Origin of the sequence: Actinomadura rugatobispora (assembly GCF_042656285.1) — a bacterium.
Classification (GTDB): Bacteria; Actinomycetota; Actinomycetes; order Streptosporangiales; family Streptosporangiaceae; genus Spirillospora; species Spirillospora rugatobispora.
Window position 1 is genome coordinate 55,482 of the sequence record NZ_JBHSON010000035.1, and the last position, 43,100, is coordinate 98,581.

Sequence of the window (43,100 nt, forward strand, 5' to 3'; positions counted from 1 at the left end):
ACCGCCGACAGCTCGCGGCGCAGCCGGTGCTCGGGGGACCCGGCCTCGGTGTCGCGGATCGACTCCTCGACGCTCTTGGTACGGAACAGGCTCACGCCGTCCTCCTCGGCGGGGGGAATGGTATGGACCTATGATCGCCATTTGCGACCGTCCGAAACCAGCGCGTGATGGTTCGGGAGGAACGCGCGGAAAGGGCGTTCCAGAGTGAAAACTCTGGAACGCCCTGTTCGCGATCCGCGGCAGACCTCCGGGCGGAACCTCCGGTGTCAGCGGGGCGGCGAGGCCACGCCTGGCTCCAGGAAGCGGACGCCGTTCACCCGCTCCGCGATCCCGGTCCGGTCCAGGTACGGGGTGATGCCGCCCAGGTGGAACGGCCAGCCCGCGCCCAGGATCATGCACAGGTCGATGTCCTGCGCGGCGGCCACCACGCCCTCGTCCAGCATGATCCGGATCTCCTCGGCCAGCGCCCGCAGCGCCCGGTCCAGGACCTCCTCCTCGGTGGACGGCGACGTGCCGCCCCCGAAGAGCTCCACCGCCTCGGGGTCGAGGGTGAAGTCGGGCCGGTACACCCCCGTCTTCCCGGCCTTGACGAAGGCGGCGAACTTCTCCGACAGCGGGAAGCGGCCGGGGAACGCGCCGTGCAGCGTCTCGTTCACGTGCAGCGCGATCGCCGGGCCGACCAGGCCCATCAGCACGAACGGCGGCATCGGCAGCCCGAGCGGGGCGGCGGCGCGCTCGGCCGTCTCGATCGGGGTGCCCTCGTCCACGGTCTGGATGATCTCGGCCATCAGCCGCAGCAGGATCCGGTTGACCACGAACGCGGGCGCGTCCTTGACCAGCACGCACGACTTCTTCAGCGCCTTGCCGGTCGCGAACGCGGTGGCCAGCGCCGCCTCGCCGGTCCGCTCGCCGCGCACGATCTCCAGCAGCGGCAGCACCGCGACCGGGTTGAAGAAGTGGAAGCCCACGACCCGCTCGGGGTTCTTGAGGCCGGAGGCCATCTCCGTGACCGACAGCGAGGAGGTGTTGGTCGCCAGCACGCACTCGGGGGAGACGTACTCCTCCAGTTCGGCGAACACCTTCTGCTTGACCGACATCTCCTCGAACACGGCCTCGATCACGAAGTCGGCGTCGGCGAAGGCGTCCTTGGCCAGCGAGCCGCCGATCAGCGACTTGAGCCGGTTGGCCTTGTCCGCCGGGACGCGGCCCTTGGCGACCAGCTTGTCGATCTCGCCGTGCGCGTACCCGACGCCCTTGTCCAGGCGGTCCTGGTCGAGGTCGGTCAGGACGACCGGGACCTCCAGGCGGCGGGCGAACAGCAGTGCCAGCTGCGAGGCCATCAGGCCCGCCCCGACCACGCCGACCTTGGTCACTTGACGGGCCAGCTCCCTTGCGGGCGCCCCGGCGGGCCGCTTGGCGCGCTTCTGGGTGAGGTCGAAGGCGTACAGTCCGGCGCGCAGCTCCTCGCTCATGATGAGGTCGGCGAGCGCTTCGTCCTCGGCGGCGAAGCCCTCGTCGCGGGTGCGGTCCTTGGCGGCGGCCACCAGGTCGAGGGCGCGGGTGTACGACGGCGCGGCGCCGTGCAGCTTGCCCTCGACCGTCCAGCGGGCCTGCGCGATCGCGTCGTCCCACGCCTTGCCGGTGTCGACGGCGGGCCGCTGCACCCTGATGTCGCCGTTGAGGACGCGGGCGGTCCAGGCCAGCGACTCCTCCAGGAAGTCGGCCGACTCGAAGATCGCGTCAGCCAGGCCCAGCTCGTGGGCCTCCCGGCCCTTGATCATGCGGTTCTGGGCGAGCGGGTTGTCGATGATGACCTTGAGCGCCCGCTCCGCGCCGACCAGCCGGGGGAGCAGGTACGTGCCGCCCCAGCCGGGCACCAGGCCCAGGAACGCCTCCGGCAGCGCCAGCGCCGGGACGCCCGCGGAGATCGTCCGGTACGAGCAGTGCAGGGCGACCTCCACGCCGCCGCCCATCGCCGCGCCGTTGACGTAGGCGAAGGAGGGCACCTCCAGCTCGCCCAGCCGCCGGAACACCTCGTGCCCGAGCCTGCCGATGGCGTGCGCGTCGCCCCGCTCCCGGATCAGCGGCACGCCCTTGAGGTCGGCCCCGACCGCGAAGATGAACGGCTTGCCGGTCACGCCGACCGCGGCGAGGTCGTCGCGGGCGGCCACGGCGTCCAGCGCGGCGTTCAGCTCGGCCAGGCCGGCGGGGCCGAAGGTGTTGGGCTTGGTGTGGTCGTGCCCGTTGTCGAGGGTGATCAGCGCCAGCGTGCCGGCGCCGTACGGCAGCGCCACGTCCCGGACGCGCGCGTGCGTGACGACCTCGTCGGCGAAGAGTTCCTTGATGCCCGTCACTTGGCGCCCTCCCGGTTCGCGTTCTCCCAGAGGACGGTGCCGCCCATGCCCATGCCGACGCACATGGTGGTCAGCCCGTACCGGACGTCGGTGCGCTCCTCGAAGAGGCGGGCCAGCTGGTTCATCAGCCGGACGCCGGAGGAGGCCAGCGGGTGGCCGAGCGCGATCGCGCCGCCCCACGGGTTCACCCGAGGATCGTCGTCGGCGAGCTTGAAGTGCTCGAGGAACGCCAGGACCTGGACGGCGAACGCCTCGTTGATCTCGATCAGGCCGATGTCGTCCATGGTGAGGGCGTTGCGGGCGAGCAGCCGCTCGGTGGCGGGCACCGGGCCGACGCCCATCACCTCGGGCTCGACCCCGGCGAAGGAGAAGTCGATCAGCCGCATCCTGGGCGTGAGGCCCAGCTCGCGGGCGACGTCCTCGGCGGCCAGCAGGCAGGCGGTGGCGCCGTCGTTGAGCCCGGCGGAGTTGCCCGCGGTGACGTTCCCGGCGACCCGGAACGAGGTCTTCAGCCCGGCCAGCCCCTCCATCGTGGTGCCGGGGCGGGGCGGCTCGTCCTCGGTGGCCAGGCCCCATCCCTTCTCCACCGAGCGGATCGCGGTCGGCACCAGGTCCGGCTGGATCCTCCCGGCGGCGTAGGCGGCGGCGACCTTCGCCTGGCTGCGCACCGCGTACGCGTCGGCGCGCTCCTTGGTGATCTGCGGGAACCGGTCGTGCAGGTTCTCCGCGGTGGAGCCCATGACCAGCGCGGACGGGTCGACCAGCTTGTCGGCGAGGAAGCGCGGGTTGGGGTCGACGCCCTCGCCCATCGGGTGGCGGCCCATGTGCTCGACGCCGCCGGCGATGGCCACGTCGTAGGAGCCGAAGGAGATGCCCGCTCCGGTGGTGGTCACGGCGGTCATCGCGCCCGCGCACATCCGGTCGATGGCGAATCCGGGGACGCTCTTGGGCAGCCCGGCCAGCACGGCGGCGGACCGGCCGATGGTCAGGCCCTGGTCGCCGGTCTGGGTGGTGGCGGCGATGGCGACCTCGTCCACCCGCTCGGGCGGGAGGGACGGGTTGCGGCGCATCAGCTCGCGGATCGCGCGGACGACCAGGTCGTCGGCGCGGGTCTCCGCGTACAGGCCCTTGGGGCCCGCCTTGCCGAACGGCGTGCGTACGCCGTCGACGAACACGACGTCACGTGCGGTACGGGGCACGGCTCGGCCCTCCTCTACTCGTCGGTAACCTCAATACTACTCGTCAGTAACCACTGACTCCCGCGAGGTCCGGCGAGGCCGCCCGCGGCGCCCTTGTCCACTGGGGGAACCCGTGGGTAACGTGGCCGGAAATCACCGGAGGAGGGCACGGTGGTGCACGCGAGGCCCGTCTATCGTCCGGGGGCGCGACGGCGGATCGGGCACGTGCGCGACCTCACCGCGCTCGTGCTGCGTTCCGGGGTCGTCTCCCACGGCCGCCCGCTCCGCACGTTCCGGCAGATGGGCGCGCTGCGCCGGTGGGGCACCACCCTCGCCGGCCTGGTGGCCGCCGCCGTCGCCCGCGTCCCCGACCGCCCCGCCGTCATCGACGAGCGCGGGATGCTCACCTTCGCCGAACTCGACGACCGCAGCACCCGGCTCGCCGTCGGGCTGCCCCTGGACGGCCCGCGCCCCCGCGTGGGCGTGCTGTGCCGCAACCACCGCGGCATGGTCGAGACCCTGGTGGCCTGCAGCAAGCGCGGCGTCGAGGTCGTCCTGATCAACACCGGGTTCGGGGCGGGACAGGTGCGGGCCGTGCTCGGCGAGCTGCGGATGGACCTCATCGTCGCCGACGCCGAGTTCGCGCCGCTGCTGGCGACCGTGCCGATCGCGCTGCGCCGTACCGTGGTGTGGGCCGACCACGCCCCGGGGCCCGAGGGCGGCCCGCCGGGCCCCGCCACCGGCTCCGGCCCCTTCGCCGCGCCCCCGCCCGCGACCGGCCACGCGGGGCCGACCCTCGACCAGATCGTGCACTCCGCGCCCGCGCCCAAGCTGGCGCCGCCGCAGGTCCAGAGCCGCACCATCGTGCTCAGCTCGGGCACCACCGGACGGCCCAAGGGCGCCCGCCGCCGCCCCCGCCCCGGACTCTGGTCGCTGGCGTCGATGGCCTCCCGGATCCCGCTGCGCGCCCGCCAGACGATGATCATCGAGGCGCCGCTGTTCCACACCTGGGGGTACGCCGCCCTCCAGATGGCCTGGGGGCTGCGCGCCCCCGTCGTGCTGCGCCGCCGCTTCGACCCCGAGGCCACGCTGCGCTCGATCGCCGCGCACCGGAACACCGCGGTGTTCCTCGTCCCGGTGATGCTGCACCGGATCATGGAGCTGCCCGAGGAGGTCCGGGGCCGGTACGACGCCTCGTCCCTGCGCATCGTCGCGCTCAGCGGCGCCGCCCTCCCCGGCGACCTGGCCACCCGCTTCATGGACGCCTTCGGCGACCGGCTCTACAACGTGTACGGGTCCACCGAGGTGTCCTGGGTCTCCATCGCCACCCCCAAGGACCTGCGGGCCGACCCCCGCACCGCCGGACGGCCGCCGCGCAACACCTCCCTGTCCATCCTGGACGAGGACGGCGCCGCGGTCGGCCGCTCCACCATGGGCCACATCTTCGTCGCCAACGAGCTGCTGTTCGAGGGCTACACCGGCGGCGAGCCCATGGAGGTCCGGGACGGCCTGCTGGCCACCGGCGACCTCGGCCACATCGACCACCGCGGCCTGCTGTTCGTGGACGGCCGCCGCGACGGCATCGTGGTCTCGGGCGGGGAGAACATCGTGCCGCGCGACGTCGAGGACGCCCTGACCCGGCTGCCGCAGGTGCACGAGGTCGCCGTGATCGGCCTCCCGGACGCCACCTGGGGGCAGCGGCTGGCCGCCTACCTGGTGCTGCGGCCCGGCGCGGCCCTGGACGCCGACACCGTCCGCGCGCACGTCCACGACGAGGTGGCCCGGTACGCCGTCCCGCGCGACGTGCACTTCATCGACGAGCTGCCCCGCAACGCCACCGGCAAGGTCGTGCACCGGTGGCTGGCCGCCGGACCCCGCGGATCGGCGCCCGAAGGCCGGGTCAGCTGGTCGCGCCCGCCCGCGACCCCGGGAGCGCGGCCGCGTCCGGGCATGGAACTGGCCGCCGCGCCCATCCCCGACGACGTCGATCCGCCGCCGCCCCGAGAGGACGGCCCTACGGCACCGGATCCCGCACCGGGGCCGAGCTCCGCCCCGCAGTGACCCGTCCCGGCGGCGCCGCCTCCGCGGACGACACCGGGAACCGCAGCGTGATCGCCAGGCCGCCGTCCGGGCGCGGCACGGTCTCGACCGTGCCCCCGTGCGCCTCCACCACCGCCCGCACGATCGACAGCCCCAGCCCCGCCCCGTCCGCCGACCCCACCCGGTCGGCGCGCAGCCGCCGGAACGGCTCGAAGATCCGCTCCACCTCGTAGGACGGGACGGGCTTGCCGGTGTTGGCCACGTGCAGGACCGCCGACCCGCCCCGGGTCCCGGTGCGCACCCACACCCTCCCGCCCGGCACGTTGTACTTCAGCGCGTTCTCCAGCAGGTTCACCGCGCAGCGCTCCAGCAGCACCGGATCGCCGTCGACGGCCGCGTCCCCCAACCTGGCCTCCACCTCGATCTCGCCGGACGGCTCCTCCAGCTGGTCCAGCGCGCTGCGCACCACGTCCGGCAGCGGCGTCGCGGTGCGGGCCTGCGGCTCCCGCTCCGAGCGGGCGAGCAGCAGCAGCCCCTCGATCAGCCGCTCGTGCCGGGCGGTGTTGCCCAGCAGCACCTCGGCCAGCGCCTTGGTCTCCGGCGGGTTCTTCCGGCTGGCCAGCGCCACCTCCAGCACCGTCCGGTTGATCGTCAGCGGGGTGCGCAGCTCGTGCGAGGCGTTGGCGACGAACCGCCGCTGCGCGTCGAAGGCGCCGCCGAGCCGGTCCAGCATCCGGTCGAAGGTGTCGGCCAGGTCCTTGATCTCGTCCTGCGGCCCGTCCAGCGAGATCCGCTCGTGCAGGGTGCTCTCCGACAGCCGCCGGGCGGTCGCGGTGACGGTGTGCAGCGGGCGCAGCATCCGCCCCGCCACCAGGTACCCGATCAGCACCGCGACCACCCCGAACGCCAGCAGCATGAGCAGCGAGGTCTGCAGCAGCTGCGCCAGCACGTCGGCCTTCTGCTCGTTCAGCTGCCGGTTGAGCTCGGCCTTGGCCATCGCGACCGCCTGCGCCCGGTCGGCCGCGGTGAGGATCCGCTCCACCTGCGCCGGCCGGATCGCCCCGCCCATCGGGTTGACGCTGAACCGCTCCTCGATGGCCCGCGCGGTGAGGAAGTAGCTCACCGCGACCAGCACGGTGATCGACACCAGGAACAGCGACCCGTACACCAGGGTCAGCCGGGCCCGCACGCTCATCCGGGTCATCGGGCCTCCAGCCGGTAGCCCGACCCGGTCACCGTCTCGATCACCGGCGGCTCGCCGAGCTTCTTGCGCAGCGTGGCCATGGTGACCCGGACGATGTTGCTGAACGGGTCGATGTGCTCGTCCCAGGCCCGGTCCAGCAGCGCCTCCGCGCTCACCACCCCGCCGTCGGCGCGCAGCAGCTCCTCCAGCACGGAGAACTCCTTCCTGGTGAGCCGCAGCGCGCGCCCGTCGCGGGCGACCGTGCGCCGGTGCGGGTCCAGGCGGATCCCCGCCCGCTCCAGCACCGGCGGCACCGCCCGCCCCGACCGCCGCGCCAGCGCCCGCACCCGCGCCACCAGCTCGTGGAACACGAACGGCTTGGGCAGGTAGTCGTCGGCGCCGAGCATCAGGCCGTCCACCCGCTCGTCCACGTCCCCGGCCGCGGTCAGCATCAGGATCCGGCCGGGATGCCGTCCGGCCAGCTCGCGGCAGACGTCGTCGCCGTGCACCGTCGGCAGGTCCCGGTCCAGCACGACCACGTCGTAGTCGGTGTACGAGGCGCGCTCGAGGGCGTCGTCGCCGTCGTACACGACGTCGACGGCGATCGCCTCCTCGCGCAGCCCCTCGGCGATCGTGTCCGCGAGCACGCGCTCGTCCTCGACGATCAGTACGCGCACACCAGCCCCCTCCCGGTCCGGGCCCCTGGCGAACCCGGGGCCAGCATGCACGACCCCGGGTTAAACGCCGATAAGCCCGGCGGTCAGCGCCTGATGGAGACCGCGTCGTAGGGGGTGTCGGGGGTGGGGGTGGTGGTGAAGCGGGCGTTGGGGAGGTAGAGGCGGTCCTTGTAGCGGGCGACGGTCGCCGGTACGTCGAACTTGGCGTCGCCGACGCGTTCCACCACCCGCGCCTTGGAGCCGTCCCGGGCGACCTTGAGGACGGCCACCACGTTGAGGCGGTTCTGCACCACGAAGAGGGTGTCGCCGTTCAGCAGCATGCCGTCGCCGTTGGGCAGGGACTCCCCGCCCAGGTCGACGGTCGTGGTGTGACCGCTCTTGGGGTCGACCTTGAACAGCGTGCCGGTGTTGGACTGGACGATCAGCAGCGACCTGCGGTCGGGGGTCTGCGCGATCCCGTTGGCGTTGACGCCCGTCTGGTAGGCGATCTCGCCCGTGAGCGGCAGCGTGCGGGCCTTGCCGTGGACGCCGCGCGGCAGCCGGTACAGCACCTTGTTGGTCGAGTCGGTCACCCAGGCGGCGTCCCTGGTCAGCACCACGTCGTTGACGAACGCGGGGGCGGTACTCAGGACGTACCGCTTCAGCACCTTCCCGCTGCGCTGGTCGATGACACGGGCGTCGCCGCCGCTGCCGCCCGCGACGTACAGCAGCCCGTCACCGGTCTTGAGGCCGAGGGAGGGGGTGCCGGGGCCCGCGCTGAACACGCCGCCCCTGCCGGTGCGCAGGTCGGCGCGGTAGATGCGCCCGTCCACGCGCGACCCCAGGTAGGCCACCGGGCCGGGGCCGATCGCGATGCCCTCGGGCTGGAAGCCGGCCGGGAGGGCGATCCGGTCGGGGAAGGGATGCGTTCCCGCCTGGGCGGCGCCCGCGGGGACCAGAAGGCCCAGCGCCACAACGGCCGGCAGCAATCGTGATCTTCTCATGTCCCCCAAGATCGCGCGTTTCGGACGACGGTGACAGGCCCATCGTGCTCGGGAACTGGCAGGATCAGGCCACCCCGTTCGGGAACCGTCCGGTACGCGGCGGACGGGCGAGGATGGGCCGATGACGACCGAACCGAACCTGATCCCCCGCCCGTCCCGGATCGACTGGAACGGGGAGTCCGGGCCGTTCACCGGGGACGTGCGCACCCGCGTCGACCCGTCGCTCGCGCCGGAGGCGTACCGGCTGACCGTCTCGTCCGGCGGCGCCGAGATCGCGGGCGGTGACGACGCCGGGGTCTTCTGGGGGCGCCAGACGCTGAGGCAACTGCGGGGCCTGGACGCGTTCCGCCGCGCCCCCATCGAGCGGGAACCGGCCACGGTGCCCTACGTGACCGTCGAGGACGCGCCGCGCTTCGCCTGGCGGGGTTTCATGCTCGACGTCGCGCGCCACTTCCTGCCCAAGGACGACGTCCTGCGCTACATCGACCTGCTGGCCGCGCACAAGCTCAACGTGCTGCACCTCCACCTCACCGACGACCAGGGGTGGCGCGTGGAGATCGAGCGGTACCCCAGGCTCACCGAGGTCGGCGCCTGGCGCCGCCGGACCCGCATGGGCTGGGGCGAGCCCCTCCTCTGGGACGAGCGCCCGCACGGCGGCTTCTACACCCGCGACGACCTGCGCGAGATCGTCGCCTACGCCGCCCAGCGGCACGTCACGGTCGTCCCAGAGATCGACCTGCCGGGCCACTCGCAGGCGGCCATCGCCGCGTACCCGGAACTGGGCAACGCCGACGTCCTCGATACCGCCTCGCTGGAGGTGATGACCGACTGGGGCATCAACCCCAACGTGCTGGCCCCCACCGAGGCCGTGCTGCGCTTCTACGAGGGCGTGCTGGAGGAGGTGCTGGACATCTTCCCCGGCCGGTTCGTCCACATCGGCGGCGACGAATGCCGCAAGGACCAGTGGCGCGCGTCGCCCACCGCCCAGGCGCGCATCCGCGAACTCGGCCTCAAGGACGAGGACGAACTCCAGTCCTGGATGATCCGCCACTTCGACCGGTGGCTCGCCGAACGCGGGCGCCGCCTCATCGGCTGGGACGAGATCCTGGAGGGCGGCCTGGCGGAGGGCGCCGCCGTGATGTGCTGGCGCTGGTACCGAGGCGGCGTCGCCGCCGCCCAGGCCGGCCACGACGTGGTGATGTGCCCCCAGCAGGAGGTCTACCTCGACCACGTCCAAGCCCCCGGCGACCAGGAGCCCGTCCCCTTCGGCTGGGTCCACACCCTCGAAGACGTCTACCGCTTCGAGCCCGTCCCCCCGAGCCTGGCGGGGACGCCCCACGCGGCCCGCGTCATCGGCACCCAGGCCAACCTGTGGACCGAGGTCGCCGAGAACCGCGCCCGCGTCGACTACCAGGCGTGGCCCCGGCTGGCCGCGCTCGCCGAAGTGGCCTGGTCCCGCCTGCCCGCCCCGGACGAGCGCGACTACGACGACTTCGAGCGCCGGATGAACGCGGCGCACTACGCCCGCCTGGACGCGCTGGGCGTCGACTACCGCAGGCCCTCAGGCCCACGCCCCTGGCAGCAACGCCCAGGCATCCCAGGCCGCATGCACAACAAACCCCGCCGCCCCTGGCACACGGCCTGACCGGCGACTAACCCAGGTTTAACCCCTGGGCGGGTCGAATGTGTGTCCGCCGGGGGTGTGTCGCCTCCGGTGGAGAGGACGACATGAAGATTCGCGCATGGGCCTTGGGCCTTGCCGTTCCGGTCGTGTTCGGGCTCGCGGGGTGCGGGGACGAGCAGAAGGGGAGCGGTGTCGCCAGTGCGGGGGGAGCGTCGGCGGCGCGGGTGTCGGCCTCGCCGACGCAGTCGCTCAGCCCCGAGGACGCGCAGCTGAAGTTCGCGCAGTGCATGCGGCAGAACGGCATCGACGTGCCCGACCCCAAGAGCGGCACGAACTTCCGGATGGAGATCGCCAAGGGCACCGACCGGGAGAAGCTGCAGGCGGCGATGGAGAAGTGCCGCCCCTTCCTGGAGGCCGGCGGGAAGCTGCCCGACATGAACGACCCCAAGGTCAAGGACCAGATGGTGAAGTTCGCGCAGTGCGCGCGCGGCCACGGCATCAACATCCCCGACCCGACCGGGGAGGGGTTGAAGGGTGTGATGGAGGGCGTCGACCGGGCGCAGCTGGAGAAGGCCCGCGAGCTGTGCGGCCAGCACCTTCCGGGGAGGGGCCGGTGAAGCGTGCGCTTGTCGTGGGCGCGGCCGTGACCGTGGTCGCGGGTGGCGGTGCCGCCTTTGCTTTGACGGGGGACGGCGGCGAGGCGCAGGCCAAGGGTGGTGACGTGAAGCTGTCCACCGCGTCCATCACCAAGGGCGACCTGGTGGACACCGAGAAAGTGCAGGGCACGCTCACCTTCGACGGGGAGCAGTCGGTGTGGACGGGGGCGTCGGGGGTCGTCACCTGGGCGCCGCCACAGGGCGCCACCATCGAGCGGGGCGACCCCCTGGTACGGGTGCAGGGAAAGCCCGTGACGCTGATGTACGGGGGCACGCCCATGTACCGGACCCTCCAATCGGGTGTCTCCGACGGGGCTGATGTGAGGACGCTGGAGACCAACCTGAAGGCCCTCGGCTATGGAGACGGCCTCACGGTCGACAAGCAGTTCACCTCGGCCACGGACGCGGCCGTCAGGGAATGGCAGGACGACAGGGGGCTCCAGGAGACGGGCAAGGTCGACTCTGGCCAGGTCGTGTTCCTCCCCGGGGCCGTGCGGGTGAAGGAGGTCAAGGCCCCTGAGGGCAAGCAGGCGGCCCCCGGGCAGCCGGTGCTGACGGTGGCCGGTACGCGGCGCGTCGTCCACGTTGATCTGGAGGCCGACAAGCAGGACCTGGCGGAGAAGGGCGCCAAGGTGTCGGTCGAGCTGCCGGGAGGGAAGGTCGTCCCGGGACGGATCGCGTCGGTCGGCACGATCGCCGAGAGCACCGGCACCGAGCAGAACCCCAAGACCACCGTGGACGTGGAGATCACCCTCGACCAGGGCGCCGGCACCGGGCGGCTCGACCAGGCGCCGGTGACCGTGGAGTTGGAGAGCGAGCGGCGCCGGGGCGTGCTGTCGGTGCCGATCGAGGCGCTGCTGGCGCTGCGCGAGGGCGGCTTCGGCGTGGAGGTCGTGGAGGGCTCGGCCAGGCGGATCGTGCCCGTCACCACCGGGACCTTCGGCGGCGGGCGGGTCGAGGTCGGCGGGGCCGGCCTGGCCGAGGGCATGAAGGTCGGGGTGCCGTCCGGTGAGTGAGCGACCGCCGATCGTGGAGCTGACCGGGGTCGCCAAGCGCTACCCCGGCGGCGTGGAGGCGCTGCGCGGCGTCGACCTGGTGATCGGGCAGGGGGAGATGACCGCGATCGTGGGCCCGTCCGGCTCGGGCAAGTCCACGCTGCTGCACATGATAGGGACGCTGGACCGGCCCAGCGAGGGCAGCGTCCGCATCGCCGGGTACGAGGTCGCCGAGCTGTCGGACCGGGCACTGTCGGCGCTGCGGGCCCGGCACATCGGGTTCGTGTTCCAGCAGTTCCACCTGGCGGTGGGCGTGAGCGCGCTCGACAACGTGGCCGACGGCATCCTGTACGGCGGCGCGGGGCTGCGCGAGCGGCGGGAGCGGGCGCGGGCCGCCCTCGACCGGGTCGGTCTCGGCCACCGCGTCCAGCACCGGCCGAACCAGATGTCGGGCGGCGAGCAGCAGCGGGTCGCGGTGGCCCGCGCGGTCGTCGGCGAGCCCGGCCTGCTGCTGGCCGACGAGCCCACCGGGAACCTCGACACCGCCTCCGGCGGCGAGGTGCTGGAACTGCTGGCCGGTCTGCATGAGAGCGGGACCACCGTCGCGATCATCACCCATGACGCCGAGGTGGCGGCCCGCGCGCCGCGCCGGGTCCGGGTGCGGGACGGCGCGATCGTCGCCGACGAGCGGGCCGGGGCGGTGACCCGGTGAGCCGGGGGCAGGAGGCGCTCGTCCCGGCCCGGCTGGGCGCCCGGGACGTGCTGCGGGTCGGACTGGGCGGGCTGCGCGCCCGGCCCGCCCGGGTGGTGCTGTCCGCGCTGGGCATCGCCATCGGGATCGCCACGATGGTCGCCGTCATCGGGATCTCCTCCTCCAGCAAGGAGGACCTGCTGCGGCGCCTGGACCGGCTCGGCACCAACCTGCTGACCGCCCGGCCCGGCGACACCCTGTTCGGCCAGGAGGCCGTGCTGCCCGAGTCGGCGCCGGAGATGGTCTCCCGGATCGGGCCGGTCACCGCGGTCGGCGCGACCGGCACGGTGCAGGCGTCGGTGCGGCGCACCGACCGCATCCCCGCGGAGATCACCCACGGCATCGGCGTCCAGGCGGCGACCACCGACCTGCTCGGGACGCTGGACGTGACCGTGCGGCACGGCACCTGGCTGAACGCCGGGACCGGCCGCTACCCGGGCGTGGTCCTGGGCGCGGAGGCGGCGCGGCGGCTCGGCTTCGACCGGGCCGGCGGGCAGGTGTGGATCGGCGGCCGCTGGTTCACCGTGCTCGGCGTCCTGAACGGCGCCGAGCTGGCCCCGGAGATCGACCGGTCGGCGCTGGTCGGCTGGGACGCCGCCCGGACCTACCTGGGCTTCGACGGCCATCCCACCACGGTGTACGAGCGGTCCGGCGACGCGGCGGTCGAGGACGTGCGGGCGGTGCTGGCCCGGACCGTCAACCCGGAGAACCCCGAGGAGGTCGAGGTCAGCCGGCCCTCGGACGCGCTGGAGGCCAAGGCCGCGGCGGCCGGCGCGTTCACCAACCTGCTGCTCGGCCTGGGCGCGGTCGCGCTGCTGGTCGGCGGGGTCGGCGTGGCCAACACGATGGTCATCTCGGTGCTGGAGCGGCGCCGCGAGATCGGGCTGCGCCGCTCCCTCGGGGCGACCCGCGGCCAGGTGCGGACGCAGTTCCTGGCCGAGTCGCTGCTGCTGTCGGCGCTGGGCGGGGCCGCGGGGGCCGTCCTCGGGACGGGCGTGACCGTGGCGTTCGCGCTCTACCGGGGCTGGCCGCCGGTCGTCCCGGCGTGGGCCCTGGGCGGGGCGCTGGCCGCGACCCTGGCGATCGGCACGGTCGCCGGGCTCTACCCGGCGATGCGGGCGGCGCGGCTGTCGCCGACCGCGGCCCTGGCCACCGTCTGACGAACCGGTGCATGATGGGGGCGATCCGACGACGCCCGTCCCCGGAGAGGTTCCCGACGTCATGCCGGTTCCACGCCCGCTGCGCGAACGATGCCGCGAGTTCCTCGGCATCGAGGGGGAGATCCGCTACATCTTCCCCGCGATGACCTACGGCGGCGGCGCCGGGTTCGTCTTCGTCGTGACCGACGAGCAGATCGCCGTGATCTCCACCGGGACGCTGAGCGCCTCCAAGCTCACCAGCGTGTGGGGCACCTACCCGCGCGGCACCCGGATCGGCCCGGTGGAGACCGGCAACGGCGCCTCCTTCGAGTTCGCGGGCGCGTTCTTCGAGGTGGACGACGAGTACGTGCCGGTCGTGAACGCCGCCGACACCGAGATATTCGCCCGCGACAGCCTGCCCAGGGACCCGCTCCCCGACCTGTGACCGCCCGCCGGGCCCCGGCGGCGGAATAGAGCGGGGGAGGCCGTGGTTGGGCGGGGCATGACGATGGAGCAGCACTTCGAGACCTACGAGAGGGCCCGCCTGTACTTCGAGCTCCGCGACCCGGCCGAGGCGGCGCGGATCCTCGAGCCCCTCGCGGACGCGCAGCCCGGCAACCGGACCGTCATCGAGCTGCTCGCCCGCTCCTACTTCCACTCCGCGCAGCTCTCCCGGGCCGAGACGACCTTCCGCCGGCTCCTGGACCTCGACCCCTGCAACGCCTGGGCGCACGAGGCCCTCGCCCGCACGCTGGAGCGGCAGAGCCGTCCGGCCGAGGCCGAGCCGTTCCGCAAGCTCGCCCTGGCGATGGGCGGCAAGACCGCCTACTGAGCGGCGCGCCCTGAGCCCCCGCGCCCCGGGACATGGACCCATGTCCCGGGGCGCGGCCGTCTCAGAGGTCGCCCTTGCACTCCAGGCGGAGGAGCGCCTTCGCCAGGGGCGTGGCGACGACGTTGACCTGCCAGGCGCGCGCGCCGAGCGTCAGCAGGGCCGCGCTGATCGCCTCCGGCGTGCTCTCGTCGGGGGGCGTCCACGCCAGCCGGCGCACGAAGTCGGGCTGGAGGAGGTTCTCGGTCGGCATGGTGTGCTCGTCGGCCAGCGCGGCGACCACGGTGCGGGCGGCGTTGAGCCGCTTGGCGGCCTCCGGGTCGCGCTCCGGCCACCGGTGCGCGGGCGGGGGGCCGTCGCCGGGCAGGTTGGCCTCGGGCAGCCCGCGGTCGGGCAGCCCGCGCGCACGCGACACCGCGCGCAGCCAGGCCGACTGGTGGCGGCGGGCGCCGCGGCTGCGCAGCGCCGGGAGGGCCTGCAGCTCGGCCGGGGTCTTCGGCGTGTTCAGCGCCAGCTCCACGATCGCCGCGTCCTGCAGCACCCGGCCCGGGGACAGGTCGCGCTCCTGGGCGATCCGGTCGCGGGTCTCCCACACCTCGCGGACCACCGCCAGCGCCCGCCGGTTCCGGACGCGGTGGATGCCGGACGTGCGGCGCCACGGGTCGGGGCGCGGCGTGCGCGGCGGCGTGGCCAGGATCGCCGCGAACTCCTCCAGCGCCCACTCCAGCTTGCCGGCCTGCTTCAGCAGGGCGTGCAGCGCCTCCCGCAGCTCCACCAGCAGCTCGACGTCCAGCGCCGCGTACCGCAGCCAGTCGTCGGGCAGCGGACGGGTGGACCAGTCGGCCGCCGAATGGCCCTTCTCCAGGGTGAACCCGAGGATGTTCTCCACCATCGAGCCCAGCCCCACCCGGGGGTAGCCGAGCAGCCGCCCGGCCAGCTCGGTGTCGAACAGCCGGTGGGGCGCCAGACCGACCTCGGCCAGGCACGGCAGGTCCTGGTTGGCGGCGTGCAGGACCATCTCGGCCCCGGCCAGCGCCTCGTCGAGCGCGGACAGGTCGGGGCAGGCGATCGGGTCGACCAGCGCCGTGCCCGCCCCGGCGCGGCGCAGCTGGATCAGGTAGGCGCGCTGGCCGTACCGGTAGCCGGAGGCGCGCTCGGCGTCGACGGCGACGGGGCCGGTGCCGGCGGCGAACGCCTCGATGACACGTTCCAAAGCGGCCGCGTCGGTGACGACGGGCGGCACGCCCTCGCGCGGCTCCAGCAGGGGGGTAGGAGGGGGCCCCTCGGGGACGGGGGGTGCGGACGGCGGGGGAGCCGCCGGCTCGGGCGCCTCCCCTGGGTCGGTGGGCTGGGCGGTCGTGGCGGACTCCTCGGACGCTGATACGGGCCGGACGGCCTGCGGGCCTGGCGCTCGCGCGCCTGCGCCGGTCGCCTCGGTCTCGGACGCTGTGCTTCCCACGCCCCCTACCGTACGTCGCTCATCCCGTCCCGCCGCCGGGGCGGTCGGGCAGCGTGCTGACGCCGGCGGGCGGCAGGCCGGCCGTGGTGCACATCACCTCGCACCAGGCCGCGATGTGCCCGGCCAGGTCGTCGCCGGTCGGCGACCAGGAGGCGCGCAGCTCCAGCTCGGTGGTGGACGGCTCGTCGCTCTTGTCGCCGAAGCTCTCGGACACGGCGCGGGTGATCGTGCCCGACTCGCCCGCGTACCCGGCCGGTTCCAGCGCCTCCAGCAGCCAGCTCCACGCCACCGAGCCGATCAGCTCGTCGGCGGCGATCTCCGGCTCCAGGTCGGCCCGGATGTAGGCGACCACGCGGAACCCGCCGGTCCAGCCGCTGCGCCCCTCGGGGTCGTACAGGACGATCAGCCGGCCCATGGCGATCTCGGTGTCGTCGTCGCGGTAGACCGACCCGGAGATCGCGGCGGCGTACGGCGCGAGGCGCTGCGGCGCGGGCATCTCCTCAAGGTCGAGCTCGGGCCGCAGCGGCGGGCCCTCCAGGAAGGAGTGCAGCGTGTCGACGGCCCGCTGGAAGGGGGCCGGGGGGCCTTGGCCGCCCCCTCCGCCGCCCGCGTCCGCGCCGTCCTGGCCGGGGGACGGCGCCGGGGCCGGGGCCTCCGGGCTCATGGCCGCACCGGCCGGTGGACGGTCGTGGCCCCCCGGCGGGCGGACCCCGCAGGACGGCCCGTGCGGCGGAGTGCCGGGGGCACGCTGGAACGACGCCTGACCTGAGGGCGTGGTGACGGGCGTAGAGGACGGGGATGCAGGCACAGCACAGGTGGTTTCGTTTCGGGGGCCGGGCCGGTCAGGCCACGGCCCGCTGGGACGCGGCCCGGACGGAGCCGGACGGGCCGGAGCCGGACAAAGTGGAGGCCGAGGCCGACGGACTGGAGGCCGGGGTGCGCGGCGGGGCGGGCCGGCCCGGGCCGGCCCCGGGCATCGGCGGGTCGACCAGGACGGCCGTGCCGCACGCGGTGCAGGCCCGCTCGGGGCAGTCGGCACCGTGCCCGTCCGGACAGGGCGGCTGCTCGAATTCGCGCTCGTCGCCGCAGGCGGAACAGTACAAGGGGGACCTCCCTCGGCTATGACACGGATCACGTTCGCATGCGGGAGTGATAGAATGCGGGACTTCGCTCGGCGTGTCCGGAACTTCGCGGCACCCGGCCCCGGCGGTCCCAGCGGTCCCGGCCGGTGTCAGTGTTCCCTTCCGTCACCGCCGTAACCGCGGGACGCGGGGCGGCCGAACACTCACCTCGGTGCCGGGCCGCGGTGAGACCGTGGGACCATCGAGGGGTGGCTGTCGACGCTGATGTTCCGCAGGACTCCGCCGGGCTCGGGGAGAGCGCCTTCCTGAAGGCGTGCCGCCGGGAGCCGGTTCCGCACACCCCGGTCTGGTTCATGCGCCAGGCCGGCCGCTCGCTGCCGGAGTACCTCAAGGCCCGCGAGGGCGTGGCGATGCTGGAGGCGTGCGCCCGCCCGGACCTGATCGTGGAGATCACGATGCAGCCGGTGCGGCGGTACGCGGTGGACGCGGCGATCTTCTTCAGCGACATCATGGTGCCGCTGCGCGCGATCGGCGTGGACCTCGACATCAAGCCGGGCGTGGGCCCGGTGATCGCCGACCCGATCCGCGACCGGGCGGGGGCGGCGCGGCTGCGCCCGCTGGAGCCCGGCGACGTCCCCTACGTCACCGAGGCGGTCCGCGGGCTGGTGGGGGAGCTGGGCGGCACCCCCCTGATCGGGTTCGCGGGCGGGCCGTTCACCCTGGCCTCGTACCTGATCGAGGGCGGTCCGTCCAAGAACCACGACCGCACCAAGGCGCTGATGTACGGCGAGCCCGAGCTGTGGGCCGAGCTGATGGAGCGGCTGTCCGACATCACGATCGGCTTCCTGAAGGTGCAGGTGGCGGCCGGGGCGAGCGCCGTCCAGGTCTTCGACTCGTGGGTGGGCGCGGTCGCGCCGGAGGACTACCGGGCCTCGGTGCTGCCGCACACCAGCCGGATCTTCAGCGAGGTCGGGTCGCTGGGCGTGCCCCGGATCCACTTCGGCGTCGGAACGGGCGAGCTGCTCGGCCTGATGGGCGAGGCCGGCGCCGACGTGGTGGGCGTCGACTGGCGGGTGCCGCTGGACGAGGCCGTGCTGCGGGTCGGGCCGGGCAAGGCGCTGCAGGGCAACCTCGATCCGTCGCTGCTGTTCGCCCCCTGGGAGGTCATCGAGCGCCGGGCCCGCGACGTGCTGGAGCGGGGCCGCACCGCCGAGGGCCATGTCTTCAACCTCGGGCACGGCGTGCTGCCGACCACCGACCCCGACAAGCTGGCCCGCCTCGCGGACCTGGTCCACGAGGCGAGCGCGCGCTGACGTCGTTCCCGGCGGGGCCGGGCCTCGTTCACTCGGGCGGCTTCGGGCCGTCCGGGGCCGGGGGCGGACTCGGCGGGTCGGGCGCCGATGCCGGAGGCGCGGCGGGCGTGGCGGCCTGCTGGGCCGGGACGGGCTGCTGGGCCGGGACGGGCTGAGGTTCCGCCGGTTCCGGGCCGGAGCCCATCAGCGAGCCCAGCGACGCGCGGGAACCCCGCGGTACACGCGAACCCCGCGGCGCGCGAGGCGGCCTGTGCTCCCTGATCCGGCGCTGGACGAGCAGGGCCGGGCCGCCGATCGCCGCGGCCAGGGCCAGGAACGGCAGCAGCCAGCCGAGCACCGCCGCCAGGCCGGACATGAAGGCGGTGAAGGCGTCCCAGCCGTTCTTCAGGCCGCCCACGAACCCGCCCTCGGGCTTCTCCGGCGCGGCGCGCCTCCCCGGCGCCTCCAGCGTGATCGACACCGTGGCGTACCGGGTGCTGTGCTGCAGCGCCTTCTGGCGGGCTTGGAGCGACTCCAGGTCGGCCTGCCGCCGCGCGATCTCCTCTTCCACGTTGATGACCTCGCCGACCGTGTTCGCCCGGTCGAGGAGCTTGCGGAACGAGGCGAGCGTGGCCTGCGCCGACCGCACCCTGCTGTCGACGTCGGCGACCTCCCGGGTGACGTCCTCGGCCTGCTGCCGCAGGGACAGCTTCTTGCCGAGCCGGGCGGTGAGGTCGTTCAGGACGGTGCCGTACCGGTCGGCGGGGATCTTCAGGGAGAGGGTGGCACCGGCCGGTTCGCTGGCCGACGACTCGTTCTCCACGTACCCGCCCGCCGAGGTGGCCAGCTGCTTGGCGCGGGTCGCGGCCTGCTCGACGTTGCCCGCGCGGACCCGCAGATCGGCCGTGTAGACCACGGAACGCGCGGCGGGCACGGGCTCCTGGGCGGTCGCCCGCCGGTTCGCGGTGTCGCCGGTGCCCGAGCCGCTTCCCCCGGTTCCGCCTCCGGAGCCGCGGTTCCCGGTGGAGTCGCGGTCGGCGGCGCGTTCGGGGGCGGCGGGTGCGGGCCGGCCCGCGCCGCTGGAGGAGGCGTCGTTCTGGCTGCTGCCGCCGCACGCGGCCAGGGCGCCGGCCAGCAGCAGGACGAGGAGCACGCAGGACGCGTGTCTGACCGTTCTGACGATCCGCATGGCGGTTCGACGGTGTGGTCCAGGTCACCGTTCCCGTGGCCGGATCGCGATCAGGCCACGAAGTGGCCGCGCCCAGATCACGCCCGGCGGGCGGGGACGCGCCGGGCGGGGGTGTTGACGGGTCCGCGGGAGGTATCTGGGATCGTTGGAGGCATGAGCACCTCCCATGTCGTGGTCGTCGGGGCGGGCATCGCGGGCCTGACGGCGGCGCGCCTGCTCGCGCGCGGCGGCGCGCGCGTGACCGTCCTGGAGGGCTCCCCGCGCATCGGCGGCAAGCTCCAGGTCAGCGAGATCGGCGGGCTGCCGGTGGACGAGGGCGCCGAGGCGATGCTGGCCCGCCGGCCCGAGGCCCTGGACCTGGTCCGCGATCTCGGGCGCTCCGATGATCTCGTGCATCCCGGGACGACCTCCTCGGCGATCCTGAGCCACGGGGCGCTGCGGAGGCTGCCCGAGGGTCATGTGATGGGCGTTCCGTCCGATCTGCGGGCGCTGGCGGCCTCCCAGGTGCTCTCCCCGGCCGGGCTGGCCCGGGTGCCGCTGGATCTCGTCCTCCGGGAGACCCCGCGCGGCGCCGACGTGTCGGTGTCGGACTACATCGGCGCGCGCATGGGCCGCGAGGTCGTGGACCGGCTGGTGGAGCCGCTGCTGGGCGGGGTGTACGCCGGGCGGGCGGAGCAGTTGTCGTTCGAGGCGACGCTTCCGGCCGTGGCGGCCGCCGCCCGTTCGCACCGGTCCCTGCTCACCGCCGTGCGCGGCATCAGGCAGGCCGCCCCCGCCCCCGAGGACGCGGGGCCCGTCTTCGCGACGCTGCCCGACGGCCTGGGGAGCCTGCCCCACCTGGTGGCCGAGGACATCACCGCGGCCGGCGGGACGATCCGTACCGGCGTGATGGTGCGGGAGCTGCGGCGGCGTTCTGCACGACCGTCCGAGAGCCCGGAGGGCGGTCGTGCGTTCTTGCCGGGGGGCGCGGGGGGTCGTCCCCCCACAAGGGCCGGCTGGCGGCTGACCCTGGGCCCTGCGCGCGACCCCGAGGTCCTGGACGCGGACGCGGTCGTGGTGGCCGTGCCCGCCGCGCCCGCATCGCGCCTGCTGGCGGAGGACGTGCCAGCCGCCGCCCGGGATCTGGCCCGCATCGACTACGCCAGCATGGCGCTCGTCACCTTGGCCTATCACGTGACCGCGTTCTCCCGGTTGCCCAGGGGCAGCGGCTATCTCGTGCCGGCGGTCGAGGGACGCCAGGTGAAGGCCGTCACCTTCAGCTCCGTCAAGTGGCCGCATCTGCGCGACCGGGAACCCGGCATCATCGCCGTACGATGTTCTATCGGCCGGTACGGAGAAGAGCACACCCTCCAGCGCGACGACGACGAGCTCAAGGCCGCCGCCCTGACGGAGCTGGCCGCCACCTGCGGGGTCTCGGAGCTTCCGCTGGAGAGCCGGGTCACCCGCTGGGGCGGGGGGCTGCCGCAGTACAACGTGGGCCACGTCGACCGGGTGGCGCGCATCCGCGCCGCCGTGCTGCAGCAGCCGGGGCTGGCCGTGGCCGGCGCGGCGTACGACGGACTGGGCATCCCGGCCTGCATCGCCAGCGCGCGCGCTGCGGCGGCCAGGGTGCGGGAACATCTGGACAGAGAAGAGTTGAGCCATGGCAGCGACGGACAAGGCGAGCAAGCCCAAAGCACGCGACCTTAACCAGGTCATCCGCTACACGATGTGGTCGGTCTTCCGGGTGAAGGACACCGGCACGGTCGGTGAGCAGCACGCCGGAGAGGTCCAGGACCTCCTCGACCAGGCCGCGCAGAAGGACGTCACCACGCGGGGCCTGTACGACGTCGCCGGCCTGCGCGCCGACGCCGACTACATGTTCTGGTGGCACGCGCCCACCTCGGAGGACCTCCAGGAGGTCTACTCCCGGTTCCGCCGCACCGCCCTGGGCCGGGCCAGCGAGCCGGTGTGGTCGCAGATGGCCCTGCACCGGCCCGCCGAGTTCAACAAGAGCCACATCCCGGCCTTCCTCGCCGACGAGGAGGCCCGCGCGCACGTGTGCGTGTACCCGTTCGTGCGGTCGTACGAGTGGTACCTGCTGCCGGACGAGGAGCGCCGCGGGATGCTCGCCGAGCACGGCAAGATGGCGCGCGGCTACGCGGACGTGCGGGCCAACACGGTCCCCGCGTTCGCGCTGGGCGACTATGAGTGGATCCTGGCGTTCGAGTGCGACGAGCTGCACCGCATCGTGGACCTCATGCGGCATCTGCGCGGCTCCACGGCGCGCCGCCACGTCCGCGAGGAGGTCCCGTTCTTCACCGGCCGCCGCAAGCCGGTGGCCGAGCTCATCGCGAGCCTGCCGTAGCGTCCGCGGAGCCCGCGGGGGAGTCGGGGCACCGGTCCGCGCGGCGGCGTGCGCGTCGCGGGCCGGTCCCGACCCAAAGCCCAGTAAAGTGCTGGCCGTGACCAACGCCCCACCGAGGCACGGCCGTGGAAAGCACGCCAAGCCGCCGTCCGAGATCAGCGTCCGCTGGAAGCGGCTGATCACGTCGTCGCTCAAGGGCTCGGGCCGGCGCAGGCTGGTCGCGGCCGGCACGGGCACCGCCACCGTCGCGCTGGTCGCGGTGGCCGCCGCGGCGGGGTTCGCGGCCACCGGGGACGGGGAGAAGTCGCCGCAGGCGGCCGTGGCGGGGCAGCGGGCCAAGCCCGCCGCCTCGGGGTCGCCGGAGGCGACCGACCCCGCCCACAACGGCGGCGCCCCCGACGAGACCGCCGACGTCCTGCCCTACCTGCAGACCAAGGACCCGGACAAGAAGGTCTCCAAGTACGTCAAGGACGTCCAGCGCACCGGCGACTTCCTGAGGGTCTACACCGACCTGAAGGAGGGCGACGAGAACTCCAAGCCCGCCGTCTCCCTCTGCGAGTGGACGACCGAGTTCCTGCGCGGGGGCGGCGACGAGGAGCCCCGCGTCTTCATCCACGGCAAGAGCGAGGGCAACGGCAGCATCGTCCTGGCCAACAAGCAGAGCGACAAGGACGACTGCGAGGTCGGCGAGACCCGCTGACCCGCCGACCCTCGCTGCCCCGGCTACTCCAGCGGTTCGAGGGTGAGAGAGATCGAGTTGATGCAGTAGCGCTGGTCGGTCGGGGTGTCGTAGCCCTCGCCCTCGAACACGTGCCCGAGGTGCGAGTCGCAGGTGGCGCACCGCACCTCCGTGCGGACCATGCCGAGCGAGCGGTCCTCGATCAGCACCACCGCGTCGGACTTGGACGGCTCGTAGAACGACGGCCAGCCGCAGTGCGAGTCGAACTTGGTCTCAGAGCGGAACAGCTCGGTGCCGCAGGCCCGGCACCGGTAGACCCCGACGGTCTTGGTGTCGGTGTACTCGCCGGTGAACGGCCGCTCGGTGCCCGCCTCGCGGAGCACCTGGTACTCCTCGGGACTGAGCTGGGCCCGCCACTCGGCGTCGCTCTTCTGGATCTTTCCCATGCCTCGACGGTACCTCGCACGGGTCATGATCCGCCTGTTCGGGGACGCGCCGGGGCCCCCGCCCGATCTTGTCGGACCCGTGGGTTAACGTGCCGTCATGGCCTCGCCGTTCATCGAGATCCCGGTCGGGGATCGCCTCGTCAAGGTGACCAATCCCGACAAGGTGTACTTCCCGCAGCGCGGTTACACCAAGCGACAGCTCGTGGAGTACTTCATCGCCGTCGGCGACGGGATCCTGCGCGCCACCCGCGACCGCCCCACCACGATGGAGCGGTGGCCCGGCGGGGTCTTCGAGGGGGCCAGGCTGGCCACCCGCGACAACCCGCGCGGCGCCGACGCGTTCTACCAGAAGCGCATTCCCAAGGGCGCCCCCGACTGGGTGCCCTCGGCCCGGATCGACTTCCCCAGCGGGCGTTCCGCCGACGAGGTGGCCCCGTCGGAGGTCGCGGTGATCGCCTGGGCGGCCAACCTCGGCACGCTCACCTTCCACCCGTGGCCGGTCCGGTCCGGCGACGTCGACCATCCCGACGAGCTGCGCATCGACCTCGACCCGCAGCCCGGCACCGATTTCGGCGACGCCAAGCGGATCGCGCTGGGCCCGGCCCGCGACCTGCTGGGAGAACTGGGCTACACCGGGTTCGTCAAGACCTCCGGCAAGGGCGGCGTGCACATCTACGTGCGGATCGAGCCGCGCTGGACGTTCACCGAGGTCCGGCGGTCGGCGCTGGCCTTCGGCCGGGAGATCGAGCGCCGCGTCCCCGAGCAGGTCACCACCAAGTGGTGGAAGGAGGAGCGGGGCGAGCAGATCTTCGTCGACTTCAACCAGAACGCCCGCGACCGCACGATCGCCTCGGCCTACAGCGTCCGGCCCGCCCCGCACGCCCCGGTCTCCGCCCCGGTCACCTGGGAGGAGCTGTCCGACGTGGAGCCCGAGGACTTCACGATCGTGACCATGCCCGAGCGCTTCGCCGAGATCGGCGACCTGCACGCCGCCATCGACGACCGGGCCTTCTCGCTGGAGCCGCTGCTGGAGATGGCCGAGCGGGACGAGGCCGACCACGGCCTGGGCGACATGCCGTATCCGCCCAACTACCCGAAGATGCCCGGCGAGCCCAAGCGCGTCCAGCCCAGCAAGAAGCGCGACGACTGATCCGGCCCCAGCCCCGGGCCCCGTCCCCGGAAATGAACCAAACGGTTGATCGGTGAGTCTCACGATCATCAAGGGGTCGCAATCGCCGTTGGGCTGGGGGACAGATGGGGCTACCGGACGTGGGCCGGAACTTCGCGCTGAAGTGGGGAGGCGCGCTGCTCGGGTTGCTGCTGGCGGTCCTGGGTGTGATGGGAGTGCGCGGGGTGGGCCCGTGGAGGAGCCTCGATCCGCTGCCGGACGGCGAGAAGCGGCCGAGGCCGCTGTCGTTCAGCGGCAAGCCGATGTGGGACGAGCGCAAGCTCGGGCTGGAACGCGTCGCCGGCCTCGAGCTGGTCGGTGACACCGCCGTCGTCGCCGGGGACGCTGCGGGCGGCGGCTCCCGGCTGGCGGCGGTCGACGTCCGCACCGGAGCGCCGCGCTGGACGGCGGGCAGCGACCAGCCCCTCAGGGGCGGCGACGGCGCGGTCCCCGACCGCGGTTTCGGCTACCTGGCCGAGAAGCTGCGGGGCGTCACGGGCCGGCCGGTCGTGTACGGCGATGCGAACGACTGGACGGTCCTCGTCCAGTACGTCAGAGGCGACCAGAACCGTGAGACCGAGCTGGGGGCGGTCGCGCTCTCCGGCAAGGACGGCTCGGTCCGCTGGAGGCACGCGCTGGTCCGTCCCGCCTCCGGCGAGAAGGGCCGCGACGACCGCGACCGGCGGATCAGGCTCCTGGCCGCGGACCCGCGGATCGTCCTGGTGAGCGTGGAATCGAAGGACGCCACCGACCTGGAGACCGTCGCGCTCGACCCGTCGACCGGCCGCGAGCTGTGGCGGAGCGACGCCGGCTGGGCCCACCGCATCACCGGCGACGTCGTGCTCGGGGAGACGCGGGGCGCCGATGCGCCGCCGTCGTCGTCGTACGTGTGGGGGGAGAAGCGCAGGGACACCGACGTCTTCGCCCTGGACCTGAGGACCGGCCGGCAACTGTGGGATCTGCACGGCGCGTCCGAGAACTCCCACCTGTTGGCGGCCGCGGGCGGGACGGCCGTCCTCCAGGTGACCGAGAGGCCGCCGGGGTGGCAGTACGACCGGACGCGGACGGTGCTGCTCGATGCCGCCACAGGGCGCCCTGCCCAAGGCTCTCCGAAGGCGGAGGGCTCGGCTTCGCCGATCAGGGACCTCTCCGGCTGCGCCGACGACGGGCGGACGCTGATCGCCTGCTCGGCCCTGTACGGCAAGATCGTGACGATCCGCCCCGGTGCCGGCCGGGCGCCCGTCCTCACCGAGAAGCGGCCGTTCGGCGAGGACACCATGGCCCACGTGGACCTCGTCCGGCAGGACCGGATCTTCGTCCGGGGCTCGGGGATCGGGGGCCGGCCCGAACGGCACGCCGTCGTCGACCGGGCCGCCAACAGGCTCGGGGCCGCGCCGCCCGGCACGGTCGCCGCGGTGTCGCCGACGGCCGTCGCGTTCCGCGTCCAGCGCCCCGGTAGGTCGGCCACGTCCACCTCGTCCGGGATCGTCGTGCACGCGGCGGCCGTCGGCGCGAAGCCCGCCGAACCCGCCGCGCCCGGCAGGCCGACGCTCCAGCCGCCGCGGATCGACGCGGCGCCCCTGTGGACGGCCTGGGCCGGCCCGGCGTCCCCGCAGCCGGGTGACAGGGACACCGGGCTGAGCTCCCTGATCAGCCTCGACCTCGCCGGGGACGCGCTGGTGTACCGAGGCAGGGAGCGCGAGGGGGACGACCGGCGGCTCGTCGTCGCCGACGCCGCGACGGGCAAGGTGCGCTGGTCGGTCCGTGAGGGCGCGTCGCTCGGCGGCGGCGCCAAGGCGAGGCTCACCGGCGCCCTCCATCTGGTGAACTCGGGCGGGGAACGGCTGGCGCTCGTCCACTACGAGGCAGGCGGCGAGGAGGGGATCGCCGCGCTGGCCCTCAAGGACGGCCGCGTCCGGTGGAAGCAGCCCGTGGCCGCCGGGGGCCGCTGGACACTCCTGGGCGGGGCCGACGACCGGACGTTCGCGGTGGCCGTGTCAGGCGGCGATCGTCCCGGCGAGACGGTCGCCTACGCGACGGGTTCGCGGCGCGAACTGTGGCGCGAGCGCGGCGTGGAGCCGGTGAGCGTGGCCGGTGACCTGGTGATCGCCGCCAAGGAGAACAGGAAAGGCGACGCCCTCGACCTCATCGCCTACGGGGCGTCCGACGGGAAGCGGCGGTGGAACCTCGCCGGCCGCTACCCGGAACCGGAACTCCTGCACGACGGCGGCGGCCGGACGGTCGTGGTGAAGACGGCGGAGGGCGGCGCCGTCCTCGACCGGGCCACCGGCCGCGAGCTGGCCCGGACCAACACCCCGCTCGCCCGCTGCGACGGCGACACCGACGAGCTGATCGTCTGCCAGGCGGGGGCGGACCGCCCGGTAAGCCAGGCGGCCGACCGCGCCGTGACCATCCGGACCACCGGCGGCGCCACCAGGATCCTGGAACTGCTGGAGACGGGGACGCTCGCCCGCTACGGGGCGATCGGGCAGTGGTTCTTCGCCGTCCAGCCCGGCGGATCGGGCTCCGGCCAGGATGACCGGCACCTCGTCCTGGACGGCGAGGGCCGGCAGGTCGCGGCCGGCCTCCCGGGCAGGCCGGCCGCGATCGGCGACGGCTTCGCCGTCCTCATGCAGATCGGTGAGCGGTCCGGCGCCATCCTTGGCGAGACGGCGCGTTTCAGCGTGCATCGCGTGCGGGGCTGAGCCCGCCGAGGGACGAGCCGCCGGCCGTGGCGGGCCGGCGGCTCGTTTCGCGGACGGGTCAGAACAGGTTGCGCGGCTGGCGCGGCAGCACCACGTTGGACGGGCCTCGCCAGGCGTCCCGGGCCCGCGGGGCCACCAGCGACGACACGTCCGCGTCACCGGCGGGCACGACCGGGACGCCGACCGAGCTGCCCGCCAGGTCCACGGTCACCCGCGCGCCGGTGGGCGTCTCGGTGGTGTAGTCGGCGTCGGTGCCGGCCACGATCAGGGCCAGCCGGTGGCCCTTCTTGACCACGTAGTCCTGGCTGAGCGTCTGCCAGCGCACCCCGTGGAACCGGCCGGGGGTGAGCGGGGACGGGTCGCTGAGCGAGGAGCGGTTCTGGGCGTCCAGCCAGCCGCGGCCCACCACGTTCACCGGGGACGTGATCGTCTTGGTGCGGGTCTGCTTGTAGCAGGCGTCGTCGGCCGCGGTGCTCTCGCCGTGGCAGCTCTCGGTGGTCAGGGTCTCGATGCCCTCGCCCCTGCCGAGGTAGTCGATGCGGGTGTCCTCGCCGTAGTCGACCAGCAGCGCGGTGAGGTTGGCGGTGGGCTTGTCCAGCTTGACCTTGAGCTGCGCGGCCGGGGTGCCGGAGATGCGCGCGTCGGCGGGGACGGGCCCCGACACGTAGGCCAGGCGGTACGGCTTGGCGGCCGTGGGGTCGCTGACCAGGTCGCCCTCCGGGTAGCCCGCGCCCGCGGGGCCGGCGGAGTCGGTGTAGGACGCGGTCGTGCCCTTGGCGGCGGGTTCGGTGCCGAGCGAGCCGTCCTGTCCGGGACGCAGCGTCAGCGTGCGGGCGCCGGGGGCAGGCCAGTCGGCCTGCGTGATCCAGCGGTCCGGGCCGACCTCGACGTCCGCGCGCGGCTGCCGCAGCACGTCGTTGCGCACCTTGTGCAGCTCGTGGTCGAACCACTGGTGCAGTGTGGCGATCCACTTCTCGCGGCGGGTGTCGAACGGGTCGACGTGGCCGCGCTGGGAGATCCACACCTTGCGGGTCACGCCGCGCTCGGCCAGGCCCTTCCACCACAGGGAGAAGTGGTTGGTCTTGACGTTGAGGTCGTTGGCGCCGTGGAAGGCGAAGACGCTGGCGCGCACGTTCCCGACGTTCCCGACCGTGCCGCGCCGGTAGTTCGACTCGGCCCAGTACCGGTTGTAGTTCCCGGTGGCGTCGTCCTCGCCCTGGTCGAGTTCGGCGCGGACGGCGGCGCACTTGGCGGGCGGGTCGGTGTCGACGTAGTCGGCCAGCCAGGGTTGCTCGTCGGTCCAGTACTTCACGCCGTTCATCCGGCTGTAGTCGTACCAGCTGCTGATCGCCGAGATCGGGACGATGGTCTCCAGCCCCTTGACCCCGGTGGCGGCGACCCCGTTGGCCAGGGTGCCGTCGTACGACTTGCCGATCATGCCGGTGCGGCCGGTGCTCCAGGACGCCTTCACCGTGCCGCCGTCGGGCCGGTAGGCCGTGGCGCGGCCGTTGAGCCAGTCGACCACGGCCTTGGCGCCCAGCACGTCGGGCGCGCCGCCGCTGGTGGGGCAGCCGTCGGACCGGGTGGTGCCGATCATGTCGACGGCCAGGAACGCGTACCCGCGGGGCACGAAGTAGTTGTCGTAGAACAGCGGGAACTTCGCCGGGTTCCCGGCCGCGTCGTAGACCTTGCGCTCGGCCTCGTTGCCGCGCCCGGAGTTGTCGTAGTACGGGCTGGCGTCCATGATCACCGGGACCTTGAGCCCGCGGCCGGACTCCTTGGGCCGCACGATGTCGACGCGGACCCGGTCCTTGCGGCCGTCGCGGTCGCTGTCGACGGGCGACTCGACGTACACGTGCTCGCGGATCGCGTCCTGGTAGGAGAAGACCGGCTGGGTGACGCCGTCCTTCACCACGATCTTCGGCGCGGCGGCGCCGGCGTGCGCGACGCCGCCCGAGCCGATCACGGCCGCGACGGTCAGCACGGCGGCCGCGCCGGCCCCGAGCGCGCGACGTCGCGCGGCCGGGGCCTGTGGGGTTCGACGCAGGGGTCTCCTGGGCAACCCGCACCTCCGGGGGGAATTGAAAATGATCTCTACGGGGGCACAGGCTCCTCGTCCCGGAGCGCGCGGTAAAGGTCGCGGACTCACTAACTTTGGCCGCTTTTGAGCGCATATTGCCCTTGCGGCCCTCGGCCGCGCTCCGGCTTGTCCGAAACCCCGATTAAGGGCCGCATTCGGCGGATCGGGGGCGTGCGCCCCGGACGCCCGGGAAGGGATCGCCGCGACCACCGCCCAGGCGAAGGGAGGAGACGGTGGGCTGGCACTACCGGAAGTCGATCAAGATCGGGCCGTTCAGGCTCAACCTGTCGCGATCGGGGGTCGGGCACAGCGTCGGCGCCCGCGGCGCCCGCTACACCAGGGGAGCCGACGGCCGCAAGGCGGTGACCCTGCGCGTCCCCGGGACGGGATTGTCCTGGCGCCGCACGGTCGGCACGCGGGACTCGCGGCGGCCCGGACGCGCGCGGCCGTCCCGGCGGTCGCGGCGGCCGTCCTGGCGCGAGATCCTCCGCTAGACGGGACCAGCGGCGGGCCGCCGGCACGACAGGGCTGCGGCACCGGCGGCCCGCCGCATCCTCAGCGCCCGGCGGAGCGGTTGACGGCGGACAGGACCGCACGTACCGCCGGTGACCTGCGCCGGACCCTCGCCCATCGGGAAGCGATCTGACCGTTTTTGCCGTTGGTTGCCCGTTTCGTACAGTGGGGCGGTGGAGATCGTCCCCATGCTGCCCGAGCACGCCGCCGAGGTGCTCGCCATCTTCCAGGACGGGATCGACGGCGGGAACGCCACGTTCGAGACCGCCGCCCCGACCTGGGAGAAGTTCGCGTCAGGCAAGCTGCCCGAGCACCGCTTCGTCGCCCGCGACGCCGAGCGGGTGCTGGGCTGGGCGGCGCTCTCCCCGACCTCCGACCGCCCGGTCTTCGCCGGCGTCGCGGAGGTGTCGATCTACATCCACCCCGCCGCGCGGGGCCGCGGCGCCGGGCGGGCGCTGCTCGGGGCCGTGATCGACTCCAGCGAGCGCGGCGGCCTGTGGACGCTCCAGGCGGGCATCTTCCCCGAGAACACCGCCAGCCTGCGCCTGCACGAGGCCCTCGGCTTCCGCATGGTCGGGATCCGCGAGCGCATGGGCCGGCACGATGTCGGCGGCCGCTCGGAATGGCGCGACGTCGCCCTCCTGGAACGCCGCAGCCCGTCGATCGGATGATCGGACGCGGCGGTCAGGGCGTCACGGTCATCTCCGGGAAGCGGTCCGACGGGCCGTCCAGTAGATGGTCATCGATTCCGCGGAGCCAGAGGTCGAAGAAGGACACGGCATAGGCCCGCGTCGCCGCCAGCGCCCGCTCCGGCGGGATCGTCCCGACGACCTCCGCGAGGCCGCCCCCGGGCTCGACGCCCCGCCGCGCCAGCTCCGGCAGCAGCGCCTCGGCGTCGTTGAACGAGGCGTGCCGCGAGCCGCGCAGCGTCCCGTTGAACTTCCACCCCCGGGTGTTCCGCCAGAACGCCGCCCACGAGGGCGAGCGGCGGTAGTCCCCGGTCGTCTCCGACCCCAGGAGGAGCACCGGCCGGTCCACCCCGTCCCGCGCCACGCTGCTCAGCCCGCCCTCGCCGAAGTCCATCACGCCGTCCATGTTCACCGCGGCCCGGATGCGCCGGTCGTCGTGCATCGCCTGCGCGGCGGTGAACCCGCCGGCCGAGTGCCCCGCCATCCCGACCCGCCGCAGGTCGAGCACCCGACCGAGCCCCCGCAGCCGGTCGAGCACGAACCGGGTGTCGGCCACCCGCACCGCCATCAGCTTCCTCAGCAGGGCGGCGGCCTCGCCGGGATCGGACGGCGGCTCCCGCTCCAGCAGCAGGCTCGTCGCCAGCCGCCCGCCCGGGAACTCCACCTCGGAGGACTCGTAGGTGTGGTCGATCGCGACGACGGCGTACCCGCGGGAGGCCAGTTCCTCCGCCAGCGTCGTCCCGAGCGTCCGCGGGTCCGCCAGTCCCGGCGAGTACAGCACCACCGGCGGCCTTCCGGCGCTCCGGTCGGCCGGTGCCCCGAGGAAGGCGCTGGTCCGCGTCCGGCCCCACGCGACGCTCCCGGGCGGCATCCCGAGATTCGCCGTCCCCGCCCCGGCCGGGCCGCCGAAATGCGCTCCCGCGGCGGCGGTCATGTGCGTGACCGGCTCCCCGCCGTCCCCGCCCGGATACCACAGGCCGACCATCAGCTCCCGGGCCCGCCCCCGGACCCAGGGGTCCTCCCGCCCGTGATCCACGAGGTGGAGGACGCGCGTCCCCACCCGATGGCCCCCGGTGGGCCGGGGGAGCCGCAGGTCCGTGGACGCGCCCCGGGCGGAGACCCCCGTCGCCGTTCCTCCGACGAGCGCCAGCGAGCACGCACCGGCGAGGAGCCCTCGCCGGGAAACCTGAGCAGCGGTCATGCGAAGCCCCCCTTGAGCGGTACGCACCAACAATGCGTCCTGCCCCGGGTAACCCGCGACCCACCCAGGTACTGCCTGCGGCCCCCCTACCGGGGGACTCCTCAGAACTCGAAGATTCCCGCCTTCTCCCGGGTGTAGGCGAGGAGGGAGTCGTGGCCGTAGCCGCTGTCCTTGGTGCCCTCCAGGGGGAACAGGACCTTGCGGAAGGTGTTGACCCAGACCGTTCCGGTCTCCAGGTTGCGGAACATGCGCTGGGCGGTGCCGAGGTCGCGGGTCCAGACCCCGGCGGCCAGGCCGTAGGACGAGTCGTTGGCGATGGCGACGGCCTCCTCCTCGGTGTCGAAGGGGAGGACGACCGCGACCGGGCCGAAGATCTCCTCCTGGCAGACGCGGAGGGAGTTGTCCTCGGTGGCGAAGAGGGTGGGCTCGACCCAGTAGCCGCCCGCGAACCCCGGGTCGTCGACCACCTCGGGGCCGAAGCGGCCGCCGAAGACCAGCTCGGCCCCCTCCTTCGCGCCGATCTCCAGGTAGGAGGTGACCCGCTCGTACTGCTCCCTGGAGACGATCGGGCCCATCGTGGTCGCGGGGGAGAGCGGGTCGCCGAGCCTGATCCCGGCGGCGATCGTCCGCATCCGCTCGATCATCTCGGCGTAGACGGGCCGCTGGACGAGGACGCGGGAGCCGCCGTAGCAGATCTGGCCGGCGTTGGCGGTGAAGATGGCCTGGGTGGTGACGCCGGGGGCGGCCTTGTCCAGGTCCGCGTCGGCGAACACGATGTTGGGGGACTTGCCGCCCAGTTCGAGGGCGAGCGGCTTGAGCGCCTCCGCCGACGCCCGCGTGATGATCCGGGCGGTCTGCACCGAGCCGGTGAGGCTGATCTTGTTGACGCCGCGGTGCCGGACCAGCGGGTCGCCGGCCTCCTCGCCCAGGCCGGACACGATGTTGAGGACGCCGGGCGGCAGCACCTCGCGCAGCAGCTCCCCGACGCGCAGGCTGGAGGCGGTGGCCTGCTCGGCGGGCTTGATGATGACGGTGTTGCCCGCGGCCAGCGCGAAGGCGGCCTTGGCGGAGAGGGTGGAGATCGGCGAGTTCCACGGGATGATGCCGAGCGTGACGCCGTAGGGCTCGCGCCGGGTCACGCCCTGGCTGGACGGCCCGAAGTCGACGCTCCTGCCCTCGGTGGCGGCCGCGCATTCGGCGGCGGCGTTGTTCCAGAGGTAGGTCATGCCGGGCAGGTCGCGCTTGGCGGTCTCGCTGATGATCCGCCCGTTGTCGCGGGTCTCCAGCTCGGCCAGCTCGCGGGCGTGCTCGGCGAAGACCCCGGCGACCTTGCGCAGGTGGTGGGCGCGGGCGGCGGCCGGCAGGGAGGACCAGGCGGGGAACGCGGCGCGCGCGGCGGCGACCGCGGCCTCGGCGTCCTCGGCCCCGCTCCGGGGGACCGCCGCCCAGACCTCGCCGGTGGCCGGGTCGACCGAGTCCAGCGTGCGGCCGTCCGCGGCGGGCCTGAGCTCGCCGCCGATCAGGTTGGAGTACTCCCGTGTCATCGCCGTCCCTTCCCGGATGGTGTGGAAGCAAGCGTACGCTTGGTTGCCCGCACGTGGAAAGCGGGGCATTGCGCGGCCGGGCCGATATTCCCTACTATCTCGGTTGGTTTTACTTCTCAGGTAGGGAAAGCGGGTTTCTGGTGGCCGGAATCGGTAGGAGAAGCGCCGTGGCGGGGGCCGCGGCGGTCGCCGCGGGGGCGGCACTGGGCGCGGGGACGAGCGCCGAGGCGGGCGAGCGGGCGGAGGCCGGCTTCCGCGCCGACCCGTCCCGCGCGCGGTCGCGGCGCCCGAACGTGCTGGTCATCCTGGGCGACGACCTCGGCTGGGCGGACCTCGGATGCTACGGCTCACCGCACATCCGCACGCCCCACCTGGACCGGCTCGCCGCCGGAGGAGTGCGGTTCACCGACGCCTACTCGGCGGCGGCCGTGTGCTCGCCCACCCGGTTCGGCCTCTACACCGGCCGCTACCCGGGACGCCTCAAGGGCGGCCTGGAGGAGCCGATCGGCCGGCCGGACGAGCTGCACGGCATCCCGCCCGCCCACCCGACGCTGGCCTCGCTGCTCAAGTCCGCCGGGTACGAGACCGCGATGTTCGGCAAGTGGCACTGCGGCTTCCTGCCCTGGTACAGCCCCCTCAAGTCGGGCTGGGACACCTTCTTCGGCAACCTGTCCGGCGCCGTCGACTACTACTCCAAGATCAGCTCCACCGGCGTCGACCTCTACGAGGGCGAGGTGCCCACCGAGTCGCTCGGCTACTACACCGAGACGATCGCCGAGCGCGCCGCCGGGTTCGTCCGCCGCGAGCACGGTGCCCCGTGGCTGCTCAACCTCAACTTCACCGCGCCGCACTGGCCCTGGGAGGGCCCCGGCGACCGCAAGGTCAGCGAGGAGATCACCGCGCGGGTGAAGGCGGGCGACCAGCGGGCGCTCTGGCACGACGACGGCGGTTCCCTCGCCACCTACCGCAGGATGGTCGAGGCCCTGGACGCGGCCGTCGGCGAGGTGCTGAACGCCCTGCGCGAGACCGGGCAGGAACGCGACACCCTCGTCCTGTTCTCCAGCGACAACGGCGGGGAGCGCTGGTCGTACCAGTGGCCGCTCAGCGGCGCCAAGGCGAGCCTGAACGAGGGCGGCATCCGGGTGCCCAACATCCTGCGCTGGCCCGCCCGCATCCGCCCCCGCCAGGTGAGCGACGTGCCGGTGATCACGCAGGACTGGACGGCCACCATCCTGGAGGCCGCCGGGGTCGAGCCCGCCGCGAGCCACCCGCTCGACGGCCGCAGCCTCGCGCCGTACCTCCTCCAGGGCGCCAAGGCCCCCGAGCACGACCTGTTCTGGCGCACCAGGTCCTCGCGCGCGCTGCGCCGCGGCCGCTGGAAGTACCTGCGCGCCACCACCGCCGACGCCCTGTACGACCTCGACTCCGACCCCCGGGAGCAGGCGAACCTGGCCCGCCGCCACCCCGAGGTCCTCAGGTCCCTCGCCACCCGCTGGGAGGAGATCAACAAGGACCTCCTCCCGTACGGGTGAGGCGGGCGGCGCCGGCCGATCAGCCCGCCAGGGACGCCAGGACGGCGGGGAGGTCGTCGTCGTGGACGACGGTCATGCGGCGGGTGGCCCGGGTGATGGCGACGTAGAGGTCCTGGCCGCCGCGCGGTGACTCGGCGGTGATGCCCGCCGGATCGACCACGACCACCGAGTCGAACTCCAGGCCCTTGGCCTCCTCGCAGGTCAGCACCACGACCGGGGCGTCCAGGGCCTCGGGGGTGGCGCCGGCCGGGGCGCCGGGCAGCGCGGCGCAGACGGCGGGGTGCCGGCCGGCGGAGGAGATCACCGCCAGCCGGCCCTCGCCGGCGCCGCCGCCGACCTCGGCCAGCTCCGCCCGGACCAGCGCGGGCAGCCGGCGCGGCAGCTCGGGGGCGGCGATCCGGGCGGCGAACGGCGGCGGGCCGTCGTCGCGCACCGGCTCCGGCGGGACCTGCTCGGGCGCGACCGCGGCCAGCACCTCCGCCGCCACCCGCATGATCGCGGCCGGGGTGCGGTAGTTGACCATCAGCCGCTGCTCCCGCCAGCGGCCCGGCACGTACCGGTCCAGCATCTGGCCCCAGGAGCGGGCCCCGGCCGGGCTGCCGGTCTGCGCGATGTCCCCGACGACGGTCAGCGAGCGGGTCGGGACGCGGCGCATGATCGTGCGCCAGGCCATCTCCGACAGCTCCTGCGCCTCGTCCACGATCACGTGCCCGTACGCCCAGTGCCGGTCGGAGCGGGCCCGCTCGGCGGTGGTGAGGTACGGGCCGTCGTCGCGGTTGCGGTCGGCGAGCAGGGCGGCGTCCAACAGCGGGTCGTCCGCCCCGGTCAGCTCGATCACCCCGCGGGCGTAGCGCTCCTCCTCGGCGCGCTCGGCGGCGGCCCGGCGCTCCCGGACGCGGTCGGCGGTGTCGTCCTGGCCCAGCCACTCGGCGGCCTCGTCGAGCAGCGGCACGTCGGAGGTGGTCCAGGGCGAGCCCGCGGGGCGGTGCAGCAGCCGGTGCTCGACGGGGGACAGGCCGGCCCCGGCCCGCTCGATGGCCGCGGGGTCGGAGAACAGGTCGGCGAGCAGGCGCTGCGGGGTCAGCTCGGGCCACAGCGCGTCGAGCGCGCGGCGGACGACCGGGTCCTGCCAGAGCGCCTCCTTGGACAGGCGCAGGTCCGTCTCGTCCAGGAGCGGGGTCTCCTCGGCCTCGTCCATCAGCTCCTGGAGCCAGTCCGGCACACTGCCCGAGGCCATCAGCTCTTCGAGGGGCTCGTCGGCGAGCCGGTCGTACTGCTCGGCGCGGTCGAGCGCCAGCGCGTCCAGCAGCTCGTGGATGTAGCGGCGGCGCTGGATGTTGTGCGGCACGCGCAGCGCGCGGGCGCGGTCGCGGGCCTGGACGCAGGCGTCGTGGGCCACCCGCAGCGTCATGTCGTCGGCCTCGACCTCCAGGTCGCCCTCCGGCGCGCGCTGCCGGTCCCGTACCGCGGCCTCCACCAGGTCCGTCATCCGCAGGCCGCCCTTGAGGACGGCGACGGCGGGCGGCTCGGCGGCGGTGGCGCGCACCCCCGGGTACAGCTCGCCGACGGTCGCGAGGGCGACGTCGGTCTCGCCGAGTCCGGGCAGCACCTGCTCGATGTAGCGCAGGAACGTCGCGTTCGGGCCGACCACCAGGACGCCGCGGCGCTCCAGCACGTCCCGGTGGGTGTAGAGGAGGTAGGCGGCGCGGTGCAGGGCCGCGACGGTCTTGCCGGTGCCCGGGCCGCCCTGCACGACCAGGACGCCCTGCAGCCCCGACCGGATGACCTGGTCCTGCTCCTCCTGGATGGTGGCGACCACGTCGCTCATCCGGCCGGTGCGGCCGCGGCGCAGCGTGGCCAGCAGCGCGGCCTCGCCGACGATGCTGCGGCGGTCCTCCTCGGCGAGCCCGTCGAGGTCGAACACCTCGTCGTCGAGCCCGGCCACCGTGCGCTCGCGCAGGTGGAGGTGGCGGCGGCGGGCGAGCGTGCCGGGCGAGCCCGGGGTGGCGGTGTAGAACGGGCGGGCCGCCGCGGCGCGCCAGTCGATCAGCAGCGGCTCGCGGTCCTCGTCGCGCAGCCCGATCCGGCCGATGTAGAAGGTGTCGCCCGGGGCGCCGTCGCCGTCCGGACGGTGGTCGATGCGGCCGAAGCACAGGGCGCGTTCGACGGCGGAGAAGCGGGCCAGCCTGCGGGACGCCTCGGTGGTGGTGACCTCCCGCTCCACCCTGGCCTGGAAGCCGGAGCCGCCGCCGGGGCCGGGGCCGGTGCGCAGCTCCACCGCGGCCTTCTCGCGCTCGGCGTCCAGGCGGGCGTACACGCGATCGACGTACTTCTGCTCGGTGCGCGTCGCGGCCTCGCGCGCGTCGTCAGCGCCGTCGGTGTCGGGCGCGGAAACTTCTTCCGTGACGGGCTTGACTTGACGGGCTCGCATGCGTCCAGTACACTCCTATACATAGGGTGGAGGTTTTGTACGCCTAATTTGCAAGCGGAAGCCTAGCATCCTTTCCCCGTCCCCGGACCGCGCACGCGCGCCGCCGGGGTTTTTTTCTTGCCCGTTTCCTGCTGAACGCCCCGCTGTGTCGGGCATGCCGGTCACCCACTGTGATGTGGGTAAAGGAACGGTTCTGTTGGAGGAAGCGCCATCTGTACGGAACGCTCTGGCCATCGGGCCGGGTGAGGCTTTCCGGCGATCACGACCGACCCCCCGAAAGGTCACCTCGCCATGGCCGACGTTCCGTACCCGCCCAACCGGAGATCGTTCCTCGTCACGACGGGCCTGGTGGCCGGCTCCGCCGTCGTCGCCGGGACCGCGGAGCCCGCCCTGGCCGCCGCCCGCCGCGCGCCTGGAACGCTCCCCGCCGACCCGTTCACCCTCGGCGTCGCCTCGGGCGACCCCGCCCCCGACGGCTTCGTCATCTGGACCCGGCTGGCGCTGCGCCCGCTGGCCGAGGACGGCCTCGGCGGCATGCCCGACCAGGCCTTCCAGGTGCGCTGGGAGGTCGCCTCCGACGACCGCTTCCGGAAGATCGAGCGCCGCGGCACCGCCAACGCCCGCCCCGAGTCCGCGCACAGCGTGCACGTCGAGCTGAAGGGCCTGCGGCACGGCCGCGACTACTGGTACCGCTTCCGCGTCGGCGACCACGTCTCGCCGGTCGGCCGCGCCCTCACCGCCCCCCGCGACGACTCCTTCGGCCCCGAGCTCGCGATGGCGTTCGTGTCCTGCTCCCAGTTCGAGCACGGCCTGTTCACCGCCTACCGGCGGCTGGCCGAGGAGCACCCCGACCTGATCCTGCACCTCGGCGACTACCAGTACGAGTACAAGAAGGGCTCCTACACCATCCCCGGCGGCAACGTCCGCGACCACGAGGGGCCCGAGACCGTCACGCTGGCCGGCTACCGGCAGCGGCACGCCCAGTACAAGAGCGACCTCGACCTCCAGGCCGCCCACGCGGCCGCGCCCTGGCTGGTCATCTGGGACGACCACGAGACCGAGAACAACTGGGCCGCCGAGATCCCCGAGGCGAACTCCGACACGCCCGACCCCGCCGACTTCCGCGAGCGCCGCGCCGCCGCGTTCCAGGCGTACTACGAGAACATGCCGCTGCGCCGCAGCTCGGTCCCGCACGGCCCGGAGATGCAGCTCTACCGCCGGATCCGCTGGGGCCGCCTGGCCAACTTCCACATGCTCGACACCCGCCAGTACCGCGACGACCAGGGCTGCGGCGACGGCTACAAGGACTGCCCCGCCGCCGTCGACCCCCAGCGCTCCATCACCGGCGACGCCCAGGAGAAGTGGCTGATCGACGGCTTCCGCCGCTCCACCGCCCGCTGGGACGTCATCGGCCAGCAGGTCTTCTTCGCCCAGCGCGACAACAACGCCGGGCCGCTCAAGGTCACCAGCATGGACTCCTGGGACGGCTACGTCGCCTCCCGCGACCGCATCACCAAGGGCTGGACGGACGCCGGGGTCCGCAACCCCGTCGTGCTCACCGGCGACGTGCACGCCCACTGGGCCAGCGACATCAAGGCGGACTTCGACGACCCCGGCTCCAGGACCATCGGGGCCGAGCTGGTGTGCAGCTCCATCACCACCGGCGGCGACGGCACCGACTCGAACCCGGCCGCGCACCCCTTCCTCCAGATCAACCCGCATCTGCGCTTCTACAACAACCAGCGCGGCTACGTGATCAGCCGGATCGGCAAGGAGGAGATGCGGTCGGACTTCAAGACGCTGCCGACCGTCCGCACCGCCGACGCCCAGGCCTCCACCAAGGCCACCTTCGTCGTCGAGGACCGGGTGCCGGGCGTCAAGCAGACCTACCTGCGGCCGCTGGCCTCCACCAAGTCGGCCAGGTCCGCCGACGACCTGATCCGCGAGACCGTCGAGAACGAGACCCGCCGCCCGTAGGACCCGTGGAGGCCCGCCCCTCGAGAAGCGTGTCCGCTCCGGGGGACGGGCCTCAAGCGTTGCGAGCGCGTCCGGAGGCCTGCGAGGTCAAAGCCGGAGGCGAGACCTCGCAGATCGCGAAGCGATGCAGCGCTCGCCGCGAGCGCGACAAGCGAGGAGCGCTAGCGACGAGTGCGGCTCGCGCACGCAATCAACGAGAGAAAATATTGTCGAGGTCGTAGGCGATGGGCACTTCGAGCTGCTCGTAGTTGCAGGATTCGGGGGTGCGGTCGGGGCGCCAGCGGCGGAAGCGGGCGGTGTGGCGGATCCGGTCGCCCTCCATGCCCTCGTAGGCCACCTCGGCCACCAGTTCGGGCCGCAGCGCCACCCAGGACAGGTCCTTCTTGCCGGTCCAGCGGGAGACCGCGCCCGGCATCCGGTCGCCGGTGGCCTCCGCGTCGGCCTGCCGCGCCCAGCCCTCCCACGGATGGCCGGTGTAGTCGTCCATCCGGTACGGCTTGAGCTCCTCGACCAGCTCGGCCCGCCGCTTCATGGTGAACGAGGCCGCCACCCCGACGTGCTGCAGGTGGCCCTCGGCGTTGTGGAGGCCGAGGAGCAGCGAGCCCACGATCGGGCCGGACTTGTGCCAGCGGAAGCCCGCGACCACGCAGTCCGCGGTGCGCTCGTGCTTGACCTTGAACAGCACCCGCTTGTCGGGCTCGTAGCCGATGCCGAGCGGCTTGGCGATGACGCCGTCGAGCCCGGCGCCCTCGAACTCGTCGAACCAGCGCAGCGCCAGCTCGTAGGAGTCGGAGGCGGGCGTCACGTGGATCGGCGCCTTCGCCTCGCGCAGCGTCTCGACCAGGCGCCGGCGCCGCTCGCCCAGCGGCACCTCCAGCAGCGACTCGTCGCCGAGGGCCAGCAGGTCGAAGGCGACGAACGAGGCGGGGATCTGCTCGGAGAGCAGCTTGATCCGGGACGCGGCCGGGTGGATGCGCCACTGGAGCCGCTCGAAGTCGAGCCGCGAGCCCTGGCGCAGCACGATCTCGCCGTCCACCACGCACCGCTCGGGCAGCTCCCGCTTCACCGCCTCGACCAGCTCGGGGAAGTAGCGGGTCAGCGGGCGCTCGCCGCGGCTGGACAGCTCCACCTCGTCGCCGTCGCGGAAGACGATGCAGCGGAAGCCGTCCCACTTCGGCTCGTACAGCAGGTCGCCCTGGGGCATGGTCTTGACCGCTTTGGCCAGCATCGGCGACAGCGGCGGGCTGATCGGCAGGTCCATCCCCCCATCATGGTCCCCACCACTGACAACGCGCCCCATCGGGGGCCGTTAACCTGCGGCTATGCGCCGCCTGCTGCCCGGTCCCGCCGCCGATGTCGACCCCTACGAGGCCTATGCCGACGCGCCCGCGCTGCGGCTGGGGATGGTGATGAGCGCGGACGGGTCGGTGACCGACGCCGAGGGCTGGACCGACGGGCTGGGCGGGGCCGCCGACTTCCGGGTCTTCCGCACGCTGCGGGCGCTGGCGGACGCGATCCTGGTCGGCGCGGGCACCGTCCGCACCGGGCGGCTGGGGCCCGCCCGGCTCCGCGCCGACCTGCGGGCGCGGCGCGGCGGGCCGCCCGCGCCGATCGCCGTGGTGAGCCGGTCGCTGGACCTGGACTGGTCGCTGCCGCTGTTCACCGAGGCCGAGACCCCGACGGTCGTGGTCACCTCGCGGGCGGCGCGGGAGCGGGCGGGCGTCCCGTCCCGGATTCCGGTGATCACGGCGGGGGAGGAGGAGATCGACCTGGCCGCCGCCGTCGGCGCCCTGCGGGAGGAGCGTCCGCGGCTGCTGTGCGAGGGCGGCCCCGCCTTGGCCGCCGCGCTGATCGGGGCCGGTCTGGTGGACGAGCTGTGCCTCAACATCGCCCCCGCCCTCCTCGGCGGCGCGCGGCACACGCGGCTGCTCACCGGGCTTCCGGCCGAGGTCCCGCTGGACCCGGCCGCGATCTACCTGGACGAGGGCGTGCTGTTCCTGCGCTACCGCCTCCGCACGTAGCGGAGGAAGAGGAAGCCCTCCTCCTCGGGGAGGTCTTCCGCGGCCTGGAGGGCGTGGGCGAGGCGCAGTTCCTCCGGCTTGGGCAGCGGCGCCCCGTCCAGGACGCGCGGCGCCGGGCCCGCCCCGAGCACGGGGCTCAGCGTCAGGCACAGTTCGTCGAGCGCGCCCGCCGCGGTGACCTGCGCCAGCACCGCCGGCCCGCCCTCGCACAGCAGCCGGGGACGGCCGGCCGCGGCGAGCCGGGCGAACGCGGCGGGGAAGTCGACCCGGTCCCGGCCCGCCGTGATCACCTCGGCGCGGTCGCGGGCGGCCCGCAGCCGGTCCGGGTCGGCGTCCTCGGCGGTCAGCACGACCGTCGGGGCGTCCGGGGCGGCCTCGGTGAAGGCGGGGGCGCCGAAGTCGAGGTCCAGCGACCGGGAGACGATCACCAGGGCCGGGGTGGTGGAGCGGCCGGCGCGCAGCGATCCCCAGGCGGGGGCGGGGCGGGGCGGGCCGTACCCCTCGGCGCGCACCGTCCCGGCGCCCACGACGATCGCGTCGGCGAGCCCGCGCAGGACCGAGAACAGGTGCCGGTCGGCCGCGCCGCCCAGTCCGCCGCTGCGCCCCTCCAGCGTCGCGGCCCCGTCCACGCTGGCGATCATGTTCGCGCGCACCCACAGGCCGGGGGACGGGTACGCGTACGCCTCCGCCGGGTCGACCGGGCTCTCGTCGGGGGACAGGCGCCGCATCAGCATGGCGTCAAGGTACCGCGCGCCGCGCTGAGGGCCGGGTGCGGGACCGGCGGTCCGTGCACGCGGCGGACACATTCCATAACGTTCTGTGCTGCGATACTCACGTTTCCGTCATGTCGCCGGGTCACCGGCGGGACACTACCTGCCACCAGAGGGAGAACCGCACCGGAAGGAGCGGGAGGTGGAGTACGCAGCACTGGGCACATGGATCATCGCCGCGGGCGGCGGGACGTACCTGATGGCCGGGTGGCTGGCGCAGGGCGGCCTGATGGAGCAGGCGACGAAGGTGACGCGGTACCCGGTCCTGGTCGTCGTGGGGCATCCGCTGGCCGCGCTCGTCGGCCTGGCGGCCTGGGTGGCCTACCTGGCGACGGGACGGGCGGGGTACGCGTGGGTAGCGTTCACGGCGCTGCTGGTGGTGATCCTCCAGGGGTTCCTGCTGTTCACGCGCTGGCTGGTGGGACGGGGCGGGCGGCACGCCAGGGGCGCCGAGCAGCCGTTCCCGGCGGTGGCCGTCACCGTGCACGGCGTGGTCGCGATCGCCACGTTCGTGCTGGTGTTCCTGACCGCGATCGAGGCGAGCCACGGCTGACACCCGCCGCCGCGCGGCCCGGCCGTCAGGCCAGGCGGCGCAGCACGGTCAGCGAGCGGCTGACCACCGTCACCTGGTCGCGGGCCTTGACCCGCGGGCGCTCCCCGACGGCCCGCGGGTCGGCGGTGTCGAGGGTGTACTCCCAGCGCTCGCCGTACTCGGGGCCGGGCAGGACGAACCCCACCGGCTCGGAGTGGGCGTTGAACAGCAGCAGGAACGAGTCGTCCTCGATCCTGCGGCCCCGCGGGTCGGGCTCGCTGATCGCGTCGCCGTTGAGGAAGACGCCCAGCGACTTGGCGAAGCCCGCGTGCCAGTCGTGGTCGGTCATCGGGTCGCCGCCCGGGGTCAGCCAGGCGATGTCGGCGGGCTCGGCGCCGGGCTCGCCGCCGGTGAAGAACCGCCGGCGGCGGAAGATCGGGTGGTCGCGCCGCAGCCGGGACAGGATCCGGACGAACTCCAGGTCGCCGGCCGTCGCGGCGCCGGAGTCCCAGGGCACCCAGGCCAGCTCGTCGTCCTGGCAGTAGGCGTTGTTGTTGCCGTGCTGCGTGCGGCCGAACTCGTCGCCGTGCGAGAGCATCGGCACGCCCTGCGACAGGAACAGCGTCGCCAGGAAGTTGCGGCGCTGCCGCGCCCGCAGCGTGAGGATGCCGGTGTCGTCGGTCGGGCCCTCGGTGCCGCAGTTCCAGGAGCGGTTGTCGTCGGTGCCGTCCCGGTTGTTCTCGCCGTTGGCCTCGTTGTGCTTGGTGTCGTAGGAGACCAGGTCGTGCATCGTGAAGCCGTCGTGGCAGGTCACGAAGTTGATGGACGCGAACGGGCGGCGCGAGCTGTTCTCGTACAGGTCGCTGGACCCGGTCAGCCGGGACGCGAACTCCGGCAGCGTCGCGGGCTTCCCCCGCCAGTAGTCGCGGACGGTGTCGCGGTACTTGCCGTTCCACTCGGTCCACAGCGGCGGGAAGTTGCCGACCTGGTAGCCGCCCTCGCCCACGTCCCACGGCTCGGCGATCAGCTTGACC

37 protein-coding genes and 1 pseudogene (1 of these 38 only partly in view) are annotated in these 43,100 nt (G+C 73.7%); 20 read left to right on the plus strand and 18 right to left on the minus strand.

Annotated elements, in window-relative coordinates:
* The 3 genes from ACFPZN_RS24355 to ACFPZN_RS24365 form a co-directional block, all read right to left on the minus strand.
* Positions 1 to 95 carry the 5' portion of an amino acid permease gene (locus tag ACFPZN_RS24355; RefSeq protein WP_378284438.1) on the minus strand. The gene continues 1,399 nt to the left of window position 1, outside the view, so the window shows 95 of its 1,494 coding nt (coding positions 1-95); it begins with the start codon at positions 93 to 95; the stop codon falls past the left edge of the window.
* Positions 96 to 266: 171 nt separating this feature from the next.
* Entirely contained in the window at positions 267 to 2,354 is a 2,088-nt protein-coding gene (locus tag ACFPZN_RS24360) for a 3-hydroxyacyl-CoA dehydrogenase NAD-binding domain-containing protein (RefSeq protein ID WP_378284439.1), read from the minus strand.
* Positions 2,351 to 3,553, minus strand: coding sequence for a thiolase family protein (locus tag ACFPZN_RS24365; protein ID WP_378284440.1), 1,203 nt, complete (start codon positions 3,551 to 3,553; stop codon positions 2,351 to 2,353). The genes ACFPZN_RS24360 and ACFPZN_RS24365 overlap by 4 nt, the downstream gene beginning before the upstream one ends.
* Before the next feature lie 150 nt (positions 3,554 to 3,703).
* Here ACFPZN_RS24365 and ACFPZN_RS24370 point away from each other — a divergent pair, with 150 nt between their 5' ends.
* Complete coding sequence (locus tag ACFPZN_RS24370) at positions 3,704 to 5,593, plus strand: AMP-binding protein (protein ID WP_378284441.1); 1,890 nt, start codon at positions 3,704 to 3,706, stop codon at positions 5,591 to 5,593.
* Here the strand turns inward: ACFPZN_RS24370 and ACFPZN_RS24375 are convergent.
* From ACFPZN_RS24375 to ACFPZN_RS24385, 3 genes are all read right to left on the minus strand, one after another.
* Entirely contained in the window at positions 5,547 to 6,767 is a 1,221-nt protein-coding gene (locus ACFPZN_RS24375; protein ID WP_417281730.1) for a sensor histidine kinase, read from the minus strand. The genes ACFPZN_RS24370 and ACFPZN_RS24375 overlap by 47 nt on opposite strands.
* Before the next feature lie 5 nt (positions 6,768 to 6,772).
* Positions 6,773 to 7,432, minus strand: a complete 660-nt coding sequence (locus ACFPZN_RS24380) for a response regulator transcription factor (RefSeq protein ID WP_378284443.1) — start codon at positions 7,430 to 7,432, stop codon at positions 6,773 to 6,775.
* A gap of 83 nt (positions 7,433 to 7,515) precedes the next feature.
* On the minus strand, positions 7,516 to 8,415 hold the full coding sequence (locus ACFPZN_RS24385; RefSeq protein ID WP_378284444.1) for an NHL repeat-containing protein: 900 nt from the start codon (positions 8,413 to 8,415) through the stop codon (positions 7,516 to 7,518).
* Positions 8,416 to 8,536: 121 nt separating this feature from the next.
* On the opposite strand from ACFPZN_RS24385, the gene ACFPZN_RS24390 reads away from it, so the two are divergent.
* From ACFPZN_RS24390 to ACFPZN_RS24420, 7 genes are all read left to right on the plus strand, one after another.
* Positions 8,537 to 10,060 (plus strand): beta-N-acetylhexosaminidase, encoded by a 1,524-nt coding sequence (locus ACFPZN_RS24390; RefSeq protein ID WP_378284446.1) that lies wholly within the window; start codon positions 8,537 to 8,539, stop codon positions 10,058 to 10,060.
* 83 nt (positions 10,061 to 10,143) lie between these two features.
* Positions 10,144 to 10,656 carry a hypothetical protein gene (locus ACFPZN_RS24395; protein ID WP_378284447.1) on the plus strand — a complete coding sequence of 171 codons (513 nt, stop codon included), beginning with the start codon at positions 10,144 to 10,146 and terminating at the stop codon, positions 10,654 to 10,656.
* Entirely contained in the window at positions 10,653 to 11,711 is a 1,059-nt protein-coding gene (locus ACFPZN_RS24400; protein ID WP_378284448.1) for a peptidoglycan-binding protein, read from the plus strand. The genes ACFPZN_RS24395 and ACFPZN_RS24400 overlap by 4 nt, the downstream gene beginning before the upstream one ends.
* Positions 11,704 to 12,402: an ABC transporter ATP-binding protein gene (locus ACFPZN_RS24405; protein ID WP_378284449.1), complete on the plus strand. Its 699-nt coding sequence runs from the start codon at positions 11,704 to 11,706 to the stop codon at positions 12,400 to 12,402. Before ACFPZN_RS24400 ends, ACFPZN_RS24405 begins: the two co-directional genes overlap by 8 nt.
* A complete protein-coding gene (locus ACFPZN_RS24410; protein ID WP_378284451.1) occupies positions 12,399 to 13,601 on the plus strand; it encodes an ABC transporter permease in 1,203 nt (400 codons plus the stop codon). Before ACFPZN_RS24405 ends, ACFPZN_RS24410 begins: the two co-directional genes overlap by 4 nt.
* Positions 13,602 to 13,662: 61 nt before the next feature.
* Positions 13,663 to 14,025: a hypothetical protein gene (locus tag ACFPZN_RS24415; RefSeq protein WP_378284452.1), complete on the plus strand. Its 363-nt coding sequence runs from the start codon at positions 13,663 to 13,665 to the stop codon at positions 14,023 to 14,025.
* Between the two features lie 57 nt (positions 14,026 to 14,082).
* On the plus strand, positions 14,083 to 14,412 hold the full coding sequence (locus ACFPZN_RS24420) for a tetratricopeptide repeat protein (protein WP_378284453.1): 330 nt from the start codon (positions 14,083 to 14,085) through the stop codon (positions 14,410 to 14,412).
* A gap of 61 nt (positions 14,413 to 14,473) precedes the next feature.
* Here ACFPZN_RS24420 and ACFPZN_RS24425 read toward each other — a convergent pair whose 3' ends face one another.
* From ACFPZN_RS24425 to ACFPZN_RS24435, 3 genes are all read right to left on the minus strand, one after another.
* A complete protein-coding gene (locus ACFPZN_RS24425; RefSeq protein ID WP_378284484.1) occupies positions 14,474 to 15,673 on the minus strand; it encodes a ribonuclease D in 1,200 nt (399 codons plus the stop codon).
* 214 nt (positions 15,674 to 15,887) lie between these two features.
* A complete protein-coding gene (locus ACFPZN_RS24430) occupies positions 15,888 to 16,532 on the minus strand; it encodes a DUF3000 domain-containing protein (protein ID WP_378284454.1) in 645 nt (214 codons plus the stop codon).
* A 178-nt stretch (positions 16,533 to 16,710) separates the two neighbouring features.
* Positions 16,711 to 16,971: a hypothetical protein gene (locus ACFPZN_RS24435; RefSeq protein ID WP_378284455.1), complete on the minus strand. Its 261-nt coding sequence runs from the start codon at positions 16,969 to 16,971 to the stop codon at positions 16,711 to 16,713.
* Between the two features lie 227 nt (positions 16,972 to 17,198).
* On the opposite strand from ACFPZN_RS24435, the gene hemE reads away from it, so the two are divergent.
* On the plus strand, positions 17,199 to 18,263 hold the full coding sequence (gene hemE / locus ACFPZN_RS24440) for a uroporphyrinogen decarboxylase (protein ID WP_378284456.1): 1,065 nt from the start codon (positions 17,199 to 17,201) through the stop codon (positions 18,261 to 18,263).
* 28 nt (positions 18,264 to 18,291) lie between these two features.
* Here hemE and ACFPZN_RS24445 read toward each other — a convergent pair whose 3' ends face one another.
* A complete protein-coding gene (locus ACFPZN_RS24445) occupies positions 18,292 to 19,431 on the minus strand; it encodes a DUF4349 domain-containing protein (RefSeq protein WP_378284457.1) in 1,140 nt (379 codons plus the stop codon).
* 141 nt (positions 19,432 to 19,572) lie between these two features.
* Here ACFPZN_RS24445 and hemG point away from each other — a divergent pair, with 141 nt between their 5' ends.
* The 3 genes from hemG to ACFPZN_RS24460 all read left to right on the plus strand — a co-directional run bounded on the left by hemG (position 19,573) and on the right by ACFPZN_RS24460 (position 22,478).
* Positions 19,573 to 21,120 carry a protoporphyrinogen oxidase gene (gene hemG / locus ACFPZN_RS24450; protein WP_378284485.1) on the plus strand — a complete coding sequence of 516 codons (1,548 nt, stop codon included), beginning with the start codon at positions 19,573 to 19,575 and terminating at the stop codon, positions 21,118 to 21,120.
* Complete coding sequence (hemQ, locus tag ACFPZN_RS24455; protein ID WP_378284458.1) at positions 21,074 to 21,778, plus strand: hydrogen peroxide-dependent heme synthase; 705 nt, start codon at positions 21,074 to 21,076, stop codon at positions 21,776 to 21,778. Before hemG ends, hemQ begins: the two co-directional genes overlap by 47 nt.
* A 97-nt stretch (positions 21,779 to 21,875) precedes the next feature.
* A complete protein-coding gene (locus tag ACFPZN_RS24460) occupies positions 21,876 to 22,478 on the plus strand; it encodes a hypothetical protein (protein WP_378284459.1) in 603 nt (200 codons plus the stop codon).
* A gap of 23 nt (positions 22,479 to 22,501) precedes the next feature.
* Here the strand turns inward: ACFPZN_RS24460 and msrB are convergent, their stop codons facing one another.
* On the minus strand, positions 22,502 to 22,903 hold the full coding sequence (gene msrB, locus ACFPZN_RS24465; protein WP_378284460.1) for a peptide-methionine (R)-S-oxide reductase MsrB: 402 nt from the start codon (positions 22,901 to 22,903) through the stop codon (positions 22,502 to 22,504).
* Positions 22,904 to 23,000: 97 nt separating this feature from the next.
* Between msrB and ACFPZN_RS24470 the strand changes: the two genes are divergently transcribed.
* Positions 23,001 to 24,053: a DNA polymerase domain-containing protein gene (locus ACFPZN_RS24470; RefSeq protein ID WP_378284461.1), complete on the plus strand. Its 1,053-nt coding sequence runs from the start codon at positions 23,001 to 23,003 to the stop codon at positions 24,051 to 24,053.
* Between the two features lie 104 nt (positions 24,054 to 24,157).
* The gene (locus ACFPZN_RS24475) at positions 24,158 to 26,776 is read left to right on the plus strand and encodes an outer membrane protein assembly factor BamB family protein (RefSeq protein WP_378284462.1); all 2,619 of its coding nucleotides are present in this window, start codon (positions 24,158 to 24,160) and stop codon (positions 26,774 to 26,776) included.
* Between the two features lie 58 nt (positions 26,777 to 26,834).
* Here the strand turns inward: ACFPZN_RS24475 and ACFPZN_RS24480 are convergent, their stop codons facing one another.
* Positions 26,835 to 28,760, minus strand: coding sequence for a Xaa-Pro dipeptidyl-peptidase (locus ACFPZN_RS24480; RefSeq protein WP_378284464.1), 1,926 nt, complete (start codon positions 28,758 to 28,760; stop codon positions 26,835 to 26,837).
* Between the two features lie 329 nt (positions 28,761 to 29,089).
* Here ACFPZN_RS24480 and ACFPZN_RS24485 point away from each other — a divergent pair, with 329 nt between their 5' ends.
* Together ACFPZN_RS24485 and ACFPZN_RS24490 are read left to right on the plus strand one after the other, a co-directional pair.
* Entirely contained in the window at positions 29,090 to 29,350 is a 261-nt protein-coding gene (locus ACFPZN_RS24485; protein WP_378284465.1) for a DUF4236 domain-containing protein, read from the plus strand.
* A gap of 192 nt (positions 29,351 to 29,542) precedes the next feature.
* Positions 29,543 to 30,040: a GNAT family N-acetyltransferase gene (locus tag ACFPZN_RS24490; protein ID WP_378284466.1), complete on the plus strand. Its 498-nt coding sequence runs from the start codon at positions 29,543 to 29,545 to the stop codon at positions 30,038 to 30,040.
* Between the two features lie 13 nt (positions 30,041 to 30,053).
* Here the strand turns inward: ACFPZN_RS24490 and ACFPZN_RS24495 are convergent, their stop codons facing one another.
* Complete coding sequence (locus ACFPZN_RS24495) at positions 30,054 to 31,259, minus strand: alpha/beta hydrolase family protein (RefSeq protein WP_378284467.1); 1,206 nt, start codon at positions 31,257 to 31,259, stop codon at positions 30,054 to 30,056.
* 101 nt (positions 31,260 to 31,360) lie between these two features.
* Positions 31,361 to 32,803 carry an aldehyde dehydrogenase family protein gene (locus ACFPZN_RS24500; RefSeq protein WP_378284468.1) on the minus strand — a complete coding sequence of 481 codons (1,443 nt, stop codon included), beginning with the start codon at positions 32,801 to 32,803 and terminating at the stop codon, positions 31,361 to 31,363.
* A gap of 167 nt (positions 32,804 to 32,970) precedes the next feature.
* Here ACFPZN_RS24500 and ACFPZN_RS24505 point away from each other — a divergent pair, with 167 nt between their 5' ends.
* Positions 32,971 to 34,335 carry a sulfatase family protein gene (locus ACFPZN_RS24505; protein ID WP_378284469.1) on the plus strand — a complete coding sequence of 455 codons (1,365 nt, stop codon included), beginning with the start codon at positions 32,971 to 32,973 and terminating at the stop codon, positions 34,333 to 34,335.
* Positions 34,336 to 34,354: 19 nt separating this feature from the next.
* Here the strand turns inward: ACFPZN_RS24505 and ACFPZN_RS24510 are convergent, their stop codons facing one another.
* Positions 34,355 to 36,766: a HelD family protein gene (locus tag ACFPZN_RS24510; protein ID WP_378284470.1), complete on the minus strand. Its 2,412-nt coding sequence runs from the start codon at positions 36,764 to 36,766 to the stop codon at positions 34,355 to 34,357.
* A gap of 291 nt (positions 36,767 to 37,057) precedes the next feature.
* Between ACFPZN_RS24510 and ACFPZN_RS24515 the strand changes: the two genes are divergently transcribed.
* Complete coding sequence (locus tag ACFPZN_RS24515; RefSeq protein WP_378284471.1) at positions 37,058 to 38,743, plus strand: alkaline phosphatase D family protein; 1,686 nt, start codon at positions 37,058 to 37,060, stop codon at positions 38,741 to 38,743.
* Between the two features lie 190 nt (positions 38,744 to 38,933).
* On the opposite strand, the gene ACFPZN_RS24520 is transcribed toward ACFPZN_RS24515, so the two are convergent.
* Entirely contained in the window at positions 38,934 to 40,004 is a 1,071-nt protein-coding gene (locus ACFPZN_RS24520) for an ATP-dependent DNA ligase (protein ID WP_378284472.1), read from the minus strand.
* Positions 40,005 to 40,065: 61 nt separating this feature from the next.
* Here ACFPZN_RS24520 and ACFPZN_RS24525 point away from each other — a divergent pair, with 61 nt between their 5' ends.
* Positions 40,066 to 40,764 (plus strand): dihydrofolate reductase family protein, encoded by a 699-nt coding sequence (locus tag ACFPZN_RS24525; protein ID WP_378284473.1) that lies wholly within the window; start codon positions 40,066 to 40,068, stop codon positions 40,762 to 40,764.
* On the opposite strand, the gene ACFPZN_RS24530 is transcribed toward ACFPZN_RS24525, so the two are convergent.
* The gene (locus ACFPZN_RS24530; protein ID WP_378284474.1) at positions 40,746 to 41,498 is read right to left on the minus strand and encodes a dihydrofolate reductase family protein; all 753 of its coding nucleotides are present in this window, start codon (positions 41,496 to 41,498) and stop codon (positions 40,746 to 40,748) included. The two genes, ACFPZN_RS24525 and ACFPZN_RS24530, sit on opposite strands and share 19 nt — an antisense overlap.
* Before the next feature lie 178 nt (positions 41,499 to 41,676).
* On the opposite strand from ACFPZN_RS24530, the gene ACFPZN_RS24535 reads away from it, so the two are divergent.
* Entirely contained in the window at positions 41,677 to 42,087 is a 411-nt protein-coding gene (locus tag ACFPZN_RS24535) for a hypothetical protein (protein WP_378284475.1), read from the plus strand.
* A gap of 25 nt (positions 42,088 to 42,112) precedes the next feature.
* Here the strand turns inward: ACFPZN_RS24535 and ACFPZN_RS24540 are convergent.
* Positions 42,113 to 43,100 (minus strand): annotated as a pseudogene (locus ACFPZN_RS24540) (glycogen debranching enzyme); the annotation flags it as partial.

Bases quoted from the DNA above. Each gene is read 5' to 3' on its own strand.
- ACFPZN_RS24445 (WP_378284457.1), bottom strand. From the start codon at position 19,431: ATGCGGATCGTCAGAACGGTCAGACACGCGTCCTGCGTGCTCCTCGTC.
- ACFPZN_RS24415 (WP_378284452.1), top strand. From the start codon at position 13,663: ATGCCGGTTCCACGCCCGCTGCGCGAACGATGCCGCGAGTTCCTCGGC.
- ACFPZN_RS24390 (WP_378284446.1), top strand. From the start codon at position 8,537: ATGACGACCGAACCGAACCTGATCCCCCGCCCGTCCCGGATCGACTGG.
- ACFPZN_RS24375 (WP_417281730.1), bottom strand. From the start codon at position 6,767: ATGAGCGTGCGGGCCCGGCTGACCCTGGTGTACGGGTCGCTGTTCCTG.
- ACFPZN_RS24475 (WP_378284462.1), top strand. From the start codon at position 24,158: ATGGGGCTACCGGACGTGGGCCGGAACTTCGCGCTGAAGTGGGGAGGC.
- ACFPZN_RS24395 (WP_378284447.1), top strand. From the start codon at position 10,144: ATGAAGATTCGCGCATGGGCCTTGGGCCTTGCCGTTCCGGTCGTGTTC.
- msrB (WP_378284460.1), bottom strand. From the start codon at position 22,903: ATGGGAAAGATCCAGAAGAGCGACGCCGAGTGGCGGGCCCAGCTCAGT.
- ACFPZN_RS24430 (WP_378284454.1), bottom strand. From the start codon at position 16,532: ATGAGCCCGGAGGCCCCGGCCCCGGCGCCGTCCCCCGGCCAGGACGGC.
- ACFPZN_RS24420 (WP_378284453.1), top strand. From the start codon at position 14,083: ATGACGATGGAGCAGCACTTCGAGACCTACGAGAGGGCCCGCCTGTAC.
- hemQ (WP_378284458.1), top strand. From the start codon at position 21,074: ATGGCAGCGACGGACAAGGCGAGCAAGCCCAAAGCACGCGACCTTAAC.
- ACFPZN_RS24520 (WP_378284472.1), bottom strand. From the start codon at position 40,004: ATGGACCTGCCGATCAGCCCGCCGCTGTCGCCGATGCTGGCCAAAGCG.
- ACFPZN_RS24500 (WP_378284468.1), bottom strand. From the start codon at position 32,803: ATGACACGGGAGTACTCCAACCTGATCGGCGGCGAGCTCAGGCCCGCC.
- ACFPZN_RS24515 (WP_378284471.1), top strand. From the start codon at position 37,058: ATGGCCGACGTTCCGTACCCGCCCAACCGGAGATCGTTCCTCGTCACG.
- ACFPZN_RS24530 (WP_378284474.1), bottom strand. From the start codon at position 41,498: ATGCTGATGCGGCGCCTGTCCCCCGACGAGAGCCCGGTCGACCCGGCG.
- ACFPZN_RS24470 (WP_378284461.1), top strand. From the start codon at position 23,001: ATGGCCTCGCCGTTCATCGAGATCCCGGTCGGGGATCGCCTCGTCAAG.
- ACFPZN_RS24510 (WP_378284470.1), bottom strand. From the start codon at position 36,766: ATGCGAGCCCGTCAAGTCAAGCCCGTCACGGAAGAAGTTTCCGCGCCC.
- ACFPZN_RS24495 (WP_378284467.1), bottom strand. From the start codon at position 31,259: ATGACCGCTGCTCAGGTTTCCCGGCGAGGGCTCCTCGCCGGTGCGTGC.
- ACFPZN_RS24525 (WP_378284473.1), top strand. From the start codon at position 40,066: ATGCGCCGCCTGCTGCCCGGTCCCGCCGCCGATGTCGACCCCTACGAG.
- ACFPZN_RS24385 (WP_378284444.1), bottom strand. From the start codon at position 8,415: ATGAGAAGATCACGATTGCTGCCGGCCGTTGTGGCGCTGGGCCTTCTG.